At 44.6% G+C, this 57671-nt stretch carries 47 protein-coding genes, 1 tRNA gene, 1 other RNA gene and 1 pseudogene (1 of these 50 running past the window's edge); 22 read left to right on the plus strand and 28 right to left on the minus strand.

Annotated features, from left to right (window positions below):
* Positions 1-146 precede the first annotated feature (146 nt).
* From M3085_RS00005 to M3085_RS00040, 8 genes and pseudogenes are all read left to right on the plus strand, one after another.
* Positions 147-1235 carry an acyltransferase gene (locus M3085_RS00005; RefSeq protein WP_178257090.1) on the plus strand — a complete coding sequence of 363 codons (1089 nt, stop codon included), beginning with the start codon at positions 147-149 and terminating at the stop codon, positions 1233-1235.
* A 196-nt stretch (positions 1236-1431) separates the two neighbouring features.
* Positions 1432-1764, plus strand: coding sequence for a helix-turn-helix domain-containing protein (locus tag M3085_RS00010; RefSeq protein ID WP_191710540.1), 333 nt, complete (start codon positions 1432-1434; stop codon positions 1762-1764).
* 406 nt (positions 1765-2170) lie between these two features.
* Positions 2171-3985 (plus strand): hypothetical protein, encoded by a 1815-nt coding sequence (locus M3085_RS00015; RefSeq protein ID WP_249051992.1) that lies wholly within the window; start codon positions 2171-2173, stop codon positions 3983-3985.
* A gap of 164 nt (positions 3986-4149) precedes the next feature.
* Positions 4150-4524, plus strand: a complete 375-nt coding sequence (locus M3085_RS00020) for a DUF3244 domain-containing protein (protein WP_249051993.1) — start codon at positions 4150-4152, stop codon at positions 4522-4524.
* A gap of 48 nt (positions 4525-4572) precedes the next feature.
* The gene (locus M3085_RS00025; protein ID WP_249051994.1) at positions 4573-5847 is read left to right on the plus strand and encodes a hypothetical protein; all 1275 of its coding nucleotides are present in this window, start codon (positions 4573-4575) and stop codon (positions 5845-5847) included.
* Positions 5848-5857: 10 nt separating this feature from the next.
* Complete coding sequence (locus M3085_RS00030; protein WP_249051995.1) at positions 5858-7546, plus strand: MAC/perforin domain-containing protein; 1689 nt, start codon at positions 5858-5860, stop codon at positions 7544-7546.
* Positions 7547-7564: 18 nt separating this feature from the next.
* Complete coding sequence (locus tag M3085_RS00035) at positions 7565-7984, plus strand: hypothetical protein (protein ID WP_249051996.1); 420 nt, start codon at positions 7565-7567, stop codon at positions 7982-7984.
* Positions 7985-8066: 82 nt separating this feature from the next.
* Positions 8067-8841: pseudogene (locus tag M3085_RS00040) on the plus strand (class I SAM-dependent methyltransferase).
* Positions 8842-8915: 74 nt separating this feature from the next.
* Here M3085_RS00040 and M3085_RS00045 read toward each other — a convergent pair.
* Positions 8916-9917, minus strand: a complete 1002-nt coding sequence (locus M3085_RS00045) for a malate dehydrogenase (RefSeq protein ID WP_204499555.1) — start codon at positions 9915-9917, stop codon at positions 8916-8918.
* A gap of 309 nt (positions 9918-10226) precedes the next feature.
* On the opposite strand from M3085_RS00045, the gene M3085_RS00050 reads away from it, so the two are divergent.
* The 5 genes from M3085_RS00050 (at position 10227) to ssrA (ending at position 17108) form a co-directional block, all read left to right on the plus strand.
* Complete coding sequence (locus tag M3085_RS00050; protein WP_178255508.1) at positions 10227-11672, plus strand: CCA tRNA nucleotidyltransferase; 1446 nt, start codon at positions 10227-10229, stop codon at positions 11670-11672.
* Between the two features lie 313 nt (positions 11673-11985).
* Positions 11986-14373, plus strand: a complete 2388-nt coding sequence (locus tag M3085_RS00055) for an anaerobic ribonucleoside triphosphate reductase (RefSeq protein ID WP_249051997.1) — start codon at positions 11986-11988, stop codon at positions 14371-14373.
* Between the two features lie 17 nt (positions 14374-14390).
* Positions 14391-14900: an anaerobic ribonucleoside-triphosphate reductase activating protein gene (nrdG, locus tag M3085_RS00060; protein ID WP_249051998.1), complete on the plus strand. Its 510-nt coding sequence runs from the start codon at positions 14391-14393 to the stop codon at positions 14898-14900.
* Between the two features lie 762 nt (positions 14901-15662).
* Positions 15663-16634, plus strand: a complete 972-nt coding sequence (locus M3085_RS00065; RefSeq protein ID WP_178255511.1) for a type I phosphomannose isomerase catalytic subunit — start codon at positions 15663-15665, stop codon at positions 16632-16634.
* A gap of 77 nt (positions 16635-16711) precedes the next feature.
* Positions 16712-17108, plus strand: a transfer-messenger RNA (tmRNA) gene (gene ssrA, locus M3085_RS00070).
* Between the two features lie 64 nt (positions 17109-17172).
* On the opposite strand, the gene M3085_RS00075 is transcribed toward ssrA, so the two are convergent.
* The 16 genes from M3085_RS00075 to M3085_RS00150 all read right to left on the minus strand — a co-directional run bounded on the left by M3085_RS00075 (position 17173) and on the right by M3085_RS00150 (position 36099).
* Positions 17173-18396 carry a 3-deoxy-D-manno-octulosonic acid transferase gene (locus M3085_RS00075; RefSeq protein ID WP_249051999.1) on the minus strand — a complete coding sequence of 408 codons (1224 nt, stop codon included), beginning with the start codon at positions 18394-18396 and terminating at the stop codon, positions 17173-17175.
* A gap of 18 nt (positions 18397-18414) precedes the next feature.
* Complete coding sequence (gltX, locus tag M3085_RS00080; protein ID WP_249052000.1) at positions 18415-19932, minus strand: glutamate--tRNA ligase; 1518 nt, start codon at positions 19930-19932, stop codon at positions 18415-18417.
* A gap of 462 nt (positions 19933-20394) precedes the next feature.
* Positions 20395-21816, minus strand: a complete 1422-nt coding sequence (locus M3085_RS00085; protein ID WP_178255514.1) for an NADH-quinone oxidoreductase subunit N — start codon at positions 21814-21816, stop codon at positions 20395-20397.
* A 14-nt stretch (positions 21817-21830) separates the two neighbouring features.
* Positions 21831-23312: a NuoM family protein gene (locus M3085_RS00090; protein WP_178255515.1), complete on the minus strand. Its 1482-nt coding sequence runs from the start codon at positions 23310-23312 to the stop codon at positions 21831-21833.
* Between the two features lie 4 nt (positions 23313-23316).
* Complete coding sequence (nuoL, locus tag M3085_RS00095; protein WP_191710551.1) at positions 23317-25206, minus strand: NADH-quinone oxidoreductase subunit L; 1890 nt, start codon at positions 25204-25206, stop codon at positions 23317-23319.
* 19 nt (positions 25207-25225) lie between these two features.
* Positions 25226-25537 carry an NADH-quinone oxidoreductase subunit NuoK gene (gene nuoK, locus M3085_RS00100; RefSeq protein ID WP_178255517.1) on the minus strand — a complete coding sequence of 104 codons (312 nt, stop codon included), beginning with the start codon at positions 25535-25537 and terminating at the stop codon, positions 25226-25228.
* A gap of 10 nt (positions 25538-25547) precedes the next feature.
* Positions 25548-26069, minus strand: a complete 522-nt coding sequence (locus tag M3085_RS00105) for an NADH-quinone oxidoreductase subunit J (protein ID WP_178255518.1) — start codon at positions 26067-26069, stop codon at positions 25548-25550.
* A gap of 8 nt (positions 26070-26077) precedes the next feature.
* Positions 26078-26530: a NuoI/complex I 23 kDa subunit family protein gene (locus tag M3085_RS00110; RefSeq protein WP_178255519.1), complete on the minus strand. Its 453-nt coding sequence runs from the start codon at positions 26528-26530 to the stop codon at positions 26078-26080.
* A 61-nt stretch (positions 26531-26591) separates the two neighbouring features.
* Complete coding sequence (gene nuoH, locus M3085_RS00115) at positions 26592-27692, minus strand: NADH-quinone oxidoreductase subunit NuoH (RefSeq protein WP_178255520.1); 1101 nt, start codon at positions 27690-27692, stop codon at positions 26592-26594.
* A gap of 35 nt (positions 27693-27727) precedes the next feature.
* On the minus strand, positions 27728-29347 hold the full coding sequence (locus tag M3085_RS00120) for an NADH-quinone oxidoreductase subunit C (RefSeq protein ID WP_225230981.1): 1620 nt from the start codon (positions 29345-29347) through the stop codon (positions 27728-27730).
* Positions 29344-29967, minus strand: coding sequence for an NADH-quinone oxidoreductase subunit B (locus M3085_RS00125; RefSeq protein ID WP_204499571.1), 624 nt, complete (start codon positions 29965-29967; stop codon positions 29344-29346). Before M3085_RS00125 ends, M3085_RS00120 begins: the two co-directional genes overlap by 4 nt.
* Positions 29958-30308 carry an NADH-quinone oxidoreductase subunit A gene (locus tag M3085_RS00130; RefSeq protein WP_178255522.1) on the minus strand — a complete coding sequence of 117 codons (351 nt, stop codon included), beginning with the start codon at positions 30306-30308 and terminating at the stop codon, positions 29958-29960. Before M3085_RS00130 ends, M3085_RS00125 begins: the two co-directional genes overlap by 10 nt.
* A 729-nt stretch (positions 30309-31037) precedes the next feature.
* The gene (locus M3085_RS00135; RefSeq protein ID WP_249052001.1) at positions 31038-31958 is read right to left on the minus strand and encodes a DMT family transporter; all 921 of its coding nucleotides are present in this window, start codon (positions 31956-31958) and stop codon (positions 31038-31040) included.
* Positions 31955-33328, minus strand: a complete 1374-nt coding sequence (locus M3085_RS00140; protein ID WP_249052002.1) for an aminopeptidase P family protein — start codon at positions 33326-33328, stop codon at positions 31955-31957. The genes M3085_RS00135 and M3085_RS00140 overlap by 4 nt, the downstream gene beginning before the upstream one ends.
* A 42-nt stretch (positions 33329-33370) precedes the next feature.
* Positions 33371-34726, minus strand: a complete 1356-nt coding sequence (locus tag M3085_RS00145; protein WP_249052003.1) for a DUF6055 domain-containing protein — start codon at positions 34724-34726, stop codon at positions 33371-33373.
* 194 nt (positions 34727-34920) lie between these two features.
* Positions 34921-36099, minus strand: a complete 1179-nt coding sequence (locus M3085_RS00150; RefSeq protein ID WP_204499578.1) for a phosphoribosylaminoimidazolecarboxamide formyltransferase — start codon at positions 36097-36099, stop codon at positions 34921-34923.
* Between the two features lie 103 nt (positions 36100-36202).
* Here M3085_RS00150 and M3085_RS00155 point away from each other — a divergent pair, with 103 nt between their 5' ends.
* Both M3085_RS00155 and lgt read left to right on the plus strand, forming a co-directional pair.
* Positions 36203-36757: a beta-class carbonic anhydrase gene (locus tag M3085_RS00155; RefSeq protein ID WP_191710556.1), complete on the plus strand. Its 555-nt coding sequence runs from the start codon at positions 36203-36205 to the stop codon at positions 36755-36757.
* Between the two features lie 16 nt (positions 36758-36773).
* On the plus strand, positions 36774-37601 hold the full coding sequence (gene lgt, locus M3085_RS00160; protein WP_178255528.1) for a prolipoprotein diacylglyceryl transferase: 828 nt from the start codon (positions 36774-36776) through the stop codon (positions 37599-37601).
* A gap of 173 nt (positions 37602-37774) precedes the next feature.
* Here lgt and M3085_RS00165 read toward each other — a convergent pair whose 3' ends face one another.
* Positions 37775-38359 carry a superoxide dismutase gene (locus tag M3085_RS00165; protein WP_249052004.1) on the minus strand — a complete coding sequence of 195 codons (585 nt, stop codon included), beginning with the start codon at positions 38357-38359 and terminating at the stop codon, positions 37775-37777.
* Positions 38360-38604: 245 nt separating this feature from the next.
* On the opposite strand from M3085_RS00165, the gene glmS reads away from it, so the two are divergent.
* On the plus strand, positions 38605-40449 hold the full coding sequence (gene glmS, locus M3085_RS00170; RefSeq protein ID WP_249052005.1) for a glutamine--fructose-6-phosphate transaminase (isomerizing): 1845 nt from the start codon (positions 38605-38607) through the stop codon (positions 40447-40449).
* A 120-nt stretch (positions 40450-40569) separates the two neighbouring features.
* Positions 40570-41409: a hypothetical protein gene (locus tag M3085_RS00175; protein ID WP_178255531.1), complete on the plus strand. Its 840-nt coding sequence runs from the start codon at positions 40570-40572 to the stop codon at positions 41407-41409.
* A gap of 297 nt (positions 41410-41706) precedes the next feature.
* On the opposite strand, the gene M3085_RS00180 is transcribed toward M3085_RS00175, so the two are convergent.
* The 5 genes from M3085_RS00180 to proB form a co-directional block, all read right to left on the minus strand.
* Positions 41707-43368 carry an AMP-binding protein gene (locus M3085_RS00180; RefSeq protein ID WP_249052006.1) on the minus strand — a complete coding sequence of 554 codons (1662 nt, stop codon included), beginning with the start codon at positions 43366-43368 and terminating at the stop codon, positions 41707-41709.
* 19 nt (positions 43369-43387) lie between these two features.
* Positions 43388-43945, minus strand: coding sequence for a helix-turn-helix domain-containing protein (locus tag M3085_RS00185; RefSeq protein WP_178255533.1), 558 nt, complete (start codon positions 43943-43945; stop codon positions 43388-43390).
* A 174-nt stretch (positions 43946-44119) separates the two neighbouring features.
* Positions 44120-45379: a PepSY-like domain-containing protein gene (locus M3085_RS00190; protein WP_249052007.1), complete on the minus strand. Its 1260-nt coding sequence runs from the start codon at positions 45377-45379 to the stop codon at positions 44120-44122.
* 257 nt (positions 45380-45636) lie between these two features.
* Positions 45637-46470 carry a BF3164 family lipoprotein gene (locus M3085_RS00195; RefSeq protein WP_317239262.1) on the minus strand — a complete coding sequence of 278 codons (834 nt, stop codon included), beginning with the start codon at positions 46468-46470 and terminating at the stop codon, positions 45637-45639.
* Between the two features lie 416 nt (positions 46471-46886).
* A complete protein-coding gene (gene proB / locus M3085_RS00200; protein ID WP_191710561.1) occupies positions 46887-47969 on the minus strand; it encodes a glutamate 5-kinase in 1083 nt (360 codons plus the stop codon).
* 291 nt (positions 47970-48260) lie between these two features.
* Here proB and M3085_RS00205 point away from each other — a divergent pair, with 291 nt between their 5' ends.
* The 3 genes from M3085_RS00205 to rpsT all read left to right on the plus strand — a co-directional run bounded on the left by M3085_RS00205 (position 48261) and on the right by rpsT (position 49575).
* Positions 48261-49043 (plus strand): Cof-type HAD-IIB family hydrolase, encoded by a 783-nt coding sequence (locus tag M3085_RS00205; RefSeq protein WP_249052009.1) that lies wholly within the window; start codon positions 48261-48263, stop codon positions 49041-49043.
* A gap of 163 nt (positions 49044-49206) precedes the next feature.
* Positions 49207-49278 (plus strand) — tRNA-Glu (locus tag M3085_RS00210).
* A gap of 42 nt (positions 49279-49320) precedes the next feature.
* A complete protein-coding gene (gene rpsT, locus M3085_RS00215) occupies positions 49321-49575 on the plus strand; it encodes a 30S ribosomal protein S20 (protein WP_178256762.1) in 255 nt (84 codons plus the stop codon).
* A gap of 88 nt (positions 49576-49663) precedes the next feature.
* On the opposite strand, the gene folE is transcribed toward rpsT, so the two are convergent.
* The 5 genes from folE to M3085_RS00240 all read right to left on the minus strand — a co-directional run bounded on the left by folE (position 49664) and on the right by M3085_RS00240 (position 53472).
* Complete coding sequence (folE, locus tag M3085_RS00220) at positions 49664-50242, minus strand: GTP cyclohydrolase I FolE (RefSeq protein WP_410553936.1); 579 nt, start codon at positions 50240-50242, stop codon at positions 49664-49666.
* Positions 50243-50265: 23 nt separating this feature from the next.
* Positions 50266-50724 carry an SPOR domain-containing protein gene (locus tag M3085_RS00225; protein ID WP_178256763.1) on the minus strand — a complete coding sequence of 153 codons (459 nt, stop codon included), beginning with the start codon at positions 50722-50724 and terminating at the stop codon, positions 50266-50268.
* 118 nt (positions 50725-50842) lie between these two features.
* Positions 50843-51598: a triose-phosphate isomerase gene (tpiA, locus tag M3085_RS00230; RefSeq protein ID WP_178256760.1), complete on the minus strand. Its 756-nt coding sequence runs from the start codon at positions 51596-51598 to the stop codon at positions 50843-50845.
* Between the two features lie 34 nt (positions 51599-51632).
* Entirely contained in the window at positions 51633-52940 is a 1308-nt protein-coding gene (locus M3085_RS00235; RefSeq protein WP_191710562.1) for a BT_3928 family protein, read from the minus strand.
* On the minus strand, positions 52930-53472 hold the full coding sequence (locus M3085_RS00240) for a DUF1599 domain-containing protein (RefSeq protein ID WP_178256758.1): 543 nt from the start codon (positions 53470-53472) through the stop codon (positions 52930-52932). Before M3085_RS00240 ends, M3085_RS00235 begins: the two co-directional genes overlap by 11 nt.
* Positions 53473-53822: 350 nt before the next feature.
* On the opposite strand from M3085_RS00240, the gene M3085_RS00245 reads away from it, so the two are divergent.
* Both M3085_RS00245 and M3085_RS00250 read left to right on the plus strand, forming a co-directional pair.
* Entirely contained in the window at positions 53823-55739 is a 1917-nt protein-coding gene (locus M3085_RS00245; protein WP_249052010.1) for a family 43 glycosylhydrolase, read from the plus strand.
* A gap of 21 nt (positions 55740-55760) precedes the next feature.
* Positions 55761-57671, plus strand: the 5' portion of a protein-coding gene (locus M3085_RS00250) for an alpha-L-arabinofuranosidase C-terminal domain-containing protein (protein ID WP_249052011.1). The gene runs 579 nt beyond the window's last position; the window shows 1911 of its 2490 coding nt (coding positions 1-1911); its start codon is at positions 55761-55763; its stop codon lies off the right edge, out of view.

The raw sequence follows: 57671 nt of genomic DNA on the forward strand, positions 1-57671 counted from the left end.
GAGTTTCTGCAAAAAGTTTTTCTTGACTTGATGTATGCGTCCTGAGTGTGCAGGGCGGATGTTTTCGGGCGTATGCGATACGCCCCTACATCGGTAAACGGATATTCATCAAACAACATTTTATAACCGAAAAGCAGAAAAGAAGAATGAAGCGTATTGTTTTCTTAGATTACTTGCGAGTGTTTGCTTGTTTCCTTGTAATGGTAGTTCATGCCAGTGAGAATTTTTACGGAGCCGCCGGCTCGACGGATATGGCGGGGCCTCAGTCTTATCTTGCCAACGAAGCCGACCGCCTGTGGGTTTCTGTTTACGACGGACTGTCGCGCATGTCTGTGCCGCTGTTCATCATCGTTTCCGCCTATCTGCTTGTGCCGATGAAAGAAGATGTTACCCCGTGGCAGTATTACCGCCGGCGTTTTAAGCGCATCCTGCCGCCTTTTATCGTGTTTATGATACTGTACAGTACGCTGCCTTTGCTGTGGGGGCAGATAAGTGCGGAAACCTCTGCCAGAGATTTGTCGCGTATTCTGCTGAACTTCCCCACACTTGCCGGACACCTGTGGTTCATGTATCCCCTTATCAGCATTTACCTGTTTACGCCGGTCATCTCGCCGTGGCTGCGTAAGGCTACGCCGAAAGAAGAACTGTTCTTTATCGCGCTGTTTGCCCTGTCTACCTGTATGCCTTACCTCCACCGCTGGTTTGGGGAACTGTGGGGAGAATGTTTCTGGAACGAATACCATGCGCTGTGGTATTTCTCAGGTTATTTGGGCTACGTGGTGCTGGCGCATTACATACGGGTACACCTGAAGTGGGACCGCTCTAAACGCTTGGCGGTAGGAACGGCGCTTACCGTTGTGGGAGCGTTGTGGACCATCGGCTCGTTCTACGTGCAAGCCGTGCCCGGTGTCGTACATTCTACGCCGGTTATCGAGATAGGCTGGGCGATGTGTACCATCAACTGCGTGATTGTAACCGCCGGAACCTTCCTGCTGTTTACGTGCATCCGCTCAGAGGAAGCTCCCAAAATGGTTACGGAAATGTCGAAGCTGAGTTACGGTGTGTACCTGATGCACATCTTCTGGTTAGGGCTGTGGGTAACCGTGTTTAAGGTCGATTTGGCTCTGCCCACCGTAAGCGCGATACCGTGTATAGCGTTTGCCACGTTCGTATCTTGTTTCATTACTGCCAAAATCATTTCGTACGTACCGGGTAGTAAGTGGATTATCGGGTAACAAATCAGAATTGCCGCCAAAAGTTTGCTTGTAAGGAAACAAAGCGGTAACTTTGTACTCGCAATCAAGGAGCGATGGAAAAATACATAAAGTTGATAATGAGCGATGAGGCTAAGGCTTTTAAAACGCCTAAAAAAGAGATAGAAAGGGCAGAGGCGATAAGAAAGGAATATTTCAATAATAAAAACTGAAGGTTATGGCAAAGATGACATTTACTCCTGCCGATGATTGGGTAGATGAGGTTTGGGGGAAAGTAGGTACTCCTGAAAGGGATGAAATGGAAGCCCGGATAAAAGAGGAAGCTCAGGCTTATTATATTGGAAAGGCTATCAAAGACGAACGGCTTAAGCAGCACCTTACCCAAGAAGAGTTAGGAGCTAAGATCGGTGTGAAAAAATCTCAGATTTCCAAACTTGAAAGTGGTAAATGTGTTATTACCCTCCCCACCATGAGCAAGGTTTTCAAGGCTCTGGGATTCGGTTCTGCTTCTCTTGATTTGGGCGTTGGCGGTAAAGTGGCTTTGTGGTAAAAGGGCTTTGAATTTTCAAAAAGGGGCTGTCTCAAAGACAGCCTCTTTTTTGTCTTCCGAAAAATTGTTTAACTTCGCGTTTAGAGCCTGTTTGAGCATTGGTCCGGCTCCGTTTCGGGGCATGAAAACGCTTCCCATAGCGTTGGTCTGTTCTACCCATAGAACCGGATAACTTATCCGCATGGGTTAGGCAACGCTTCCCATAGCGTTTTTTGAAGGAAAATGGAGGTCGGTTTCGCCCCTGCCAAGCCGGAAAATCGGAACAGCTCTGAAACCACAAGGTGATGTCCGCATCCCGCCAAATGGCTTGTAGGGGCGTATCGCATACGCCCGAATCCATCCGCGTTTACATGGGCAGGTGGCGGATATCCATAACCAAAATATGAACAAGACAAAGTAGGAAGCCATGAAACGATTGATATGGGGGATTATTAGCGTGCTGGTATGCTCTTGGGCAGGTTGCGGCACGAAGCAAGAGGGCGAAGTGACCTTGCGGGAACTGACGCGGGCAGAAAATGTGATGTTCGATTATCCGGACAGCGCGTTACACATCCTGCAAGCCATGCCTGTACCCGCAGGCGAGGAGCAACATGCCCTTTGGTGCCTGCTCACCACGCAGGCTGCCTACAAGCAGTTCCTCCCCATCCCTTCCGACTCGCTTATTCGTATCGCCTACGATTATTACCGGAATACGGACGATGCACGCCGCAAGGCGATGGCGGCACTTTATATGGGCGGGGTGAATTATGATTTGGGGCGTGCCGAGAAAGCGATACGTTACTATGCGGAAGCCGATAAATACGCCGCATTGACAGATGATTATACGCTTCGGTATCTGATTATGTCATCGCTCAATAATGTTTATTTGTATCGTGATTTGGCGGACTATGCGCTGGAAAGCGGCAGGAAGGCTTATGAATATTCTCGTAAATCTCCTTATAGGCGGTATGAAGTCGATGCTTTAATGAGTTTGGGAAGAAGTTATTGTGTAAAAAATAGTTTAGATACGGCTATTGTTTATTATCGTGAAGCGATGAAGGTGGCATTAGTTTCAGATTCTGCAAATGTGAAAACCATTAATAGGGAATTAGCCGATATTTATATTAATAGAGGTGATTATCGGCAAGCCTTATCTTTGCTCCAAAATATTATTACCAAAGATAAAAGCCCTCAGTTTTTCTATTGTTTGGGAGAAACCTATTTGAATCTTGCGGAATACGATTCCGCTCATTATTACCTGACGCAAGCCTTACATGGGGCTAATCTATATACCCGTACCGCCACGTATGAATGTTTGTTCCGTTTGAGCCATCAGCCGGCATACCGGAAATACATGGGCGCTTATGGCGACTCGCTGTTTGTTTATCAAGATTCTGTGCTTGAGTTGGATAAAGGCAAAGAGATTATTGCCTATAAAGAGAAATACAAGCATCAGAAGTTGGTTAATGAAAACCAGCGGTTGGAATTGGAAAAGGCAAAAGTCGTTTATTGGTTGATGCTGTTTGTTATCCTTGTCCTGTTTTTAGTGGCTTTGTTTATTTATATTCATTTGCGCCGCCAAAAGGCTTTGCGCCGGAAAGAAGAAGAACTGAATAAGCTGGTTCTGTCGCTCCATGAAAACGAAGCCTTGATTAAGCGCAATACCAATTACATTGCTGCGTTAGAGGCCGAAATCGCTCAAAGCAGCGATACGGCGGAACAGTTGGAAGAGCAACAGAAATTGGTATCTACCCTTCAGGATGAAAACCGCCGGTTGCAGACGGAAAACGGTAAACTGAAAAACCGGATAGAGCATCAGGACGTATCGTCGTACGACTCTACGGAGATAAAGCGGATTACGGAGGAACTTTATGCGGTGAAACAGCAAAAAGAACATCTGTCCGCTTGGCTTGTGGAGGAACATCCCTATTTGTCTGCTTTACACAGCCGCCCCGTTTACTTGAAAGATGAAGATTTGAAGCAACTCCGGCAGCTTACCGATGTGATTTATGCCGAGTTTTGCCGGCGGCTGCACACGGATGTACCGGCATTGAGCGACAATGAAATCACGCTTTGCTGCCTGATAAAACTGCGTTTCACGGTTTCAGAAATAGCAGTCTTATTAGGTATATCCGCATCGTCTGTCTCTACGGGAAAGTTCCGTATCAAAAACAAAATCTATACGACATTGGGTATTCCTCCAAAGAAGATGAGCCTTGATTTATGGATTTGGGGGTATTGAAAGATGATGTATAGATTGCTTTAAATAACTGTTTGTGTAACTCGTTTGTTATTAGTTTGTTATCTTATTTCTGTCTATTCCATTTGTCTATATGAAGTCTATATGAGTTTCTTGTAATTTTAGGGTTTCGTACTTAATTTTGTTTCAATCAAAACCAAATTGTTATGAGACCAAAGTTAAGTATTTTATTCTTTTTCATTTTTCTTTTCAGCATGGAGAGTGTGACAGGGAAAATGGGAGCTTCTTGTGTAACTTGGAGAGGGAGTTGGGATCCTGCAAGCCGTAGTTTAAATGATATTCCTATAAGCGGTCAAGTAGCGGATAATCTTTTAATTTTATCCAATGACTGTCCGGATAGGGATATCATTATCACTTTTATGGATACTTCGGGAACGGTTGTATTCGAGAAGTATGTCCCTCAGTCCCAATCAGCCTGTGTAATGCTTCCCTTAGAGGAATTGCCCGATGGCAATATCTATATGATAGTAGTGACCAGTTCGAATCCTTCGGATAAGATTTATGCGACTTTTGAGAAATGATAGAAATAAAAGATTTGTAGACTATTATTTAATTTAAAGTTTAATATTATGAATAATTATTTGAAAAATAGTTTAGTACTATTAGGTTTTGCAAGTTTTATTGTTTCATGTGAACAAGAATTAGATTTTCTTTCGGATGAATCTAATTTAGATGATCAGATCGCTTCACGAACGATTGTTCAATCAGACTCTGTAGTTTTGTTTAGAAATAATGATTTATTTCCGGAAAAGAATAAACGTACTAATTTATATGCTGCTTATGATGAATATTATTCATCCAATATGTATGCTATTAGGGAGTTGAATTTTGCTTTAAAAGTTCGTGGTGGTGTACCTAGTACAGCTCCTTATCTTTATGAAACAGGTGTAGGAAAAGAATTAATTCTGAATAAAAATAAGTCTTTCTTTTATATGAAGATATTACCTTCGGTTACAGGCATCCCATATTTACTTTATTCAAAAAGATATAATAAGCCCTTAGTTTGTGCTCATTATACGAGTAATCCAAATAATAATTTGGTTTTTGTATGGAACACAGATGATATTTCTTCGGGAAGTTGGGATTTAATACCAGCTAGTACACAGGGATATTTTGCTATAGAAAATCAAACATATTATGGGATGACGAATCCCGATGATCCGTGGAGCCTTTTTAATTATGTAATTGAAGCTAAGGATGATGGGACAGTTGGATATGCTCAATATACAAAGAAGCCAGAGCAAGAATTTTTGATAGAATTATCTGATGCTTTCACAATAAAAAAAATAACATTTGATGAAGAATCTGCTATTGTTACAGAAACTACTCCTGTCGAAGCAAAAGGTTCGGCTCAAAGTTCTAATGTGCTTGGTCCTAATAAAATAACTATTTATCCATCTGCGACTGTATATGATACTTCATCTTATCGGGAAAATGGTGCTTTGAAAATTTCTAACTATGCAAATGGTGATTATAGATTTCTTCGCCCAGCAGTTTTGTCAGGTGAGTTTATTTCTCCGGATAATTTTAGTGTAGGTGAGGATATAGATTCTACATTGTTTATGCCGGGTGCTGTTTATTCACCTTCAGTGACACGAATAGAGAGAAAGGTAGTGAGACCTGTTCCTATAACCGTCAATGAACCTAGTTTAGTGCGAGTTACTTCATATTATAAGACATATAATGTTACTGCTAATTATACTGTTTTATTAACTTTAAAAAAAGAAAACGAAAGTACGGAAAGAGAAGTTAGGTTGAAAGGAACTTGGAACGGTGTATATCATACTAATCTTTTGGCAAAAGATAATGTGATCGAAATAAAACCATTAGAATTAAAAAAATAATTATTAAACTATGAAAACTCAGATAGTTGTCTTTTTATCATTTGCTTTTTTTTGTTTTTCTTGTACCGATAATTTGGATTTACAAAATTTACCAACTGATATACAGGTTACTGGGATATCGAAAAATGAGGTGATCTTGCAAGAACGTAATCCGAAACTTCCTATTCCTCAAGCAAAAAAAATATCTTTTGACAATGCATTGTCAAGAAATGTTAATGATATTGCTATTTCTGATAATTATTTAGGATATGGTTATAAATTAACAAATGGTAATTATATTCCTAGTGATTTTGATAACTTTACTTATTCAATTTTAGATATTGATGCTATAAAAGAATATGATGCTTCTTATGTTGATGCAAAATATCCTAATTGGAATGATCAATCATCTTATGCCTATTATGATTTCAATGAATATGTTCATCTTTCATCTATAAGTAAAACAGTTAAATCTGGCTTTTCTTTGAATTTAGGTTTCTTTTCTATAGGAAAGAAAAAAACAACAACGGAGACATTTAGAACATTTATGGATGAAGAAAAAGAGCAAACCTTTGGAGAAATGAATATATTATTTGCGCATGGTAAATTTATGTTATTAAGTTCTGATGCTGCTTCAAAGGTCTATGCTCGACAATTTCTGCGAAGATCGTTTGTTAATAGCTTGTATTCTTCTACCATATCTTCTATTCTTAAAGCGTATGGTGATTTTGTTGTTGTTGGATATTATACTGGAGGAAGAGCTTTTGCTCAATTTATGGGAAATTCCTCTGCTTCACAGAATGTAGAAGAGACAACAAAATCTTTAGAAAACGGAATTAAAGCCTCTTTTGTATATAAAGAAGATTCAATTTCTGGATCTGGATATTTTAGTTTTAATGGAAAGGATGGTACTTTTGATTCAACATATTATACAAAATCGGATATTTTTGTCCAAATCAAAACATTTGGAGGAATTCAAGATGGTTCAGGTATAATTAATAGTACGTCGGTTTTGAAAGATATTAATATTGATTTACAGCCATGGAGAAAATCTCTTAGTGATTCAAAAAATCATACAGTGATTGATTTGACAGAAGAAGGTTTATTTCCAATGTCAGATTTTGTTTTAGAAAAGAATTTTAAGAACCGTTTTGATGATACTTCGAAAGGAATACTTCTCCCTGTAACACAGTTCTATGAACCTAAGATTGTTATACAAAGGGTGGTTTCAAGAAGGACTTCTACTGGTGAAAAATTATATGATATAGCACCTGTTTTAGTAACAAGGCAAGGAGATTTAATAGTTTTAAGTAATGGAGAAGCAAATAGCTTATCGGATGAAGAGTTAAGAGCTAATAATAATGAAAATGTTTTTGTTGAAAAGGCTGAATTAATAAAGCATGAACTTTCGGCTAATTTTAGTTCAGATATAGAAATAGGTTATGATACAAAAAACTCTATAGATCCTCTCTTGAGGAATCCCCTATGTCTTGTCCTTTCACATTTTGATTATAATGGATTTTATAAGTATTACAATGCGAAAACAAATATGGAGTATTTATATAATCCTACATCTAAAATTTGTTTTTCTTTCTTTGCAGATGAAGGCGATGAAAGTATTTTAGATGTATATGGTCTTTATACTTGGGGAAGTGAACTTGTAGAGAAAAATATATCTATAGCAACCTTAGCTAATTTATATACTATAATTGGTTTGTAATAATTGAAACAGTATATTATGTATAAACAGAAAACACGCTTTTATTCGGTATTACTACTTATTCTTTGTAACATTATTCTTATAAGTTGTAGTAATGATGATGAGTTACAAACAGATAGTTTGACTCCGCAAGACTTGTATCAAACATCTTGGAAAGGAAGAGGACATTGTGATGCTTGGGCATTTCCTGATATGGCTGTCGGTATGCAATTTATTAGTACGGAGAAAGGTAAAGTTATTTGGGAAAATTATAATCCGATAGATGTTACTTATACGATAGAAGGGAAATATATTACCTTCAATAGCACTGCGCAATATTTGGCAGGCTCTCCGTGGCTGATTAAAAGTTATACCAAAAACCATATAACGCTTATACAGAATGAAGCAAGTCCGGATAAAGAAAAAATAGCGGTGATAGAACTTGACAAGATTGAGTAAAATGATGGATAAGATTAAGCCAATGTAAATGAAAACTGTGTATCTATGACCTATAAAATAGATTCAGGAAAAAAGTTATAGTATGCAACAAAGGCATTTAGACAGGTACGCCTATTTTAATGACCTTGCCGCGACTTCCCGCGATTTCTACATCGGTTATCTCGGGAAGTTTATCCGTTTATATCCGGGAATGAAGGTCTTGGAATTAGGCTGTGGAGAAGGAGGAAACTTGCTTCCGTTTGCTGAGGCGGGATGCGAAGTAACCGGCATTGATATTGTGAAAACCAGAATAGAGCAGGCGGTGGAGTTTTTTGCACGGAAGAAAGCAAAAGGGACTTTTATCTGTTCGGACATTGCTGATGTTTCAGAAGACATTGGAAAGTTCGAACTAGTTGTAATACATGATGTTATAGAACATATTCCGGGGGGGACTCGCCGTTATAACTAAAGCCAAAAGTCTGTTGAAAGACGGCGGCATTATCTTTTGGGGCTTTCCTGCTTGGCAAATGCCCTTCGGCGGACATCAGCAAATCTGCCGGAACCGTATCCTTTCGCATCTGCCCTATATTCACTTACTGCCCGCGCCGCTATATAAACTGTTGTTAAGGATGGGGAAAGAAGACGACTCTTGTGTACGTGAACTGTTAAGCATAAAGTCTTGCGGTGTTTCCATCGAACAGTTTGAGCGGATGATGAGGCAGACAGGCAGTGAAGTTATCTACAAGATTTATTGGTTCATCAACCCGCATTATAAGCGGAAATTTGGGTTCACCCCTAAGAAACTATACGGTTGGGTAGGGAAGCTAAAGTATCTGCGGAACTATTTCTGTACTTCTTGCTTTTATTTGAGTCGTTGAAACTATTTCGTAACAAATAAAAAAGAGGGAACCGCATGATTCCCTCTTTTTCTGTTTCTTATGGCTTATGCTTATTATTTAATGTTCGGGTTCAAAGCATTCCATTCTGATACCGGAGGAAGAACGCCCATAGCGATAACTTCGTCACGCAATTCGCAGAGGTGAGCGTAGCTCTTATCCAAAGCAGCTTGTTCTTCCGGAGTTCCGTTCAATTCTGCGCAGTGGCAACCATCGGCAGTGATTGAAGTTTCCCATGCCATCATGATGTGGTCGTACTTGTCGTTTGATACGTAAGTACCTGCCGGCCAACGGAAAGCCTTGCCGCCCATAGCAGCACCAATCATTTCGATTGATACGTAAGCCGGGCTTTGGAATGAAGAACGTCCGCGCAATGCGATGATGTTTGCACCGCCTTTAGTTACTTTCTGTTGGATTTCTGCCCATTGTTCTTTAGTCAAAGCGTCAGTACCGATGATGTCGGTCAACGGTTTGCCGTTTACTTTAGCCGTAGAAGCGAATACTGCCATCTGTTCGCCGTGGCCACCGTAAGTACGGCAGTTTTCAACAGCGTCCATAGAAACACCGAAATGTTTAGCCAATTCGCTGCGCAGACGAGTAGAGTCAAGAGCAGCCAAAGTAGTAACCTGACCCGGTTTCAAACCAGAGTACAGCAAAGTAATCAAACCGGTAATATCAGCCGGGTTGAAGATAACCACGATGTGTTTTACATCCGGGCAGTACTGTTTAACGTTCTTACCGAATTCTTCAGCGATGGCAGCGTTACCTTTCAGCAAGTCTTCACGAGTCATACCTGCTTTACGGGCAGCACCTCCTGAGTTTACGATATATTTAGCACCTGTCAGCGCTTCTTTGATATCTGAAGTGAAAGTTACGTTAACGCCTTCGAAACCGCAGTGGTATAATTCTTCAGCTACGCCTTCCAAACCCGGAGCATACGGGTCATACAAACAGATGTTCGGAGTCAAACCCATCATAATGGCTGTTTGAGCCATGTTAGAACCGATCATGCCGGCAGCACCAACAATGGTAAGCTTTTCATTTGTTACAAATTCCATAATTCTTATTATTTAAGTTTGTTATAATATGTGATTTCTCTTTCACGGCTACAAAGATAAAAGTTTCTGGGATAAAAATGAATTTTTGCCTTGCCAAAAATAAATTCGAACGGGTGGCTTTCACGTTAATTACGGAAAAATTTCACTATTTTTAATCGGTACCTTCCCCGATTTGCAAACAGCAGGTTGCATTTTGTGTGTTTAAGAGGCGGTGATTCGAAGTGGCGGAGGCTTTTTGGATGCTTTGCTTTTCCACCCGCCCGTTTTTTTGTAATTTTGTCGCCTCATATAATAAAGTTGAATATATACATGGAATTAAAGGAACACTTCAGCAGCAAGATATTCAGTTTAATCTCTCAGACGGCAGACGAACTCGGATTGGAATGTTACGCCGTAGGCGGATACGTTCGTGATATATTTCTGAATCGTCCTTCGAAAGACATTGATATCGTTGTTGTGGGGAGCGGAATCGAAATAGCGGAGGCATTCGGCAAAAAGTTAGGTAAAGGTGCGCGGGTGTCGGTTTTTAAAAATTTTGGAACGGCTCAGGTTAAGTATCATGATACGGAGGTGGAGTTCGTGGGAGCGCGCAGGGAATCGTACAGTCACGACAGCCGGAAGCCGGTGGTGGAAGACGGTACTTTGGAGGATGACCAGAACCGGCGAGACTTTACGGTAAACGCCATGGCGGTGTGTCTGAACAGTGCGCGCTTCGGAGAGCTGGTAGACCCGTTTGGCGGACTGGAGGACTTGAAAGAACGCACGTTGCGCACGCCGCTCGACCCCGATATAACCTTTAGCGACGACCCGCTGCGTATGATGCGTTGCGTACGTTTCTCGGCGCAGCTTAACTTTTACATCGACGATGAAACCTTTGCCGCGCTGGAGCGTAACCGCGAGCGCATTAAAATTATCTCGCGTGAACGTATTGCCGATGAGTTGAACAAGATTCTTTTGTCTCGTACGCCCTCAAAAGGCTTTGTGGAACTCGACCGCTGTGGATTGCTGGAATTGATATTCCCCGAACTGGTGGCGCTGCAAGGTGTGGAAGTGCGTAACGGACGCGGGCATAAGGACAATTTCTATCACACGCTGGAGGTAGTAGATAATATCTCGAAAGTAACCGATAATCTTTGGTTGCGCTGGGCGGCATTGCTTCACGATATCGGAAAGCCACGCACCAAACGCTGGGAGCAACGCGCCGGGTGGACGTTCCATAACCATAACTTCGTGGGCGAAAAGATGATTCCCGACCTGTTTCGCCGCATGAAGCTGCCGATGAATGAAAAGATGAAATACGTACAGAAGTTGGTAGGGCTTCACATGCGTCCCATTGTGATAGCAGACGATGTAGTAACCGATTCGGCGGTGCGCCGTTTGCTTTTTGAAGCCGGCGATGACATCGACGACCTCATGACCCTGTGTGAAGCAGACATTACTTCGAAGAACGAAACCCGCAAACAGCGTTTTTTGGATAACTTCCGTCTCGTACGTCAGAAACTGAAAGACTTGGAGGAAAAAGACCGTATCCGGAATTTCCAGCCGCCCGTAGACGGAGGAGAAATCATGCACGTATTTCAGCTTCAGCCTTGTCGGGAAATCGGAAAACTGAAAAGCAGTATTAAGGATGCAATTCTGGACGGGGTAATCCCTAACGAACACGATGCCGCTTTTGCCTATATGCTTGAGCAGGCTCGCGGTATGGGGTTGCAACCCGTGAATCTGCCCGAAAATTTCAGTAGTGGACAAGGATGAGTGTTGATGCCCGGCCATGTATGGTGAAAATAGTTTGGGATAATTAGGCTCGGATTTGTTATATAAAACTTTTCTGTTTTTGCAAGATTAAAATGTAATATAAATAACAAGTTGTCCGTTTATCGCTCTCAACGTACTTTAAAAGGTGTTTTTGTTATTCCGAGTTGTCTAATTTAGATAATCCGATAAAAACCCTGTTTTATTTTCCGGAAAACTTGATTTATCTTTGTCTTGCCTTCCAGACGATGAATGTCCGTCATTAGGCAGGCAGAGATAAACCAATGTTTTACCCTTTCAGAGTAAGAAACGGATTATGAACCTATCAGAGATTTGCATCATCAAGCGCGACGGAAAACAGGAACGTTTTTCGGCAAGTAAAATAACAGGAGCCATCGGTAAAGCGTTCGAAGCGACCGGGTTGGACAAACAGGATGAGTCCATCGAAGAAATCACCCGCCGGGTTATTGCTCACTTTACGGGAAATACCGTAGGAGTGGAGGAGATACAAGACCTTGTGGAAACCGAACTGATGAAGGTACAGCCCGAAGTGGCGAAGAAGTACATCATCTATCGCCAATGGCGAAATACCGAGCGCGAACGCAAAACTCACATCAAGCATGTGATGGATGGCATCGTGGCGATTGACCGTAACGACATCAACCTGAGCAATGCCAACATGTCGAGCCATACGCCTGCCGGACAGATGATGACCTTTGCATCGGAAATAACCAAAGATTATACGTATAAATACCTTCTGCCCAAACCCTATGCCGAAGCACATCAGTTGGGCGACATTCATATCCACGATTTGGATTATTACCCTACGAAAACCACTACTTGCATTCAATATGACTTGGACGATCTGTTCGAGCGCGGGTTTCATACCAAGAACGGAAGCATCCGTACCCCGCAGTCCATCCAAAGCTATGCTACGCTGGCTACCATTATTTTTCAGACCAATCAGAATGAGCAACACGGCGGGCAGGCAATCCCTGCTTTCGACTTCTTCATGGCGAAAGGTGTGCTGAAGAGTTTCCAAAAAATCGTTGCCTCCATGCTTTCGTTCTGCATTGAGATGAAAGGGCAGGCGGTAGACGAACGCACGTTGCTTGAGATGGTAAGGCTTCACGTTGCTACCATCCTGCTTGGCGACTCGGAAAAGTCGGCGTTAGTCTCCGTTCTGAACGGGCAGGGTTTCGACGTAACCACCGGCGAACTGACACATATATTATATAAGGCGTATGCCCAAACGCGCAAAGATACTCATCAGGCAATGGAAGGGTTTATCCATAACCTGAATACGATGCACTCGCGCGGTGGCAATCAGGTGGTGTTCAGCTCCATCAATTACGGTACGGATACTTCGGCGGAGGGACGCATGGTTATCCAAGAATTGCTGCGTGCCACGGTAGAAGGACTTGGCACGCGCGGCGAAGTTCCCGTGTTCCCCATCCAGATATTCAAGGTAAAAGACGGCGTATCGTATTCGGATGCCGATTATGAACGTGCGATGAAAGACTTCGATGCGGCACTCGCAGGAGAAATGACGTTCGAAGCCCCGAACTTCGACCTTTTCTTGCAAGCCTGCCAAACAACGGCTAAAGCTCTTTTCCCGAACTTCATGTTTCTCGACACTCCCTTTAACCGACATGAGAAATGGCGTGCCGACGACCCGAAACGTTACCGCTACGAGTTGGCTACGATGGGATGCCGTACGCGCGTATTCGAGAACCTGAACGGCGAGAAAACCTCTTTAGGCCGGGGAAATCTCTCGTTTACCACCATGAATCTGCCGCGCCTTGCCATCGAAGCACGTATCAAGGCAGAAAGTATGGCAGACAACCATACCCCCGACGCCGTGGAGCGTGAGGCGAAAGCAATCTTCCTTGACGCAGTGCGAGAAATGTCGGGCTTCATTGCCGAACAACTCTATACCCGCTACCGGTATCAGCGCACGGCGTTGGCACGACAGTTTCCGTTCATGATGGGTAACAACGTATGGAAAGGCGGCGGACAGCTCAACCCGAACGATGAAGTGGGCGACGTGTTGGATCAAGGTACGCTGGGCATCGGCTTTATAGGCGGGCATAACGCAATGGTGGCACTTTACGGGAAAGGACACGGACACAGCCGCAAGGCGTGGAATACGTTATACGAAGCCGTAGAGGTGATGAACGAAGTGGCGGATGCCTATAAGCAGAAGTACCGTTTGAACTATTCGGTTCTTGCTACGCCGGCAGAAGGACTGTCGGGACGCTTTACGCGGATGGACAAACGGAAGTATGGTATCATCGAAGGTGTGAACGACCGCGATTATTATGTCAACTCCTTCCACGTAGATGTGAAAGAGCCTATCAGTATTATCGAAAAGATAAAAAGCGAGGCGCCGTTTCATGCTTTGACGCGCGGCGGACATATCACCTATGTTGAACTGGATGGCGAAGCGCAGAAAAATGTGCGTTCCATCGCTAAAATCGTGAAAGTGATGCACGACGAAAACATCGGCTACGGCTCGATTAACCATCCGGTGGATACTTGTCATCATTGTGGCTATAAGGGTGTTATCTACGATAAGTGCCCGATTTGCCGTAGTGAAAACATCCTTCGTATGCGCCGCATCACCGGTTATCTGACGGGCGACCTGAATAGCTGGAACTCGGCGAAGCGTGCCGAAGAGCATGACCGCGTAAAACATGCCTGACTTTGTAGATAGCCGTTATGCTTCATTATTTATATACCTATCCTGAAACCATTGTCGACGGCGACGGCATCCGTTATTCCATTTATCTTGCCGGATGCAGTCACCGTTGCAGGGGATGCCACAATCCGGAATCGTGGAATCCGCAGGCAGGAAAACCGTTGACCACCGAAGTGTTAGATGGAATGATAGCTGAAATCAAGGCTAATCCGCTGCTCGACGGCGTAACTTTTTCGGGCGGAGACCCTTTCTTTAATCCCGAAGAATTTCTCGTTGTGCTGCGCCGGGTGAAAGAACATACGGGGATGAACATCTGGTGTTATACGGGCTACGTGTACGAAGACCTGCTGGCAGACGCCTCGCGGCGTCCGCTGTTGGATTATATCGACGTGTTGGTAGACGGGAAATTCATCTCCGAGCTGTATTCTCCTTATTTGGAATTCCGGGGAAGCAGTAATCAGCGCATTTTGAAACTTGCCGGTTTGCTCCGGAAAAACGCTACCGTTAGCGTTACTCATCCCATGCGGTAGCGTTGCCCGGTTCTTCCCATAGCGTCAGACTGTTCTATGGGTAGCGTTTTTAGAGCCATCCCAAGAGCTTGTTCAAGCCTTCTTAAAATTAGGATAATTAACATTACCGCCCGATTGCGGCAAACGAGGTTGTTTTTTCGTTAACTTCGTTTGCCGCATTTTTATGTTGTAGCGCATCTTTTTTGTTTTTGCCCCTTCAGCAGGCAGATAGAAGGCATAGATAGGCGTCTCTTCTTGATATAAATCATGAAAACGCTATATTATCTAAAAAACAAGTACCTGCTTATTGCTATATACAAATAAATCCCTACCTTTGTATCGTGGTTGTGAAACCAGAAGATATAAAAGACACAAAAAGGTATTAGACTTTGATATTAAGGTAAATTAAGGTATTAGGTTTAAGGTAAAAAAGAAGATTTGTTTAGTATTAGCTTAAGGTTAGTAAAAGGTATTAGTTAAAAGAAAAAGGTAAAAGTTTTCAGGTATTAAGTTGAAAATAGGTTTTTAAGATTGTTTTTTAAGGTAGAAAAGAAAAGGATAACAAAACCTTTAATGATCAAATCTAAGATGAAAAAAAGAACCCATTAATGGGGGTTCTTTTAAGAAGTCGGCGGGTCTCGATACGGTAGACACGTCTTTTTATTTTCCCTTATTTCCAAGAAGATGCTGTGCCGGTCGCTAAAAATTGTGACTGAAAACATCCGTTTTTACGGCGAAATGCTTACTTTTGTAACAGTTCTAACCCTAAAAACTATAAATAGTATGTATCCATTAAAATTTAATCCGATTTTAAAATCTACCATTTGGGGCGGAGATAAGATTATTCCTTTCAAACACCTTGATTGCCAGCAGGCACAAGTGGGAGAAAGCTGGGAAATATCGGATGTTCCGGGCGACGAATCAGTAGTAGCCAATGGAGCAGATGCCGGTAAAAACCTCACTCAGATGGTCGATGAATATAAGGGAGCATTGGTAGGAGAAGCAAATTACAAACGTTTCAACGGAAAATTCCCCTTGTTGATTAAGTTTATTGATGCGCAAGACGATCTTTCTATTCAGGTTCATCCTAATGATGAATTGGCTATGAAACGCCATAACTCAATGGGTAAAACCGAAATGTGGTACGTTATCGACAATGCCAACGGCAAGGCTCACTTGCGTTCGGGACTGAGCAAGCAAATCACGCCCGACGAATATGCAGCCATGATTGCCGACAATACCATCTGCGACGCATTGGCAGATTATGCTGTGAAGCCGGGTGATGTGTTCTTCCTTCCCGCCGGACGTATTCATAGCATCGGTGCCGGATGTTTCATTGCTGAAATCCAGCAAACCTCAAACATCACTTACCGTATCTACGACTTTAACCGTAAGGATAAAAACGGCAACACCCGCGAACTGCATACGGAACTGTCGAAAGATGCTATTGATTACAGCGTGGAAGCCGATTACCGTACACACTACGAGCCGAAGCAGAACGAGCCGGTAGAATTGGTAACCTGTCCGTATTTCACTACATCGGTATACGACCTGAGCGAAAACATGACGATGGATTACAGCGAGTTAGATTCGTTTGTTATCTATATCTGCATGGAAGGAGCTTGTTCGATAACCGATAACGAAGGCAATACGGTAGAGCTGCAGGCAGGAGAATCAGTACTTTTCCCGGCAACAACGAAGACACTCGAAGTCGTTCCGCAAGGAAAAGTAAAATTCTTGGAAACTTACGTATAAATGAATAATTCAGGCGCAAATTTTGGAGAATCGGAATAAAACTCTTAGCTTTGCGCCTGATATATACAAAAACATCCGGGGTTGTTTGGTTTTGACAGCGAGAGATGTGGTATGTAAGCATGCAGTGCGTCGGTGATTTGCACTATAATCTCAGTTACTCAACAATTATCTGGCAACGAAAATTACGCTCTCGCTGCTTAATCGAAGTACAGTAGATTAGCTTTATTTCCGTCACAGTGATGGAAACGAGACATCGCTCAAAAGCTCTTGTTCCGAAGCGTTTGATCCAGCGGTGCAGCAAATTCGGGAATAGTTCCGGCATAGTCCCGCAGTCGGAATGAAGTTTTAGGGACTAAGGTACAGGTTGGTGGCTCTGGTCTTGCCTGTACACGAAAACCGAAGGCAGAGATAAGCATGTAGAAAGCATATGGCTTCCTTGTTTGGACGAGGGTTCGACTCCCTCCAGCTCCACGGAAAATAAAATCCGCTTCATTCTATCAAGATGGAGCGGATTTTATTGTATAATTAACTTGTCTCATTAAAACCTCAACCGATTCATGATTCTTGTTAAAGCGCCGGCATTATCTCTTACATAATTACCGGCTCGTTTTCCGGATTTGTCGAGAAAACTGTAATTGGAAAGTAGCTTATCCATCAGTTCGTTGAAGTCTTTTTTTCCATGTATTTCAAGTCCTCCGCCGCAGGATTTTAATCCTTGAGCCTCGCTGAACTTCTGATTGTTCGGTCCGAAAATAACGGGAATGCCATAAACGGCAGCTTCGAGCGTGTTATGGATGCCTACGCCGAATCCTCCTCCGATGTAAGCTATTTCTCCGTAGCGGTAGATGGAAGACAGTAACCCGAAACAGTCGATGATGAGGCAGTCTGCCTGACGGATGTTTTCTGCCGTGGCGTGTGTGTAGCGTACGGCAGGGCGGTGCAGTTTGCTCATTATTTCTTTCAGATGACTTTCATCGATTACGTGCGGAGCGATGATAAGTTTCATTTCGGGGTGGGCATTGAAGTAGGGGATGAAAATATCCTCGTCCGGAGCCCACGAACTGCCGGCAACGAATGTTTTTTCGTTCGTTCCTTTAAATGCTTCTACCAAAGGAAGTTCTTTGGCTTGCCGACAGATGTCTATCACGCGGTCGAAGCGAGTATCGCCGGAGATGGTTACGTCGGTCACTCCGATGCTTTTCAGCAGGCGTACCGATTCTTCATTCTGAACGAACAGGTGGGTGAATGTTTTAAGCACTTTGCGATACCCCGTTCCGTACCAACGGAAAAAGATTTGTCCGGGACGGAATATGGATGATACGCTATATGTGGGGATATTTCGCTGGTGCAGTTCATTCAGGTAGTTCTGCCAAAATTCATATTTGATGAAGAACGCCATGCAGGGCTGTGCAAGCTCGATAAAGCGTTTGGCGTTATGGGGCGTATCGAGCGGCAGGTAGCACACCACATCGGCACCTTTATAATCTTTACGTACTTCGTAGCCGGAAGGCGAGAAGAATGTTTGCAGGATGCGGTATTGCGGATATTGTTTGCGGATGGCTTCGATAAGCGGACGTCCTTGTTCAAACTCTCCGAGCGAGGCAGCATGAAACCAGATGTATTTTTCTCCCGTCTTGATTTGGCTTTTCAGGATAGAGAACGTTTCTTTTTCTCCTTTCACCATCCGGGATACTTTTTTATTGAAAAGTGCTGCCACGCGGACAGCACTTATATATAAGGTAATGATGAGATTATAAATCATAGTAGTTTCCGCTGAAGTTTATTTAAGCACTTCTATCGCACGGCGCATACGTCTTACGGTTTCTTCTTTGCCCAATACGGCAGAGATGTCGAACATGTGCGGCCCTTTTCCTTCGCCTACCAACGTCAGACGGAAAGCGTTCATGATATTTCCCAAATGATAGCCTTTGTCTTCAATCCATTTCATAACCACTTCTTCTTGGTGTGCCAGTGAGAAGTCGTCAAGCGATTCCAGTAAGTCGGCAAGTTCGGTCATACGTTCTGCCGAATCCTCTTTCCAGCGTTTTTTTACTGTTTTCTCGTCGTATTCGGTTGGAGCCACGAAGAAGAATTTGCAGGTATCCCACAGCTCTTTGATGAAACTTACACGGCCTTTCATCAGTCCTACCACCGTTACCACGGTTTCCATCGGAGCTTCGATGCCGTGTTCGCGCAAAATCGGCATAAAGAGTGTAGCGATTTCTTCATCGCTCTTCATCAGAATGTATTCGTGGTTGAACCATTTCCCTTTTTCGTAGTCGAACTTAGCTCCCGCCTTGCTGCAACGATGCAGGTCGAACAGCTTGATTAGTTCGTCCATCGACATGATTTCTTGGTCGTTTCCCGGATTCCAACCCAACAGCGCGAGGAAGTTAATCACTGCTTCGGGCAAGTAGCCGGATTCGCGGTATCCTGAAGACACTTCACCTGTTTTGGGGTCGTGCCATTCCAGCGGGAATACGGGGAATCCCAGACGGTCTCCGTCGCGTTTGCTCAATTTCCCGTTTCCGTCGGGCTTCAGCAACAAAGGCAAGTGGGCAAATTGCGGCATTGTGTCTTCCCAGCCGAATGCACGGTATAACAATACGTGCAGCGGGGCAGACGGCAACCATTCTTCGCCACGGATTACGTGAGATACTTCCATCAAATGGTCGTCTACGATGTTTGCCAAGTGGTAAGTAGGCAGTTCGTCTGCCGATTTATATAATACCTTATCGTCGAGGATGGAAGAGTTTATAACCACTTCGCCGCGAATTAAGTCGTGTACGTGTACGTCTTCGTTCGACTCTATCTTGAACCGCACTACGTATTGTTTGCCTTCGGCTATCAGTTGGTCGACTTCTTCTTTGCTCATCGTCAGTGAGTTGCGCATCGAAGTACGTGTCGAAGCATCGTATTGGAAGTTAGGGATTTCCTTGCGTTTTGCGTCCAGTTCTTCGGGCGTGTCGAAAGCGATGTAGGCTTTGCCGTTATCCAGTAATACCTGTACATATTTCTTATAGATGTCCCGGCGTTCCGATTGGCGGTACGGACCGTAATTACCTCCGAAACTTACCCCTTCATCGAACTTGATACCCAGCCATTTGAACGATTCGATGATATACTCTTCTGCTCCCGGTACGAAGCGGTTTGAGTCGGTATCCTCGATGCGGAATATCAGGTCGCCTCCATGTTGGCGTGCAAACAGGTAATTATACAGGGCAGTGCGTACACCGCCGATATGCAATGCTCCGGTCGGGCTCGGAGCAAAACGAACTCTAACTTTTCTTTCAGACATAGTGGAGATTTTATCTAATTTCTTAAAATTCAAAATTGGTTGTTCCTTTAATTGCCACAAAGATAGATATTTCTTTTTTAATTCTTTACATATTTTAGGACAGGCTTTGTTTTCGGGTAGCAATTTGTCGGAATTTAAGATTTTATAGGCTGATTCGATGACTTTCCCGGATACATTTCAGTGAGCTTGTTTAGGCTTTTATCCGGTTTTGTCAAGACCTGAAAACGCTTCCCATAGTGTAAGGTCGTTCTATGGGAAGAACAGGCAAACTCTACCGCATGGGATGAGTAACGCTAACGGTAGCGTTTTCGGAGGTGTTTCCGGGGAATTTTTTTGTGCTTTCTTTGGAGGGAGACGGGACGGTTTGAATGACTTCACTGCGCAAAAAAATACCCGCACCTTATCGGGGTGATAAAGTGCGGGTATTTTTTAGTGTACCCAAACTAAACAACGGGCAGCTGCTTAGAATGTAGCCACGTCGCTAAGCAACTGGTAAATGCTGCTGAACAAACCTAACACGATGATACCTGCCACGCACAGCAAGAGGCTGGTGCGCATCAGGGCAGAACTGCGGAAAGTGGGTACCGGATTGTCGTTCGGCGTGATATACATTGCTTTTACTATCAGCAGGTAGTAGAACAATGAGATGATGGTGTTAATCAACGCCAAGAACACAACTAACCAGTGACCGTCGTGGAAAGCGGCAGCAAACACGAAGAATTTAGAGAAGAATCCGGCAAACGGCGGGATACCTCCCAAAGAGAACAGTGCAAGTGTCATTACCAGCGTCAGGTGTGGATTCGTGCGATACAAACCTGCGTATGCCGAACGTTCTACACATCCGTTGGTACGCTGCTCTACGGCACTGATAACACCGAAGATGGCGAGGTTTGCCACAATGTAAACCACGATGTAATATACCAGTGAAGACATTCCCTGACCGTCTCCTGCCAGTGCGGCAAGCATGATGTAACCTGCCTGCGAGATACTACTGTACGCCATGAAGCGCTTCAGGTCGGTTTGCAGGATGGCAAAGATGTTTGCTATGGTAATAGTCACTACGATAACGATGCTGAGCAGCAGGCTCCACTGTTCGCACATTCCGCCGAATACTTTAACCAAGATGCTCATCAGCGCAAAAGCGGCTGCACCTTTCGAGATAACCGACAGATAACCGGTAACGGCAGTCGGCGCACCTTGATAAACGTCGGGCGTCCACATGTGGAACGGAACGAGGCTGAGCTTGAATCCCAGTCCGGAGAAGAAGAATACCATCGCCAAGATTTGGAGCGGTGTACCTGTCAGAGCCGAAGTAAGGTCGGCGAAATATACCGTTCCGCATGTTCCGTAAACCATTGAGATACCATAAAGCATCAGGGCAGACGAGAACATGGCGTTCAAGATGAACTTGGCTCCGGCTTCGGCGCTGTGGTGACGGTATTTGTCGAGTGCAACAAGACATGCCATCGGGATACTTGCCAATTCCAGACCTATGTAGAAAAGGATAAAGCTTCCAGAGCTTACCATGAAGTACATACCTAAAAGCGTGCTCAGTGTGAGCAGGTAAAATTCGCCCGATTTGCGGCGTGAGTCTTCACGTTCCAGCCATTCGCCTGACTGCAGGAAAACGAGCAACGTTCCGGCCGTCAGGATTGTTTTAACTACAGATGCCATTTCAGTGCTGTGATACATGCCTCCGAAAGCTTCTCCGGCGGTGGGCACGATATTCAACGCCAACTGTACTACCAGCAGGATGCAAGACACGGACTGCATCATCCGCGGATTCGATTCTTTCAGAAACAAATCCGTGAGAAGTACGATTATCAATATTGCCACGAGGCTGACTTCAGCCTGCATGGAAAGTAATGCTGTTGTTATATCCATAAGTTATGCTTTATCTAAAAACTTAATTGCGAAATAATCGGTTCTACGCTGCTGCTGATAACATTGCTTACCCAGTACGGCGCAAGTCCTAATCCGGCTACGGCTACGATTAAGCAGATAACGGCGAAACGTTCGTCCCACGTAGCGTCGGTCAGCTTCAAGTGTTCCGGATTCTTGCAAGTTCCGTAAAGAATCTTGCCCACAACACGAAGAATATAAACGGCTGTAATCACAATACTTGTAGTAGCGATGATGGTACAGATGCGGTGGAACGAATCTGTGTGTTGGAATGAACCTACGAATACCGTCATTTCTGCGATAAATCCGCTCAAGCCCGGAAGTCCGAGGTTGGCAAGACCGGCAATCACGTAACCTACTGCCAAGAAAGGCATAATCTTCATCAAACCGGAAAGTTGGCGGATGTCACGTGTATGTGTACGTCCGTAAATCATACCGATTAAAGCAAAGAAGAGGGCTGTCATCAATCCGTGGCTCAGCATCTGGAGGATAGCTCCGGTTGCGCTCACACGGGTCATCATCAATAAAGCAAACAATACAAGTCCGCAGTGGCTAACAGAAGAGTATGCGTTGATGTACTTCAAGTCGGTTTGTACAACGGCGCTGAAAGCTCCGTAAACTACCGAAATCGTAGTCAGAATCAGGAAGAGGTCTCCCCAAATTGCAGCTCCGGTAGGCATCAGATACATCGCTACGCGGAAACATCCGTAACCTCCCAGCTTCATCAATACGCCGGCGTGGAGCATACTTACCGCCGTGGGGGCAGAAGCGTGACCGTCGGGGCTCCATGTATGGAATGGGAACAAAGCTCCCAGTACGCCGAATCCGAGGAATACAGCCGGGAAGAAAATACGTTGGATTTCTGTCGGGATGTATTTGTTTGCTATTTCGAGAACGTTCATCGTTTCAGCTCCGGCTCCGTAATAGATACCCAAGATACCAATAAGCAAGAAAGCCGAACCACCCATCAACATCAGTGTAAGTTTCATTGCGGCATATTCCTTGCGTCCGCTACCCCAAACGCCGATAAGCAGATACATCGGGATAAGGGCAACCTCGTAGAACATGAACATGGTGAACAGGTCGGTCGAAATAAAGAAACCGAACACACCGGTACTCAATAATGTAAACCACAAGAAGTATTCTTTAGTAAGCGGCTGGAGCTTCCAAGATGCAAATGTTCCGGTAAATACGATAATGGCACTCAACAGAAGCATTACAACTGAAATACCGTCGACGCCGACCGAATAGCAGATATGGAGCGGAGCATACCACGAGATGCTGTCGGTGAAAAGCATTTCGTCGGTAGCGCCCGCGTTACGCAGACCAATATATGATACCGTGAGGTAGGCAGAAAGAATCAAAAGCAAGGTTGAGCCTGCCACCATCACTCCCCGTACCTGATTCAGGTTCCGGGCAATCCACAGCCCGAGGAGCATCAGCAACGGGATTAATACGAAAAGACTCAGTATATTCATTTTTTTAGAAAATTAATAAGATAATAGTGAGTACGACGATTCCTCCTAAGAACCATTGTGTATAACTCTGAATGCGGCCGTTCTGGATGGGCTGTGCACTTTCGCCTGCCGCATTTGTACTCCATGCCATGAAGTTCATGAACTGGTCTACCACGTGGCGGTCGAACCATGCCAGCGGTGTAGAGATGCAGCGGAAGATGATTCTCTTTGTTACGAACATCCAGATTTCATCCATATAGAAGCGGCGGTATGCGGCACGATGCAGGGTGCTGAAACGTTTTGCAAGCATTTCGGCAACAGGCTGCTTTTCGCGGGCGTACATCCATGTTGCAAGTGCAATGGCGATTACGGCAACCACGATGCTTGTACCCGCTACGCTCCAGTCGAGGTGAATGTCGTAAGCATGACCGTTAGAAGAAACGTAATGTCCGAACGGAATAAATCCGGCAACAAGCGTAATCAGAGCCAAGAACATCAGCGGGAAAGTCATAGACAGCGGACTTTCGTGCGGGGTATGATGTTCGTGCAATTCTTTGTTTTCTTTTCCCCAGAATATACCGTAGTACAAACGGAACATATAGAAAGCCGTCATTCCGGCAATGATGGTCATCACCCATCCGATAACCGGGCTGAACTGGAAACATGCAGTCAGAATTTCGTCTTTAGAGAAGAAACCTGAGAACGGAGGAATACCTGCGATAGCCAAACATGCGATAAGGAAAGTAATATGAGTAATAGGCATGTATTTCCGAAGTCCGCCCATTGTTTCCATCTCGTTGCTGTGGACTGCGTGGATAATACAACCGGCTCCCAAGAACAAGAGGGCTTTGAACATGGCGTGAGTAAAGAGGTGGAACATACCTGCCATATATCCCAAACCGCCTTCATGCGGGTCGGCAGCAGTACAAACGCCTAAGGCTACCATCATGAAACCTATCTGAGAGATGGTAGAGAATGCCAACACACGTTTGATATCGCTTTGCGCACATGCAACGGCTGCGGCGTAGAATGCTGTGAAAGCTCCCACGTATGCAACCATGTGTAAAGCGTTCGGAGCAAATCCGATGAACAGCGGGAACATGCGCGCTACCAAGTATACACCGGCAACCACCATCGTGGCAGCATGAATCAATGCAGAAACCGGTGTAGGGCCTTCCATTGCATCCGGTAACCAGATGTGTAACGGGAACATGGCACTTTTACCTGCTCCACCTACGAACATCAATCCCAATGCCCACGGCAGAACCATGCCGGCGTGCATTAATTGTTCTTCGGTAGGAGTGAATGTAAACGTGTTCATGTAGTATCCGTAGATTAATATACCGATCAAGAAGCCCAAATCGGCAAAGCGGGTAACGATAAATGCTTTCTTGCTGGCTGCAATCGCTTCGGGTTTGGTATAGTAGAAGCCGATAAGCAGGTAAGAAGAAACACCCACCAATTCCCAGAATACATACATTTGGAAAATGTTCGTAGCTACAACAAGTCCCAACATTGAGAATGTAAAAAGAGAAAGGAAAGCATAGTAACGTTGGAAACCTACTTCTCCCTTCATGTAGCCGAATGAATAAATGTGTACCATCAAGCTGACGGTAGATATTACCACTAACATCATAACCGAAATCGGGTCAAGCAAAATGCCCATGTCGATATGAAGTGATGAAGTGAACGGAAGCCATTCAAAGTTCCACGGTTCAAGCGTGGGGTAGACGCCTTCGGATGTGCGCTCAGCAGTAAAGTAGCTGAAAGCCGTCATATAACTTAGTACAGCCACGATACCCAATGATAGCGTACCGAGCATACCAGCTACGCGGTGCGACATCTTCATGCCGGCCAAAGCCAGTACTAAGAAACTTAGTGCGGGCAATGCTAGTATCAGAATTGTATAGTCCATAATTTTTTCACTTTAATAGTTATCCTTTCAGATCAGTTATATCGTCAGTAAGCACTTGCTTAACGTTACGATATACGTTAATAATAATGGCGATGGCAACGGCTGTTTCGGCAGCGGCGATAGCGATACCGAACAGGCTGAAGAAATGTCCTTCTAATTGGTCAGGGAAAAGATAACGGTTGAAAACGGCAAAGTTTATGTTTGTCGCGTTCAGCATCAGTTCCACCGAAATCAGAAGGGCGAGTAAGTTTCTGCGTGTGAAGAATCCGTAGATTCCGCAGAACATCATCACCGTACTGATAATCAGGTAGTGTATTACATGTATTTCCATAATTCTCTTTTTAATTGTTTTTTTCTTTTCGGGCTATAAGAAGAGCACCTACCATACATGCCAGCAACAATACACTGACTACCTCGAAAGGCAGGATGAACTCATATTTATCTGTACCGATTAGCGCATGGCCGACTGTTTCCATCGGAAGTTCTACACCTTGCGGAATTGTATTTAAAACAAATCCGTTTGATAGAGTCAAGAATAAAACCAAAACAGCACCCACAATTACGGTTGCTAAGACACTAATCAGTTTAGCACGGTTTTGTCGATATTTCATATCCTTATCAGAACGTGTTAAAAGGATAGAGAACACGTACAGAACTACGATACCTCCGGCATAAACCATCAACTGGACTGCACCGAGGAAAGTATAGCCTAAAATTCCGTAGATGGCTCCTGTTCCGAACAACACGAACAACAGGTAAGTTGCTGCACGCAGTATTCGTCCCGTAGTTACCGCAAGTATCGAACACAAGGCGATACATGCACCTACGACATAGAATGCGATTTCTTGAAGTGATATACTCATAATCTTACTTATTTTATTTTATTCAATGTCAGTACGAGCTTTTCTTTCTGGAACACGGCATTTTCGAAGTCATTCGTGAAACGGATGGCGTCATGCGGACACGCGTTCACACACAGTTGGCAGAACATACATGAACCCAAGTTATATTCATATTTCACAAGGAATTTCTTTTTCTTTCCTTCTTCCGTTTCGCGCATTTCGGTTGTCAGGCGGATGGTTCCGTTCGGACAAGCCATTTGACACAATCCGCAGGCGATGCAACGGTTGTTTCCTTCTTCGTCATGAGGCATGACGAGCATGGCGCGATGGCGTTCCGGGATATGGAGGGTAGTGTGGCGGTTTTCCGGATACTGTTCCGTCACTTTCTTCTGGCAGAAAACCTTCATAGAAGTACGCATACCCACCAAAAGCGTCTTCGTACCCCAGAAGTATCCTTTTATATATTCGCTAAATTTACTCATCTTTTTTATTTTTTAGGCCACCGAGATGGTTATGTTTACCAATCGGTTTCCTGTCAACTGATTAAAACGTTAACCCTGCTACCTTGCATACAGTCATCAGTATCAATACTACTAAAGATGTAGGCATGAGGTATTTCCATTCGAATGTTAATACTTGATCGATACGCAGACGGGGGAATGTCCAGCGAATCCACATCAGCAGGAATACCACGAAGAATGTTTTTCCTAAGAACCATACGATTCCCGGAATGTAATCCATGACGGCGTTAAATCCGTCCAGACCTGATATATGGAATGGCATCCATCCTCCGAGGAACAGTGTAGTGGCGATACCGGCTACGATGAACAAGTTCAGATATTCTGCCAGATAGAAGAAGCCGAAATGGATACCCGAATACTCGGTATGATAACCGGCTGTCAACTCTTGTTCTGCTTCTGCAAGGTCGAACGGACCGCGGTTGGCTTCAGCATTACCTGCAATCAAATAGATGATAAAGCATAAAATGGCAGGGATATGTCCTTTGAATATATACCAACCGTTTGCTTGGTTTTCAACGATTGCCTGAATATCGGTGGTTCCGCTTAACACAACCATAGTCAGCACAGATATACCCACTGAGAGTTCGTAGCTGATAATCATGGCTCCGCTTCGTACCGCACCGATGAGCGTATACTTGCTGTTACTACTCCATCCGGCGAGCAGGATACCTAAAATACCGATGCTCGAAGCGGCAATAACGAAGAAGATACCGATATTCATGTGAAGGATTTCTCCGCCTTTGTGCCACGGTAAGCAAGAGAAAGTCAGGATAGAAGCTAAAATCACCAAGAAAGGAGCCAAATTATAAAGGAAACGGTCGGCATCTTTCAGTTTGATGACCTCTTTTATCAGAATCTTGATTACGTCGGCAGGTACTTGGAGTAAACCTCCTTTTCCTCCTACACGATTCGGACCGAGACGGCATTGGAAAGCTGCGCAGACCTTACGTTCCATGTAGATAAGGATGATGGCAAGCACGGCATACAATACCAAAATAATGACACCTACAACAACGCACTCAAGGAAAATGGCAAGGCCTTCGGGCATGATGCCGCACAACCACGAGTGGATGGCTGTCAAGAGCGGTTGTAGGTTATAATAATCTAAAAATGCTTGGTTCATATTTGTAATAATTGGTTTTGAACGTTGTGTTTATCTTATCGGTCGATGTCTGGAATCACAAAGTCTGCCGAAGCACCGATGGCAATCAGGTCGGCAAATTTCCATCCGCGACACAGGGTGTCCATTGCTTGTACCAATGGCAGACCGGTAGACCGGAAGTGCATACGGTACGGCGTTTTGTCTCCGTGACTTTCTATCATCACGCCGAATTCTCCACGGCTTGATTCTACTGCCGATGTCCAGATACCTTCGGGTAACTTGATGATGGGTTTAGTCTTCACGCGGAATTCACCTTCCGGAATGTTATCAATCAATTGTTCGATGATGCGGCATGATTCCATGATTTCGTTCATACGAACCATGTAGCGTGCGAATGTGTCACATTCAGTCAGGGTGATTTCCTTGAAGTCCACTTTATCATACAGTCCGTACGGATGACGTTTACGTACGTCGTTAGCCCAGCCTGTGGCACGTCCTGTACCTCCGGTACATCCTAACGAGATGGCTTCTTCTTTCGTCAGTATGCCCACGCCTTTCATACGGGTGTCGGCGATGACATTGTCTGTGAAAATAGCATGGTAATCTTTGATGACACTACGCAAGTGTTTGATGAATTCTTTCACTTTCTGGCAGAAAGTGGGGTGAATGTCATCCTGTACGCCACCTATCACGTTATAATGCTGGATGAGTCGTCCGCCGGTGGTTTCTTCGAAGATGTCAAGTATCATCTCTCTTTCACGGAATCCGTAGAAGAACGGTGTCATGGCACCCATATCCAATACCAAACAAGAATAGAAAAGCAAGTGCGAATCGATTCGTTGCAATTCGTCCATGATGGTACGGATATATTTGGCACGTTCGGAGATTTCGATACCGGCAGCTTGTTCGATACACATACACAGGGCATGACGGCTTTGGTGTGCGCTCAGGTAATCCAAACGGTCGGTCATACCGAGAGTCTGCGGATAAGTCAGGCTTTCGTTCATTTTTTCGATACCGCGGTGGATGTATCCCAATATCGGATCTACTTTTTTCACAATTTCTCCGTTCAGGGCGATACGCATACGCAATGCACCGTGGGTAGACGGGTGTTGAGGACCCATGCTCACTACAAAGTCATTCTCGCCGAATACTCTGTGGTCAATGCCTTTTAATGTCCCGTCGGGCAGCAGGCGGTATTCTTTTGTAATATCGCTGTTGTATTCATTGTCCAAACGCAGCGGGTTCGAATTCATGTCGTAATCCTTACGCAGCGGCCATCCTATCCAGTCTTCGCGCAAGAAGATGCGGCGCATGTCGGGATGTCCTTCGAACAGGATTCCGAAGAAATCGTATGCTTCACGTTCTTTGATGATAGCAGTTTTCCACAGGTCGCTCACCGTGGGCAGTACGGGTTGTTCGCGGTCGGTCGTTGCAGTACGGATGGCAACGGTGTCGCCCGTCACAGTCGATTCCATGAAATAAACAGCTCCCAAACCTTCTTCTCCCCAGTCCATACCTACTACGTCGCGCAGGAAATCCATAGGGCTTTGTGGGTCATTTCTCAGTCCTTCGGCAACCTTGCGGAAAGCGCTCAAAGGTACTTTGATTACTCCGGCGTTTCCCGGGCAAACTTCAGCTCCTTGTATGTTTTTTATTATATCGTCACGTTTCATTGGTTACCTCCTTTCGCCTTTTCGGTATCGTTGCCTTCTTCGTCGTGTGCATGGCTGCGGTTCAAGCCTCCCAAGTAGTGTTCTACCTTCATCTTGCGTTGTAACTGCATCAGTCCGTAATAGAATGCTTCAGGACGCGGCGGACAACCGGGGATAAAAACATCGACCGGAATTACCTTGTCGATACCGTTTACTACGTTGTAAGACTTGATGAACGGACCGCCCGAAATGGTACATCCTCCTACGGCTACCACATATTTCGGTTCTGCCATCTGGTCGTACAAACGTTTCATTACGGGAGCTGTACGATAGTTGATGGTTCCCATAACCACCAGAACGTCTGACTGGCGAGGAGAGTTACGTGTTACTTCGAAACCGAAGCGTGCCATGTCATAACGTGCAGCACCCAGCGCCATAAATTCGATGGCACAGCAACTGGTTCCCAACAACAAACTCCATACCGAGTTGCTTCGTCCCCAGTTAATCAGTTCGTCGAAAGTAGTCAGAATAACGCCTGCTCCGTCTTGGTTCACCTGTTCTACGAGTTGTTCCAAGTAGTCGTTGTTCTTAAATTCGTCGTATTTCATCGAACGAATCTTCGTACCTTTTTCTACTTCCATTCCAATGCTCCTTTCCGCCAAGCATAAGCAAGGCCTAAAATTAATACTACAAGGAAGAAACTGACGCTGACAAGTGCGTAAGTTCCAATCTGACTTGCCACTACTGCCCACGGAAACAAGAATACTGTTTCGATGTCGAACATCAGGAACAGAATGGCGAACAAGTAATATCCCACCTTAAACTGAACCCAAGAGTTACCGCGGGTAGGGATACCACATTCATACGGCTCGCCTTTTTGCGGGTTAGACGAACGCGGAGATATAAGCTCTGCAATCGCCAACGCTGCAACCACAAGGGTTATTGCCGTCAGAATTACTACTATGATAAATGTGAAAAACATATATAGAAAGATTTATAATAATGACATTTTCGGGTGTGTCTGATGCGGGTCTCATCGCTTTGTCCGGACGGCTAAATCTGAATTTTCTGAAGCCGGTAAAGATAATTGACCGAACTGTGGGTATGGTGAGACTGAATAAGACGTATCGCTGTTCTTATTTGTCTGAATAGAAAACGGTATATTCGGAAAACGCTGTTTTCTATTCGCTTTTGGCTGGTAAACTGTTGTGATTCAGCTGCTGATGGCGAAGTGTAAAGGAATGAAACAAGGGCATAGATGAACCTGACTCTTATTGAAACGACAAGAGCTACCCTAAACGTTAAAAGTTGTTTTATCCCTTTTACCATCCTCGAAATATTAAAAAGCGTGGCAAATTTAGGCATTTATTTTTATTCTTTACCATAAAATTAGTTCAAAAAATAAGCAATCATGTAGATTTTAAAGCAGACGGCAAAAGCTATAAAAACGGGCAGGGCGATACATTAATAATAAAGAGAAAGAGCAGACGGGAGTGTAAGTTTTTATGAATATCGAAGTAGAAGATTCCGGTTTTTGTAAGAGCTTGAAAATGTGTGTGTAACGACTTTCGGCGGATGCTGCCGGAATTTATCCGCATGTGTTGCTGAAAATTAGCCGTAGTGTTGGTTAACGCTACCCATAGCATACCGCTGTGCTATGGGTAGCGTTTTTTATGTATGTTTATATTGAAAAAACGGCGGTAATATTGTTTTATTTTTGAGAGGTGGAATTACTCGTCGTCTGAGCGTTTCCTTTTACGAAATATTGGTTGAATATGATGCCGACCACAATCAGTATCAAACCGATATAGGTAGTGAATACGATTTTTTCGCCCAATACCACTGCGATGAAAAACAGCGACATGAACGGCGAGAGGTAACACAGTTGGTTCACCAAAGCTGGGTTGCTGGTTTTCCGCATTGCCAGCCCGAAGAAAATAAACGGAATACCCATTTCGAACCCTCCCACGTAGATTCCTGAAAGGATGCCCGGAAGTGTGTTTAGGTCAACCCCGACAAAAGCGGCTCCTATTACCAAGTAGACCGACCCGAACAGGAATGTCATAAATAAAACCACGCTGCTGTCTGTCTCATTTTTTTGCTTGTTGTTAATCAGCCAGTAACTTGCCCATAACACGGCACTGAGTGCGGCAAGCAGCAATCCGACGGGGGCTATATTCATTCCGCTTGCATTGCCTGTTCCGAGTGAAATCAGAACAACACCTGCCAAAGAAACAAACATGCCGATGTATTTCTTTTTCGGAATGGGTTGTCCGTCGAATAGAGCCAGCAAGATGAGCAGTACGATGGGCCATGCGTAGTTGATGGGCTGGGCCACCTGTGCCGGTAGGAAGGAATACGCGCTGAACAGCGTAAGGTAATAGGCCACCGGGTTAAGCAGTCCCATTCCCGCAAAATATCCCCATTGTTTGCGGGTGAGCCGGGAAACGAGCCGCCATTTCCGCTGAACGGTGAGCAAAATGGTAAATATGACGAGCGAGGTAAGGCTTGCCACCAACAGTAATTCAAAGTAAGTAAGATTCTTTAAAGCTATCTTAAAGGCGGTAGCTACGGTCGACCAGCTCAATACGGCGAGACAGGCGTATACAATCGCTTTGTTGTCGTTTTTCATCGCAGTGCCTCCACTTCTTCGGTTGTCAACGGAATCTTCTTACCCAAGCGGCGTGCTCCGGTTTCGGTTATCAGATAATCTTCCTCGTTACGCAGTCCGGTAAAATCGCGGTAACTTTCCAGCTTATCGTAGTTAATGAAATCGGTGAAGCGTTTCTCTGCTTTCCAGTAATCTATCAGTTCAGGGATAAAATAAATACCCGGTTCGATGGTCAGAACGAATCCCGGTTCGAGCGGGCGTGCCAAACGCAGTGATTTGCGTCCGAACTGTGTGCTTTTAGGTTCTCCGTTGTAGCCTACCCATACTTCGCCGAGGTTTTCCATGTCGTGAACATCAAGCCCCATCATGTGTCCCAGTCCGCAAGGGAAGAACATGGCGTGCGCTCCGGCAGCCACCGCTTCGGCAGGGTCTCCCTTCATCAGTCCTAACGCCTTCAGTCCCTCGCAGATTACGCGGCATGACAATTCGTAAACCTCTTTAAACGGTACGCCCGGCTTTAACGCATCGATGGCAGCCCGGTGAGACGCTACCTGTATATCGTAAATTTCTTTTTGTCGCGATGTAAATTTCTTACCCGCGCAAATCGTAGACGACATGTCGCCGGCGTAACCCATAGCGGTTTCTGCTCCCGCATCTACCAATAACATATCGCCCTCTTTCACGGTATGTCCGTGATAATGGTTGTGTAAAGTCTGTCCGCATACCGTTGCAATCGTGGGGAAAGACAAAGAGCAACCGTGTGCCTGAGCCACTGCTTCGAGGGCGGCAGACACTTCGCATTCTTTCATCCCGACGCGCAGCGTACGCATGGCGGCAAGGTGCATTTCGGCGGTAACGTCGCAAGCCCGCTCGATTTCAACGATTTCTTCGGCTGTTTTATAGTTTCGTAAGTTTACGATTGCTTTGATGAACGTAACCGAAGGCTGTTCGGTGCCCGGTTTGATACCCAACAGGTCGAGTAGCTTCAAGCGATGTTCGGCGCGATAAACGGGCAGGTAATGAATCGCCTGTCCCTTTTTCCGTGCTTTTTCAAGATACGCTTTCAGGTCGGCAGAGGGGCGTGTCTCGCCGATGCCCACCCGTTGCGCCTTTTCGTGCAAAGTAGGTTGCGTTCCCATCCACACGATGTGGTCGATGGTCAACTCGTCACCGAATATAATTTCACGGTCTTCATCAATGTCAATGATGGCATTTAATCCGGCATACGGAAGTCCGAAAAAGTATAAAAAAGAAGAATCTTGACGATACGGATAGGTGTTGTCTTCATAATTCATTCCGCTTTCATCGTTTCCTAAAAACAGTAAAAGTCCGGAGCCGACACTCTTTTTGAGCGTATTTCGGCGGTTCATATAAGTTTCTTTTGCAAACATGGTTATAATAATAAAAAGTGATGCGACAAAAATAGTGAAAAATCAATTCTTGGGCGTGGTGCCTTTCAGTTTTATACGATAAGGCCATTGGGCATCTTTCTCGTTGCTCTCAGGAGACGGGTTCATCCAATGTTCGGTAGGCGCGCCCATAACCACCAGCCAGAGGTAAGACAGTTGGGCGTTATCGGGTGTTTGGAAACTTAGTTTCCCGCTTGGAGCTGACTCCATGTCTCCGTAAATGCTTTTCCCCTCGGCAGTCACTGCTACGAATCCGTATCTCCATCCTGCTTTGTCAGAATTGACGGCGGTGTACCCCTCAATGGATTGGCTTATTCCTTCGAAAGTGACTTCCACTTTTTTACCGCTTTCGGGCACAACAAGCGGGATGGCATTGAAACCATAATTCTCCGGACAATTTTCAGCGGCTACCTGATACCATCCTTCAGGTTGCGCTATCAGCCGGCAAGTATACTGATTCGCATACGGCCGGCTGTTTTTCCATACCCGGTCGAAGTCCCAGTTGATGAAATGCCGGCAAGCATCAAATATCTCATCACAGAAGTCGCCTTGTGAGAGTTTAGTCATGCGCTTGTAAGTAATCACGGGGTCTTCTCCACGTTTTCCCTGACGAAACATTTCAGCTATAAACGGCTTGCCGTGTTTGGTACTCCAGTATTCAAGTACGTAAGGAGAGTGGTAAATATTCTCCAAATGCAAGAAAGCCTTGTGGGATAGTTTGGTGAATGCTTCCCAGTGGTAACGCTCATCGGTCTGCCAGTCGGGGTTTACTTGCCAAAGCATCCATTGCGATGCCATTTCAAAAAATCCGCATCCTCCCCATGCTTCTCCCGCACCGTCGCAGGTAATTTGCGACTGGAAACTATGCCCCAACTCATGTGCCACGCAGTTCAGCTTTTCATCCTGAATGCGGTTCGGTGCTACCCATAAGCCCCCGATAACCCCGTCATAGTCTCCGCCGTACGCTGTTCCTTCGAGCGAATAATTCAGCATCACCATCATCCGGTACCGGTCGCTGTTTGAACCGGGCTTGGTAAATTGAAGGGTATCTCGGAAGAACGTGTAGAAATGCTCCAACTTCTCGGTAAGGTTTTTCATGTCTACTTTCATTTCCTTACCTTCTAAGCGGGGAGGGTTGGATAAATCATTGCCGAAGCCTTTTTGCCAGAATATAGCCAGATTATCTGTACAGCACAAGCGGTGGTAACTCCATACCGAAGCCGTGTCTGTTAAATCCATTCCCTGCAAGTCTTTTGGAATGTATATTTCTTTGCCTTTGAAGTTTGCACACGCTTCTTTCGGGCAAACATGCTGCGCTGCTGCCGGCAAGGTGAGCGCCGCGCATAAGAATGACGATAATAATAGTGAGGGTGTTTTCATAGAACCTATGCTTTTTTAAGGCAAAAGTAGGCGAAATGAAACGGAAGGAATGAAAGAAAAGTCTAAAAAGATGACACTATGGTATATTTTAGGCAAGCAGATATGCCGGGGAGGGTTTGGGGGGATAAAAAAGACACGGAACCAACAACGTGTCTGAGCTATGGTTATCTGTTGGTTCCGTGTCCGGATTACTATTAATGATGGAACAAGCGGATTCCTGTAAATGCCATCGCAATTCCGTACTTGTCACAGGTTTCGATAACATTGTCATCGCGTACCGAACCTCCGGCTTGCGCTATATATTCTACACCGCTTTTGTGTGCACGTTCGATGTTGTCGCCAAATGGGAAAAATGCATCCGACCCCAGCGATACACCCTTCAGTGTGTCCAGCCATGCTCTTTTTTCTTCGCGAGTTAAAACTTCGGGTTTCTCGGTGAAGAATTGCTGCCAAACGCCGTCAGCCAATACGTCGTCGTGATCATCGCTGATGTAAACATCAATAGTGTTGTCGCGGTCGGCACGGCGGATTTTCTCTACCCACGGCAGGTTTAATACCTTCGGATGCTGGCGTAAATACCAGATATCGGCTTTGTTTCCGGCGAGGCGCGTACAGTGGATGCGGCTTTGCTGACCTGCACCGATACCGATAGCCTGTCCGTCTTTAACGTAGCAAACCGAGTTCGATTGTGTATATTTCAGCGTGATGAGAGCAATCATCAAGTCGCGCTTGGCTGCATCGGTAAAATTCTTGTTTTGTGTAGGGATGTTTGCAAACAATTCCGGCGTATTCAGCTTGATTTCGTTTCTTCCCTGCTCGAAGGTTACACCGAATACGTCTTTGTGTTCGATGGGAGCCGGTTTATATTCCGGATCTATCTTGATAACGTTATAAGTCCCTTTACGTTTGTTTTTCAAGATAGCCAGTGCTTCGTCGGTATATCCCGGAGCGATAACTCCGTCAGACACTTCGCGGTTGATAAAGCGGGCGGTTGCTTCGTCGCATACATCGCTAAGTGCTATAAAGTCGCCATAAGAAGACATACGATCCGCTCCGCGGGCACGTACGTATGCGTTGGCAAGCGGGGAAAGCGGCAGACCGTCGACGAAATAAATCTGTTTCATCGTATCATCCAGTTCAAGACCGATAGCAGCTCCCGCCGGACTAACATGTTTAAAAGAAGTAGCAGCAGGCATTCCCGTAGCTTCTTTCAGTTCTTTCACTAACTGCCATCCGTTTAAAGCATCCAGAAAATTAATATACCCCGGACGTCCGTTTAATACTTCAATAGGCAGTTCGCCTTCTTGCATAAAAATGCGTGCCGGCTTTTGGTTAGGATTACAGCCGTACTTAAGTTCTAATTCTTTTGACATAATTCGCTTGTTTGGTTTGAATTTTCTACAAAAATACAGATTATTTGTTTTTTGTCAAATAAAGTATGTACTTTTGCCAAAAACAGGAAAGAAAGGAGCAATTATGATAGACGATTTGTTGGAATACAATAACGCATTTGTCTCTCAAAAAGGATATGAAAAGTATATCACCAATAAATATCCGGATAAGAAAATAGCTATCGTAACGTGTATGGATACACGCCTTACGGAATTGCTTCCGGCTTCGTTAGGGATAAAAAACGGCGATGTGAAGATGATAAAGAATGCCGGTGGGACGATAACTCACCCTTTTGGCAGTGCAATGCGGAGTCTGTTGGTTGCCATTTATGAACTGGGGGTGAAAGAGGTGATGATTATCGGGCATTCCGACTGCGGAGCACAACACATGGACAGCGAAACCATGCTGAACCACATGCGCGAGAGAGGTGTTTCGCAAGATCATATTGACATGATGGAATATTGTGGGGTGGATTTGCGGGCATGGCTGAGCGGTTTTGACGATGGCTGCGAGGCTGTTCGCCGCAGTATGCACATTGTTGAACATCATCCGCTTATCCCGAATGATATTGTGGTGCGTGGTTTTATTATTAATTCTACCACCGGAAAATTGACAGAAGTAGAACATTCAGACAAGTAATTTATAGAATAAAGTTATGACATTGGCAAGCATTGTATGGGATGTAGACCCTGTATTGGTTCATTTAGGCTCTTTGGAAATCCGCTGGTATGGACTGATGTGGGGATTGGGATTTATCTTTGCGTACGAAATGGTATCGCGCCTGTTTAAAAAGGAAGGTTATCCCGATAATTGGGCAGACAAACTTTTTATTTATTGTATTGTGAGCAGTGTGATTGGTGCCCGATTAGGACACTGCCTGTTTTACGAATGGGATTACTATGGCGCACATCCCGCCGAGATCTTCAAAATATGGAAAGGTGGACTTGCCAGTCATGGCGGAGTATTTGCATTGATTCTGGCACTTGTCTGGTATTCGAAGAAAGTCACGCGGAAAAGCGTGTGGTGGCTGTTCGACCGCATGATACCTGCCGTAGCTGTGGTATGTATGTGTATTCGGTTTGGTAATCTGATGAACTCTGAAATATTCGGTTATCCTACTTCATTGCCGTGGGGATTTGAGTTTGTCCGTTCGCGTGAGTGGCAGGAGCTATATAACCAGAACGGAGCATCGTTACCCTGCCATCCTACTCAAATTTACGAAATGCTTTATTGTTTCGTTGCCCTGATTGTTTCGTGGGTGATGTATCATAAATACAGTTTACAGCGGCACGTGGGATTGATAACGGGCGTTTCGTTATTGATTTTCTTCGGTGCACGTTTCGGATTGGAATTCATGAAAAATCCGCAAGTGGCAGAAGAAGTAGGCATGACCTTGAATATTGGTCAGTGGTTGAGCGTGCCACTTATTGTTTTAGGTCTTTATCTGATACTGACAAGCAAAAAGCGCAAAGAGGCTTTCTGAGAAGATAATCATCTGTTTTTCTGAAAAAAATAACGCAGGGGCTTTCCTAAACTGATGTTAGGATAAGTTCCTGCGTATTCACTTTCTCATTTATTACCCAATAGAATAAAATTTTTAGCCGACAAGCTATTCGTTGCTATGAGTAGAGTTGACCTGTTTGTCGGGTAGAATTTTTATAGTACCGCTTGTAATTTTGCGGCGATATATTCCCAGTTAACCAGTTCCCAGAATGTTTTAACAAAATCGGCGCGTCGGTTGCGATAATCAATGTAGTAAGCATGTTCCCAAACGTCGATAGTCATTATAGGAGTCAAGCCGCGTTTCAATGGATTACCGGCATTGGATTCGCTGATAATTGATAAATGTCCGTCTTTATCTGCCACCAGCCATGTCCAGCCCGAGCCGAACAGTCCGATTGCAGCTTTTGTAAATTCTTCTTTAAAAGCATCTACCGAACCGAAATCGCGTGTAAGCGCATCTTTTAGTGCAGCAGGCATTTGAGGCTGATGAGGCGTCAGGCTTAAGAAGAAAAATGTATGATTCCACGTTTGAGCCGCATTGTTGAAAATGCCTCCATCGGCTTGCCGGATGATATCTTCCAGTGTTGAATTTTCAAAAGAAGTACCTGCGATAAGTTTGTTCAGGTTGTCTACGTAAGTCTGTAAATGTTTTCCGTAATGGAAATCAAAAGTTTCTTTGCTCATTTTCGGAGCAAGTTCTTCCGTCTTATACGGAAGTTCCGGCATTTTATGTAACATAATTGTATGGTTTTAAGTGATTATTACTAAAAATAAAACACGCTATGCTATCGGAAAGTTTTCCTTGTCTGCCTACATTTTCCTAAAGTTATAAAAAATAGTTCAGATAGCCTCTTATATTGGGAAATAAATTAATTTTGCAGCAGGATGGTTTGTTTCTTTTTGATACAAAATAAACAGATAACCAGAATATATGATGCTATTATGTAATTATTTATAATATTTGGTTAAATAAACAGCGTATTATGTGTGGAATTGTAGGTTATATAGGAAGGCGGAAGGCTTATCCGGTATTGATTGACGGATTACGCCGGTTGGAGTACAGAGGTTATGACAGTGCAGGCGTGGCATTGATAAATGAGAAAGGCGAGTTGAATGTTTATAAATCGGTAGGAAAAGTAGCCGATTTGGAACGGGAGACAGAAGGTAAAGACGTGTCAGGGCATGTGGGAATCGCACATACGAGATGGGCTACCCACGGTGAACCGAGTACAGCGAATGCGCATCCACATTGTTCTTGTCATGGTAATCTGGCTTTGGTGCATAATGGGATTATAGAAAATTATGCTACGCTAAAAGAGAAACTCTGCGCAAAAGGTTATGTGTTTAAGAGTAACACCGACACAGAGGTGTTGGTACAGCTTATTGATTACATTCAAACCCACGGCGCACCCGATTTGTTGACCGCAGTACAGTTGGCTTTGCGTGAAGTCGTAGGGGCATACGCCATTGCGGTTATCGACCGTAACCGCCCCGACGAGATAGTTGCCGCACGCAAAAGCAGTCCTTTGGTAGTAGGCATAGGCGAGGGGGAATACTTTTTGGCATCCGATGCCACTCCGATGGTGTCTTATATTAATAAGGTGGTTTATCTGGAAGATGGCGAGATAGCTGTGCTTCGGGCAGGCGAAATTTTGAAGATTGTCGATTTAAATAATGTTGAGTGTGCTCACGAAGCACAAACCGTAGCCATGAATTTAGGGCAGTTGGAAAAAGGAGGATATGCTCATTTCATGCTGAAGGAAATCTTCGACCAGCCTGATTGCATCAGCGATTGTATGCGCGGAAGGATTAACCCGAATACGTGCGAAGTTCTATTGTCGGCGGTAGATACGCACAAAGAAAAACTGGCTGAAGCCAAGCGTTTTGTGATAGTGGGCTGCGGAACTTCATGGCACGCCGGACTGATAGGAAAGCAGTTGATTGAAGCATTCTGCCGTGTCCCGGTAGAGGTAGAATATGCTTCAGAGTTCCGTTATTGCAATCCGGTTATCTCGTCGGATGATGTGGTGATAGCCATTTCGCAGAGTGGGGAAACAGCCGACACGCTTGCTGCCATCGAACTTGCCAAACAGCGTGGGGCTTTTATATATGGCATCTGCAACGTAGTGGGTTCTTCTATCGCACGTGCCACTGATACAGGCTCTTATATTCACGTAGGTCCGGAAATCGGGGTGGCTTCTACAAAAGCCTTCACAGGTCAGGTGGTGGTACTGGCTTTGCTGGCACTCGCTCTCGGTAAAGTAAAAGGTACGCTTCCTGAAAAAGAATACCACGATACGGTTGCTGCCCTGATGGAAATCCCCGGTAAAATGAAACAGGTGTTATCGGAAAATGCTTTCATTGCCGACTTGTCTAAAATGTTTACTTATGCGCGTAATTTTATTTACTTGGGACGTGGTTATGCTTATCCGGTGGCATTGGAAGGAGCCTTGAAACTGAAAGAAATATCTTATATTCATGCCGAAGGATATCCTGCCGCCGAAATGAAACACGGCCCGATTGCGCTGATAGATGCGGAAATGCCGGTGGTGGTAATCGCTACTCAATCGGCACTTTATGAAAAAATAGTCAGCAATATTCAAGAAATCAAGGCACGTAAGGGGAGGGTAGTGGCCATTGTTACGCAGGGCGATACCGTGATTCGCAGCCTTGCCGATTACAGTATCGAACTTCCGCCGACGCTGGAGTGTTTGAATCCGCTGATAGCCGCTATTCCGTTACAGTTGTTGGCATATCATATTGCAGTTTGTAGGGGCATGAATGTTGACCAGCCTCGTAATTTGGCAAAATCCGTGACCGTAGAATAAAAAGTGTCTGGTGTTTGCGTTTTTTTATAACTTAAAACCTGATTACGTATGAAGTTCTGCGTGAATCTTATTACCTTTGTCCGGTACTCATTTATATAATGTATTCTATTTTATTCCGTTATGAGAAAAAATATCTTGTTTGGAGTCTTGGCATTAACTGCGGTGCTGACGGGTTGTAACAGCGATGAGCAGAAAGCGGGACAGTTATTTCAACGTGCCGAAATAGCTTATGCTACCGGAGATTATAATTTGGTAAAACTTCAGATAGACAGCATTCGTACGCTCTATCCGAAAGCATTTGAAGTTCGTAAGGCAGGAATTGCATTGATGCAGCGTGCCGAACTGGAAGAACAAAAGAAAACATTGGCGTATTTAGACAGCATGATGGCAGTCAAGCAGGCATCGCTCGACTCGATTAAAGGAAATTTTGTTTTGGAAAAAGATACGGCTTATCAGGAAACGGGTAATTATTTTTATCCTACTCAGGTCGTTGAACGGAATATCGGGCGTTCGTTCTTGCGCGGACAAGTAAGCGAAGCGGGTGAAATGTCTGTTACTTCTATATATTGCGCTGGAGGAAGTATCCATCATACGGCGGTGAAAGTCAGTGTTGGCGACATGTTTGCCCAGACTCCTGATTCGCCGGACAGCTATGAAACTACCGATTTGGGGCGGAATATCGAAAAGGCTGACTATAAATTGGGTAATGACGGTGGCGTAATTGCCTTTATAACAGCAAACCGTGATAAGAAGAATATACGTTTGGAGTTTATTGGCGACCGTAACTATACCACTTATATGCAGCCGAATGATGTGAAAGCAATAGCTGAATTAAGTAATCTCGCACGTATTTTGTCGGGTATTGAAGAAATAAAGAAAGAACAGAAAGAAGCCAATCTGAAAATTCAGTTTGTAACCCGTAAAATGGAAGAGCAAGAAAAAAATGAGGCAAACGAGTAACCGAAAATGGATAAGCGGAGAGTGAACCTGCTTAAATGTTCTTGTCTTGCACGGTCACAGGAAGAAATACTTGGTCTGTATATCCCCCTAAAAAACGCAACCGTTAGTTTGGCATATCTCATGCGGATGCGTTAACCATTTCTATTCGGAGAGTTACTGGGTTTTACCGTTAGTGTTTTTCAATGTTCCTGACTAAACCGGAAAGCGCTGAAAACAAGTCTGTTAAAAGTTGGAGTCACTTCAATAAAAAAAACGGGATGTAGAACAAACGCTGCATCCCGTTTTTTATGTATCAAGTTATTCGCTTCTCTCGTCTTTTTGGCGAATTTCTACGCGGCGGATTTTTCCGCTGATGGTTTTCGGAAGTTCGTCGACAAACTCAATCACCCTCGGATATTTGTAAGGAGCCGTTACGCGCTTAACGTGGTCTTGAAGCTCTTTTATCAGTTCGGGGCTTGCCTTGTCTTTATAATCCTTAGCCAAAACGATGGTTGCTTTAACCACCTGACCGCGTATTTCGTCGGGCACTCCCGTGATGGCACATTCAACAACTGCCGGATGAGTCATCAGTGCGCTCTCTACTTCAAACGGTCCAATCCGGTAGCCTGAACTTTTAATCACATCATCCGCACGTCCCACAAACCAATAATAACCGTCTTCATCGCGCCAAGCCACGTCGCCCGTATAATAAACATTATCGTGCCAAGCCTCGTGAGTAAGTTCAGGGTCGCGATAGTATTCTTTAAACAAGCCTAACGGTTTTCCTTTATCGGTGCGAATCACAATCTGTCCCTGCTCGCCGTCTTCTGCCGGACGTCCGTCGGGTTTCAGCAAATCAATGTCGTATTGCGGATTAGGTACGCCCATGCTTCCCGGTTTCGGTTCCATCCACGGGAAAGTAGCCAGTGTCAGTGTCGTTTCTGTCTGTCCGAAGCCTTCCATCAGGCGTATGCCCGTTATCTTTTTAAAAGTCTCGTAAACCGAATAGTTCAATGCCTCTCCTGCCGTAGTACAATACTCTAATGATGATAAATCATACTTCGATAAGTCTTCACGTATCAGGAAGCGATAGATGGTTGGAGGCGCACAAAGCGATGTAATACGATAATCATGTATTTTTTTCAGAATATCTGCCGGGGTAAACTTCTCATGGTCGTACACGAAGATGTTGGCTCCGGCTATCATCTGACCGTAAAGTTTTCCCCATACAGCCTTGCCCCATCCCGTGTCGGCAATGGTGAAATGCAGGCTGTCTTCATGCAGGTTATGCCAGAAGCATCCCGTAGAAATATGTCCTAACGGGTAAGTAAAGTCATGAGCCACCATTTTAGGCTCACCCGTAGTGCCGGACGTGAAATACATCAGTGAGATGTCATCGTTTGTGTTTACTTGAGCCGGACGTACGAAAGGAGCAGCATGTTCGATGCCCGTGTGGAAATTCTCGAATCCTTCCGGATATTCCGGCCCTACGCTTACCAGTTTCTCTACCGAAGGAGAGTCCGCCATTGCGTCTGAGATATGTCCCGTGATGACCGGTTCTCCGGCTGCGACGATTACTTTTATATCGGCAGCATTACAGCGGTATACGATGTCTTTCTTTGTAAGCAAGTGAGTGGCAGGTATTGTTACCGCCCCCAGTTTATGTAAGGCAATGATGGAAAACCAGAACTCATAGCGACGCTTCAAGATAAGCATTACCTTGTCACCGCGTCCGATGCCGAGGCTTTGAAAGTAAGAAGCCGTCATGTCACTATACTTCTTCAAGTCGGCAAAAGTGAATTGGATATGTTCTCCTTTATCGTTTGTCCAAAGCAATGCTTTCTTATCCGGACATTCTGCTGCCCATGCGTCTACTACATCGTATCCGAAATTGAAGTTTTCGGGTACTTTTATTTTAAAGTTCTTTATGAAATCCTCTTGTGAGGTGAAATGGGTCTGTTCTAAGAATCTTTCTAACATGGATGTATCAAGTTGTTTGTTATTGCATAACGATAGCTAAAAATTTAACCGTTTTCCCGTCTAATGCTTTCATGCCGTGGGGAAGGGAAGAGTTGAAGTAAAGGCTGTCGCCGGGATTTAAGACCAATTCTTTTCCGTTGATGCTGAGTAACAGCCGTCCTTCTATAACTAAGTTAAATTCCTGTCCGCTATGCGTATTGTAATACATTGGTGTATCATCGGGTTTAGGCTCTACTGTAACGATAAACGGGTCGGCTTTCCGGTTGCGGAATCCCGAAGCCAGCGACTCGTATTTGTAGGCTTTGGTGCGTTCTACAGAGATGCCTGTTCCTTTGCGTGTGAGGAAATACGAACTCATTTTCGGTTCTTCACCGAACATCAGTACATCAAGGGGAATGTCAAACCGGTGAGCTATGCGCTGCAAGGTGCTTACCGAGATGTCACTTTCGCCCGACTCGATTTGCTGATATTGTTTCAAATCAAGCTGACAATCTGCTGCCATTTCTTCGATGCTCAAGTCTAAAGCGTCACGCAATCCGCGTACTCGTTCGCCTATTTGTTTTATTTGTTCGTCCATGGTGTGATTTAGTTTGTTTCGTCAAAAATACGAAAGATTTCGATAAATACCACAAAACAGGCACGGATTTCACTCTAAATACATTCGCTTTTGTAAAAAAACGTGTATCTCAGTAATCCGTGCCTGAATGATTTGAGGTATCAACCTCGTATGTCAGTAATGACTTTTCAATCGTTAATCGTCAATGCGAAGGATTTCGCCGGTTTCATCGAGAAGGACATCCATCTCATCCCATACTTCTACTTCATAGTAAGTTCCTTTGGGTGTTTCGTAACATTCGGCATCTTCGTCAAGGTAAGAATGTGTGCCGTACTTGTTGTTCAACGTTGACTTAACTGCTTCCGGAAGCTGGCTTGAACGAATGTCGTAGTTGGTATATACCCAAGTTTCATCGCTGTGGGTAAAGTATACATCTTTTTCTTTACCGTCATGGCGGATTTCTATTTCAATCAGTCCGTCGTCGAAATCTCTGTCTGTGATGCGGTAGCCCGGATACTTTTCATTCAGTACATTCTTAATACCTTTGAGTGTGCCTTGTGAGTCTCCGCCATCGGTGGGGATGTCGCTTACCGGACGTTGGATTTCATTGCCGGCTGCATCCATATAAACCTTATGTTCGCGGTCGCCTTGCTCTAATTCGATACAGTAATATCCTTCCGTGTTGTCTGGTGTGAAGTATTGGTCCACATCATCGATTCGGTAGTTCGGATAATTAGTATTGACAAACGTCGTTACTACATCGGGGATATTCCGCTTTCCGTATTCTCTCTTAGTCCGTTGCCATGTTTCCGACTTGTCGAACCAGATTTCATACTTTGAGTTGTCATAGATGATTTCCACTTCCGTTCCGTTATCTTCCTTGTCAATATCCACGATTCTCGCTCCCGGATAGTTTTGTTCTATCCAGCTGTTGATACCGGTTGTCGGAGCTTGAGGCAGGTAACCTGTGTAGTCGTTCGGCTTGCCGTCCGAGTCCACCTCTTCGCTTATCATAATGCCATCTTCTGTGTAGCAGATATCGAATTCCAATCCGGCGTTATTCACTTCAATCACGTAGAGAGTGGGAACGCCGTTTCTTTCCAATACATCCACGGTGTCGTCGTGCGTCCACGATGCGTAAGTACTGCTGCTGAACGCCGTGTTTACAGCCTCAGGCAGCGAAGCAAACGGGATTTCAGTTTTCGTCATTCCCCAGCTTGCGCTGTTCAGTTCATACCATGCCGTAGCTTCTCCTCCGTCATCCGTGAAGTTGGCAACGGCATATCCGTCTTGTATCGACCAGCTTGCACGTGTATCTCCAAATCGGGTTTGGAAATCGTCTAATACAGCTTGTGGCACGTTACCATCGTTGTTTGTAGGCTCATTGTCATTGCTACATGCAGCCAATGTGAGCATTCCACTGATTAACAGTGTCCAAAAAGATACTTTTTTCATAACCCAATCCTTTTTATGTTTCTGCGGCAAACTTATCATGCAATTCTGAAAAGAAACTGAAAACTATCCATCAATTTATTTTTTTGAGTCTATCCGTAAGTTTTTTACCATTTGCGGAAATAAGTAATAGAACGGTCTGTTGAGGTGTGAAGTTGGCTGGAAGTACGTACACTGACGATTATTCTTATATGAGGTTCTGTTTGTCTAATAAATTTGATATAAGGAATAAAAATATATTTTTTCATAGCAAATTCTGTTCAATCATTGTAATTGAAAACTAATATGGCATCCTCGTGTGAATCAGGGTTAATTCCATAAATTAATTTGCGATTTTCATCTACTACAAAATCTGATAAGGGCTCTTCTAAAATAAATTGTTTAATAGGTTTTCCCTCCCAATTATAAAATTCTATTATAGAAGAATGTTTCTTTTCTAAATCGCCCCAAGGGACTCCCGAATATAAAGCATATACCCCTTCTGGAGTTGAAGCTAAGGCCTCATAATAAACCACGTTATTATCTACATTGTATTTATATTTTCCTCCGGGCTTTGCTTCTTCAAATAAATAGAAATCGGGAGCATCGGTAACTCCGACAAAACCGTTTAATTTTAATTTACCATTTTTTATTTTACCAAATTCTAATCGATTAATAAAGAAGTATGCTACAGCAAAAGAAGTTTGTGAGACAGAAAGCCAGTAGTCATCAAACTCTGTATAATAAGCATCACCTAGTTCTTTTTCCAAAGTGAACGTATTAGGCAATTTATCCAATGAATAATAATCGTCCAAATTCCATAATTCACGTGTTGATAATCTACTATTACTTCTTTTTAAGAAATATTGTTGATTAGCTACATAGTTGATTTCCCAAAAAAAACGTCCGTCTGAAACTGGATGTTTGGTCTCATTTAACAATATGGCTGTGGAGTCTGTCAGAAGAAAAGTTGCATAGTTGTCTGTGGCATGATCTCTGAACGCGAATTGATTGGATGGCATATTTTTAATGACAGTTGGCATCAAATATTCATTTCGACCGTTTCCTCTATGTCCAAAAGAATAGAGTTTATACAGAATAAAGAACAGAGGTATTGGTTATCAGTGACCTAATACCTTATTCGATATAATGTCTAATAAAGAAATTTCAAATTGGGACGAGAATATACATAAAAGAAATCGGTAGCATTTGAATGGGCATCACGCAATACTAGATAATCTGTCGTTGTATATATGTTACCAAACTTGATGATTTCTTGGAGAGTCTTTAAGGATGGTTGAAGTTTCTGGGAAACTGCGAAGTTTTTCTCTATTGTTTTTTCTTGTTTACAAGAACACACACATAAGCATAAAAGGAGTGATAATACTATATATCCTTTATTTATGTATATTGATAACATTTTGAGTAAGAAATTTAGATGTAATTTTATAATGCGAATTAGGAAGCCAACTTCTGATTCGCATTATAAATTATTGAGTAAAATCAAAACTGTTTCTTAATGCAAGCTCAGTTAATCCAAATACAGATAATCGTAATGCACCAATGGACGCTGACCGTGTTTACCCAACTGTTTGCGGGCTTCTGCCGAGTCGGTAGCAATGCGTCCTACACCGATAGGCTGCCCTTCGGCATCCATTATTTTTACGATGTCATCCTTCTCAAAGTCGCCCACGATGCGTTCTACCCCGATGGGCAATATACTCACCGCCTTGTCGCCCCGGATAACCTCTGTGGCATGTTGGTTCAAGTGCAGTTCGCCTTTGGCGAATCCTTCGCTGTGGGCTATCCACTTCTTAACGCTCGAAACCTCTTCCGATGCGGGAATGAACCGTGTGTGTACCGTTTCATCGGGACGCAACAACAAGTCGGGCAGTATGTTGTCCCGCTTTCCGTTGGCTATAATTACCGTGATACCCTCGTCGGCAACCTTGCGGGCAATGGTGGTTTTGGTCAGCATACCGCCCCGCCCGAAACCCGACTTCTCTGTGCGGATGTAGTCCGACAAATCCTTGCCCTGTTCCACCTCCCGGATGACCGACGTACCCGGTTCGGAAGGAGAACCGTTATAAATGCCGTCGATGTTACTCAGAATGATTAACGCCTGCATATCCATCATCGAAGCAATCATGCCCGACAGCTCGTCGTTATCGGTAAACATCAGTTCGGTGACGGAGATGGTATCGTTTTCGTTGACGATGGGGATAACCCCGTTTTCCAACATCACCCGCATACAGTTACGCTGGTTCAGGTAATGTCGGCGCGTGCCGAAACTCTCTTTCGTGGTAAGCACCTGCCCCACGGTGATGCCATGCTCGCGGAAGAGTTCGTAATAACGGTTAATCAGTTTTGCCTGACCTACGGCGGAGAAAAGCTGACGCTGTTCCACGCTGTCTAACCGGCGTTGAGGCTTCACCTCGCTGCGTCCCGAAGCAACCGCTCCCGATGAAACCAACACCACTTCGACGCCCCCCTTATGAAGCTCTGCCACTTGGTCGACCAGTGCCGACATCCGCGTAACGTCCAGCGTCCCGTCGCGGCGTGTTAATACATTGCTGCCTATTTTTACGGCAATTTTATGAAACTGATAGTCCATCGTTTTTCCTGTTTTTTTGATGTGTATGCAAAGATACAATTTATTGTAAAACAAGTACCTGAACCTCCCGTAAAAAACTACCGCATGTGTTTACCTGCGCATCCCATAGCGTTGGCCGGTTCATGCGGTAGTTTTTTACGGTTCTACCCCATGCGTTTTTTGAGCATGTTGTTACCGCCCGTAACGTGTAGTGGAGCGGCAAAATGCTTTGGCATTTTATTCCCATCGCCCACATTGCGGATAACGGATTTTGTGGTAAATTTGCAGCGGAATCTAAAGCTGTTTTTTCTTATGGTAAAAGCAATTTTCTTTGATGTGGACGGGACACTGGTTTCGTTTAAAACCCATAAAGTACCTGCGTCTACGCGCGAAGCGTTGAGGCTGTTGCGCGCAAAAGGCGTTAAAGTGTTTATCGCTACGGGGCGTCCGAAGATGCTGATGATGGAGGCTGTGGGCGACCTTGAGTTCGACGGTTATGTTACCCTGAACGGTTCGCACTGTTTCACTGCCGACCATCAAGACATTTATAAGAACTGTATTCCCAAAGACGATATCGAACGCCTCACATCCTATTGCCGCCGCTATCCGGAAATCCCGTTCGTTTTTGTAGACGAAAGCGGATGGTATATTACACATATTAATGACGATGTGGAAAACGTGTCCCGTCTGCTCGAAGTATCAGTTCCCCCGCTTATGTCCGCCGAAGCGATGCGTAATAAAGACGTGTTGCAGATAATGGGCTATTTTGGCGAAAGCGAAGAACCGAAATTTTTCTCAGAAGTGCTGACACACTGTGTACCCATGCGCTGGCATCCTCTCTTTGCCGATATAATCGTGCGGGGGAATAGCAAGAGCGAAGGCATCGACCGCGTGTTGGCTTATTACGGCATTGACCTGAGCGAAACAATGGCATTCGGCGATGGGGGCAACGATATTCCGATGCTGCGCCATGTGGCGTTGGGCGTGGCAATGGGAAACGCGGCAGAACCGGTTCGCAGCGCGGCAAATTATGTGACGACCTCGGTAGACGATGACGGCATACAGAACGCACTGAAACACTTCAATGTATTGTAATCCCGCCCGCTCAAACATGTTCTTCTGAGCCTTGACATACAGAAAGTATAAAAAAAACCTTTAATATTTTGGCGGAATAAAAAAACTTACTACCTTTGCATCCGCAAACGAGAGATGTGTGTCCTCGTTTCAAAAAGAGGGATTTCCTCTGGGCTTAAGGCTTGGCCCGTTCGTCTATCGGTTAGGACGCAAGATTTTCATTCTTGAAAGGGGGGTTCGATTCCCCCACGGGCTACAAAATAAACAAAATCAAGAACAATATTAAAGATTAGTCGAGATGGCAAATCACAAATCATCTATTAAGAGAATTAGACAAGACGAAAAGAGAAGACTTCACAATAGATATTATGCAAAAACCATGCGTAATGCAGTGAAGAAACTTCGTGCTACAACTGACAAGGCAGAAGCTATTGCCATGTATCCGAAAGTGCAGAAAATTTTGGATAAGTTAGCTAAGCGTAACATTATTCACAAGAATAAAGCTGCTAACTTGAAGTCAAAATTGGCTGTGCATATCACAAAATTGGCTTAATAACTGCTTTATTTGCAAAAGATAATAAGGTCGGATTTAAAATCCGGCCTTTTGTCGTTTAAGGGTTTTGGTTTATCTGATGCCCGGATCAGAGATGACGGGCACGAATCAGATTCATGAATTCTTCGCGGGTTTTGGCTTGGTTGAAAGCACCGGTGAAGTCAGAAGTTGTGGTTACAGAGTTTTGTTTTTCTACTCCTCTCATCTGCATACACATGTGTTTGGCTTCTATCACCACCATTACACCTAATGGATTCAACGTTTCCTGAATACATTCTTTGATTTGTAACGTCATGCGTTCCTGCACTTGCAGGCGGTGTGAGAAGATGTCTACCACACGGGCTATTTTGCTCAGTCCTGTAATGTATCCGTTAGGGATGTATGCCACGTGTGCTTTGCCGTAAAAAGGCAGTATATGATGCTCGCACATGGAAAAGAAGTCTATATCTTTAACGATGACCATTTGGCTGTATGGCTCCTTGAATTTGGCTGCATTCAACACTTCTTTGGGGTCCATTTCATAGCCTCTCGTTAGTGTCAGCATGGCTTTGGCTACCCGTTCAGGAGTTTTTATTAATCCTTCTCTCTCAGGGTCTTCACCCAGCAGGGACAATATTTCTTTGTAATGCCCCATCAGTTTGCTTATTTTCTCTTCATTCCACTCCATTGGATTTTGGTTCATCGTAATCATTAGTCTAAAGGAATATTAATTTGTTCGCGTACGATGGATACTTCTTTAAAGTTTCCCGTACCTTTCAGTTTCCGCATGGCTACATGTGCTTCTTCCATGCTTTTAAAGTCTCCCACCCGGCATAGCCAGCGAGGTGGTTGGAAATAGGTATATACCGGCATGTCAGGAAATTCTTCTTTTACTTTTTGGGCTACTCTGTTCGCCTCGTTACGTGCCTGACGGGAGTTGTTCCCGGCATAAACTTGTACACGGAACCCGCGTGCTTTTAACGTGCGTTGCGGTTCTGCCGTACTGGTAGGTATATAGCGTTTTCCTATCAGATTGGTAATCTGTTTGTCTTGATGGATGGTTACGACACCTTCTCCGGGCTGGCGGATTTGTAAACTTTCCACGATGCTTTGCTGGGCGTTTGCCATGCCTGCCGTAAGCAAGAACGCAAGAATCAGAAGATTTTTCATCATGACCGGAACGATTAATATGATGTGGTTATTGATAATAGTTACCGCTCAGGTAAAGAATCCGACAAATGTAAACATTCATCGGACTCTTCTTTCCTATGCGGGATGGTTAGAATTATTATTTAAAAGCGTCGATAATGCCTTTGAAGTCTGCTGCTTTCAAAGCTGCGCCACCAATCAGACCGCCATCAACGTCCGGATTAGCGAACAATTCTTTTGCATTTGAAGGTTTGCAGCTTCCGCCGTACAAGATAGAAGTATTGTCTGCTACTTCCTGACCATATTTAGCAGCAACCAACGAACGGATGTGAGCGTGGATTTCCTGAGCTTGTTCGGGAGTTGCGGTTTTGCCTGTACCAATAGCCCATACCGGTTCGTAAGCCAAGATTACTTTGCTGAAATCTTCGGCAGACAAAGAGAATACAGAAGCCAACTGAGCTTCTACTACTTCGTTCTGTTTGTTAGCTTCGCGTTCTTCCAATACTTCGCCGATGCAGAAAATCGGTTTCAGGTTATTAGCCAGAGCCAGTTTTACTTTTTCTTCAAGGATTTCTACTGTTTCGTGATAATAAGCACGACGTTCAGAGTGACCCAAGATAACATATTGTGCGCCCGTAGAAGCTACCATTTCAGCTGAAACTTCTCCTGTATATGCGCCAGAAGCCTTGTCTGCACAGTTTTCTGCACCTACGCCGATGATGTTTTTGTCAACAATCGGAGTTACAGAAGCCAAGTGGATAAACGGAGTACAGATAATAACGTCGCAGTTCGGTTTGTCGGCGGTTAAAACTTCGTTTAATTCTTTTGCCAAAGCGATACCTTCTTGCAGGTTCTTGTTCATTTTCCAGTTACCTGCTACAATGTTCTTTCTCATTTTATTTAATTTTTAAAGGGTTAATATATAAATTTTAGTTGCTTGCTTCTTGTTCTTTCTTTTGCCGTCGGTTGCGTATCTTTAGCCATATCAAATCGCCCACAGTAAGTACGAGCAACGGAGCAATAAACCAGATAAACACTTCCAGCAGTTTATGTATCGTGGTTTTTTTGTTCAAGTGTCCGAAAGGAAGTTCGTCAAGCGGAGCTTTCAGTTGATATTCGTCCGGAAGGTTAGATACGCTCCATTTTTGCAGTACCGTTCCTTTTTTCAGCAATACCAATCCCGGATTGGAACGCACGATGGTTTTCAGTGTAATTTCATCCATGAGTGCAAAGGGATATTCGGCTCCGGTATTTTCTTGCCACGCGGCAATGTCTTCCTCGGTCGATGCAGTGAGGCAGAGGAAACGATATCCGTGTTCAATGCTGTAATCATATATTTCATTGATTAAGTCCATGCCGCTGTCGTCTGCTATATGAAGCCACGGGGCAATGAGCAGGAATGTATAACTGCTGTCATTCAATATTTCTTCGGTAAGATCGGTTCCGTCTTCCATCGAAGTTATGGCAAAGTCGTGAATAGGAGGTTCGTATCCCTTTTCTTTTACAACCGTTTGAGAGCTGACAAATGTCCACGTCGTATCGCTCGGAAAGTTTTCGATGGTAAAATCTTTCTTTTCCCCGTTTTTTTCGTACGTAAATATGGTTTCATACGTGGTAGGTTTTTCCCCTTCAGGGATTTCCATGCTTTGAGGAATGTTTGCACCGATGTGGTAGGGGCGAAAATCGAATATGGGTAAATATTGGAGGCAGAACAGCGAGAAGAAAATGATAAATACGGCACTATATAGCGATATGAGCCAATCGACTTTCCGTGTTACGAGCTTGAACAGACAGTCGTTATGCTTGAAAACCACGATGGCGGCGGCAAGCAGAACGATGTTTTTAAAAAAGGTTTCCCAGTTGGTAAGCACAACGGCATCGCCGAAACACCCGCAGTCTGAAATCGGGTTGTCGATAGCCAGCCAGAGCGTAAGCGGAGTCATGAACGACATGAACAGCAGCGTGAGTAAAGGCGCTACCCTCCGGCGGATTCCGAAAAACAAATAAATGCCGATAAGAAACTCAAGCACTCCCATGGCTAAAGCAAAAAGATAGGGGACAACACCGGTACTCAGGCTGAACAATCCCCACGCTTCCAGATAGTCTTGTACTTTATATACAGTACCTAAAGGGTCATTTGCCTTGACAAAACCAGAAAACAGAAACGTTCCTGCCAGTAAGAATCGGCAGACGTTTGTTCCTATAACCATTGCTTTATGTAAATGTTTACTCTCCAAATTCCAATTTGATTAGTCCGAATACGGCATAGTTAATCATATCCATGTAGTTGGCATCAATACCTTCGGATACCAGCGTTTCGCCACTCAGCGATTCAATCTGCTTCGTGCGGTATATTTTCATCAGAATCAAGTCTGTATACGAGGTGGTACGCATACTGCGCCATGCTTCGTCATAATCATGATTCTTTCGTAACATCAGTTCAAGCGTTTGCTTGGCATATTTATCATAAAGCTCCAATGCACGTTTCTCATCCATATCGTCGGTTTCGGCATATCCCAGCTCCAATTGGATAAGCCCGATGATTCCGTAATTCACAATACCTATAAGCTCCGGACGTATTCCTTCGTCTACTAAAGTTACACCTTTTACTTCGATGCTTCGTATTCGGTTTGCTTTGATAAACAGTTGGTCGGTAACCGAAGACGGGCGCATGATGCGCCATGCAGCGCCATAGTCGTGCAGCTTTTTTGCAAACAAGTCGCGGCAAACCGTCATGACATGTTCAAACTGTTGCTTGGTATCTTTCATGTGTTATACTTTATATATAATATATGGTTGGGCAAAGTTACTTATTTTTCGGGGAGCACGCAATAAAAGAATAGCTAAATTACGCACATTCGTTTTACCCTGTTTGAAGGGGGGCAAAACGCTATGGGATGTTTTCCCTGTTTCATCCGCTAGTTTGCTGTAACGCATCCGCATGTTTTGGGCAATACATGCGGATGCGTTTCAGGCGGTTTTTGCCTGTTTGGGAAGGTTTGTTTCATTCAACCCCGTTTGTGCTGAATTTTTGATGCTTTTTGCATGATTTACCATTGTGATTCTTCTGTCGAAGGCTTATCTTTGCAACTGTATATAACGTTAACACATAATAATATATGAAGAACAAATTTGCATTTTTGCTCCTTTTGTTTTCTTTCCTTTCGTGGGGGACTTCTGTCCGTGCGGCAGAAGAAAAAGACTACGTGGCTTATCTTTTTACGTATTTTACGGGAAATCATATCAGTGAAGAAGCTGTCTGTTATGCGGTGAGCATGGATGGATACGCTTATTGGGCGCTGAACGATAACAAACCGGTACTCGATTCGAAAATAATCAGTTCGACGGGAGGCGTGCGAGACCCTCACATCTTGCGTTGTGAAGATGGAAAGACCTTTTATATGGTGGTAACCGACATGGTAAGTGGGAACGGATGGGACTCTAACCGTGCTATGGTGATGTTGAAATCTACCGACTTGGTTAACTGGACGCATTCAATCATCAACATGCAGAAACGGTATCCGGGGCAGGAAAAGCTGAAACGTGTATGGGCGCCTCAAACTGTTTTCGACCACGAGGCCGGAAAATACATGGTGTATTGGTCGATGCTTTACGAAGGTGGGGCAGATGTCATTTATTATGCCTATGCTAACGATGATTTTACCGACCTCGTAGGCGAGCCGAAACCGCTGTTTATCCCTGAAAACAAATTGTCGTGCATCGACGGGGATATTGTGTACAAAGACGGAGTTTACCATCTGTTTTATAAAACGGAAGGTCACGGAAACGGCATCAAAGTGGCAACAACCCGTTCGCTTACGTCCGGACAGTGGACCGAGGAGCCTGATTACAAACAGCAAACCAAAGAAGCTGTGGAAGGTGCAGGCACGTTTAAATTGATAGGGCAGGATAAATATATACTGATGTATGATGTATATATGAAAGGCAAATACCAGTTTACCGAAACTACCGACCTGAAACATTTTAAGGTAATAGATAGCGAAGTAAAGATGAATTTTCATCCGCGCCACGGAACAATTATTCCGATTACACGTGCGGAGTTGAAGCGCATCACCGATAAATGGGGCAAACCTGCCGAGTTAGGCGAACTTCCCAATAATCCTGTGCTTCCCGGTTTTCATGCCGATCCGGAGGTGCTTTACTCTCATCAGACAAACAAGTATTACATTTATTCTACTACCGACGGTCAGCCGGGATGGGGAGGCTGGTACTTTACCGCATTTTCTTCGCCCGACTTGAAAGAATGGAGATACGAAGGAGTTATGCTCGACCTTCGTTCGCCACAGGTAGCGTGGGCAAACGGGAATGCTTGGGCGCCTGCCATCGAGGAAAAACAAATAGACGGCAAGTATAAATATTTCTTTTATTATAGCGGAAACCCCAAAACCGGGGGAGGCAAACAGATAGGCGTAGCGATAGCCGATTCGCCCACAGGCCCGTTTGTCGACTTGGGCTATCCTATCGTAACCGAATCGCCGGCTGGAGGAGGTCAGCAAATAGACGTAGATGTGTTTACCGACCCTGTTTCCGGAAAGTCATACCTTTATTGGGGAAACGGATATATGGCAGGTGCTGAACTGAATGCCGACATGGTTTCAATAAAAAAAGAGACTCTGAAGGTGATGACACCCAAAGGCGGAACGCTGAAAGATTACAATTACCGTGAAGCTCCGTACGTGTTCTACCGCAATGGACTGTATTACTTCTTATGGTCGGTAGACGATACGGGTTCGCCCAACTACCATGTGGCATACGGAACATCAGACTCTCCGCTCGGTAAAATAAAGGTAGCCAAAGACCCGATTGTGTTAATCCAATCTCCCGAACAGGAGATTTATGGGCCGGCTCACAACGCTGTGGTATGTAAACCGGGTACAGACGAATGGTATATCGTATATCACCGCATCAATAAGAACTATCTGAAAAACGAGCCGGGTATCCATCGCGAAGTATGTATCGACCGTATGGAGTTTAATCCCGACGGCACCATCAAGCGTGTGAAACCTACCTTATAATCTTATTAAAATACGAATGGTATGAACGGATTAAAACTTTGGGCAGCTTTAGGCTTTTGCCTTTGTGCTTCATCGGCAGCGGCACATGTAGAAGATGTGATGAACGAGCCGGATTCAGTTTATTTGTTTTCGTATGCCACGGTATCCGACGACGGACGCAGCGGACTTAAATTTGCATGGAGTCCTGACGGAAACAAGTGGTTCGGCATCGGTAACGGTTACGGTTATGTAAAGTGCGATTACGGAGCATGGGGCGCGGAAAAACGTATGTTGAAGCCCGAACTCCGCCGCGATGAAAACGGGGTGTGGCATTGCATCTGGCAGTTGAACGGAAACGGGAAAGAGTTTGCTCATGCTGCTTCTGAAGATTTGATGAAGTGGAAACGCCAGTCGTATTTTACGGATAAGCAGTTTGCAACATACGTTCCGGAAGAATGGAAACAATACCCTGCACAAAGTGTCCTGATAGACGGAGCGCAGGAACACGGAACGGTTCAGAAAATAGCATGGGACGAAGTCAACCGGTTGATTCAGTTTGCCGACTACCGTGCGTACAAGGCTCAGTTGCATGACGAACGTACGGAGCAAGATGCGCAACGGTTTGCCGGACTCAACACTGTAAATATGACACTGACCGCCTGCCCTGATTCGGCGAAAAGTATAAGCGACAAGCTGATAGGTATTTTCTTTGAAGATATTAATTATGGAGCAGACGGAGGTTTATATGCAGAACTGATTCAAAACCGCGATTTCGAATACAGTCTGAACGATCGCCAAGAGTGGAACTCCACCTACGCATGGACGTTGAAAGGCGAAGGCACGAGGATGGCTGTTGAAACCGCTGAGCCGCTTCATGCCAATAATCCGCATTATGTAGTGTTAGATACGAAAACTCCCGGAGCCTCGTTGATTAATTCCGGCTTCGATGGTATTGTGGTGCGTAAAGGTGAGAAGTATGATTTCTCTGTCTTTGCGCGTACGCCGGGTAAAAGCGGAAAAATAAGAGTTAGCCTGCAAGATGGTAAAGGTAATGAACTTGCCTCGGAAGTCGTAACGGTTGCTTCTCGAAATTGGAAGAAACAAACAGCCGTGTTGATACCCCAAGCCGATGCCGATGATGCCGTATTGGTACTGTCTCCCCAGAAACAGGGGAAATATGTATTGGATATGATTTCGCTCTTCCCACAGCATACGTTTAAAGGGCGTAAGAATGGTTTGCGTGCTGATTTGGCTCAGACGCTTGCCGATTTGCATCCGCGCTTCGTGCGTTTTCCGGGAGGTTGCGTGGCTCATGGTAACGGAATCGACAACATCTACCGCTGGAAGAACTCGATAGGTCCGTTAGAAACTCGTAAGCCCATGAGGAATCTGTGGGGATATCACCAGACAATGGGATTAGGATATTATGAATATTTTCAGTTCTGTGAAGATATTGGCGCAGAACCTCTGCCGGTGCTGGCTGCCGGAGTACCCTGCCAAAACTCAGCTTGCATTCCGGGAAAACTCTTGAGCGGAGGGCAGCAGGGAGGAATCCCAATGGAAGAAATGGATGAATATGTGCAAGATATTCTGGATCTGATAGCCTATGCCAACGGTGATCCGAAGCAAAACAAATGGGCAAAAATGCGTGCCGAAGCCGGACATCCCAAACCTTTTAATCTGAAATACATAGGCATTGGCAATGAAGACTTGATTACAGATGTGTTTGAAGAGCGTTTTACCATGATTTATGAGGCGATAAAAGCGCAGCATCCGGAGATAACCGTAATCGGAACAGTGGGACCATTTTATGAAGGAACCGACTATGAAGAAGGATGGGAATTGGCTACACGTTTAAATGTACCGATGGTAGACGAACATTATTATAATACGCCGGGATGGTTTATCAATAACCAAGATTATTATGACCGTTACGACCGTTCCAAATCGAAA

Origin of the sequence: Bacteroides caecicola, assembly GCF_023337095.1 — a bacterium.
In the GTDB taxonomy this organism is placed as follows: Bacteria; Bacteroidota; Bacteroidia; order Bacteroidales; family Bacteroidaceae; genus Phocaeicola; species Phocaeicola gallinarum.

Excerpts from the sequence above, each read along its gene's own strand:
- M3085_RS00005 (WP_178257090.1), top strand. The coding sequence starts at position 147 with ATGAAGCGTATTGTTTTCTTAGATTACTTGCGAGTGTTTGCTTGTTTC.
- M3085_RS00010 (WP_191710540.1), top strand. The coding sequence starts at position 1,432 with ATGGCAAAGATGACATTTACTCCTGCCGATGATTGGGTAGATGAGGTT.
- M3085_RS00015 (WP_249051992.1), top strand. The coding sequence starts at position 2,171 with ATGAAACGATTGATATGGGGGATTATTAGCGTGCTGGTATGCTCTTGG.
- M3085_RS00020 (WP_249051993.1), top strand. The coding sequence starts at position 4,150 with ATGAGACCAAAGTTAAGTATTTTATTCTTTTTCATTTTTCTTTTCAGC.
- M3085_RS00025 (WP_249051994.1), top strand. The coding sequence starts at position 4,573 with ATGAATAATTATTTGAAAAATAGTTTAGTACTATTAGGTTTTGCAAGT.
- M3085_RS00030 (WP_249051995.1), top strand. The coding sequence starts at position 5,858 with ATGAAAACTCAGATAGTTGTCTTTTTATCATTTGCTTTTTTTTGTTTT.
- M3085_RS00035 (WP_249051996.1), top strand. The coding sequence starts at position 7,565 with ATGTATAAACAGAAAACACGCTTTTATTCGGTATTACTACTTATTCTT.
- M3085_RS00045 (WP_204499555.1), bottom strand. The coding sequence starts at position 9,917 with ATGGAATTTGTAACAAATGAAAAGCTTACCATTGTTGGTGCTGCCGGC.
- M3085_RS00050 (WP_178255508.1), top strand. The coding sequence starts at position 10,227 with ATGGAATTAAAGGAACACTTCAGCAGCAAGATATTCAGTTTAATCTCT.
- M3085_RS00055 (WP_249051997.1), top strand. The coding sequence starts at position 11,986 with ATGAACCTATCAGAGATTTGCATCATCAAGCGCGACGGAAAACAGGAA.
- nrdG (WP_249051998.1), top strand. The coding sequence starts at position 14,391 with ATGCTTCATTATTTATATACCTATCCTGAAACCATTGTCGACGGCGAC.
- M3085_RS00065 (WP_178255511.1), top strand. The coding sequence starts at position 15,663 with ATGTATCCATTAAAATTTAATCCGATTTTAAAATCTACCATTTGGGGC.
- M3085_RS00075 (WP_249051999.1), bottom strand. The coding sequence starts at position 18,396 with ATGATTTATAATCTCATCATTACCTTATATATAAGTGCTGTCCGCGTG.
- gltX (WP_249052000.1), bottom strand. The coding sequence starts at position 19,932 with ATGTCTGAAAGAAAAGTTAGAGTTCGTTTTGCTCCGAGCCCGACCGGA.
- M3085_RS00085 (WP_178255514.1), bottom strand. The coding sequence starts at position 21,816 with ATGGATATAACAACAGCATTACTTTCCATGCAGGCTGAAGTCAGCCTC.
- M3085_RS00090 (WP_178255515.1), bottom strand. The coding sequence starts at position 23,312 with ATGAATATACTGAGTCTTTTCGTATTAATCCCGTTGCTGATGCTCCTC.
- nuoL (WP_191710551.1), bottom strand. The coding sequence starts at position 25,206 with ATGGACTATACAATTCTGATACTAGCATTGCCCGCACTAAGTTTCTTA.
- nuoK (WP_178255517.1), bottom strand. The coding sequence starts at position 25,537 with ATGGAAATACATGTAATACACTACCTGATTATCAGTACGGTGATGATG.
- M3085_RS00105 (WP_178255518.1), bottom strand. The coding sequence starts at position 26,069 with ATGAGTATATCACTTCAAGAAATCGCATTCTATGTCGTAGGTGCATGT.
- M3085_RS00110 (WP_178255519.1), bottom strand. The coding sequence starts at position 26,530 with ATGAGTAAATTTAGCGAATATATAAAAGGATACTTCTGGGGTACGAAG.
- nuoH (WP_178255520.1), bottom strand. The coding sequence starts at position 27,692 with ATGAACCAAGCATTTTTAGATTATTATAACCTACAACCGCTCTTGACA.
- M3085_RS00120 (WP_225230981.1), bottom strand. The coding sequence starts at position 29,347 with ATGAAACGTGACGATATAATAAAAAACATACAAGGAGCTGAAGTTTGC.
- M3085_RS00125 (WP_204499571.1), bottom strand. The coding sequence starts at position 29,967 with ATGGAAGTAGAAAAAGGTACGAAGATTCGTTCGATGAAATACGACGAA.
- M3085_RS00130 (WP_178255522.1), bottom strand. The coding sequence starts at position 30,308 with ATGTTTTTCACATTTATCATAGTAGTAATTCTGACGGCAATAACCCTT.
- M3085_RS00135 (WP_249052001.1), bottom strand. The coding sequence starts at position 31,958 with ATGAAAAACGACAACAAAGCGATTGTATACGCCTGTCTCGCCGTATTG.
- M3085_RS00140 (WP_249052002.1), bottom strand. The coding sequence starts at position 33,328 with ATGTTTGCAAAAGAAACTTATATGAACCGCCGAAATACGCTCAAAAAG.
- M3085_RS00145 (WP_249052003.1), bottom strand. The coding sequence starts at position 34,726 with ATGAAAACACCCTCACTATTATTATCGTCATTCTTATGCGCGGCGCTC.
- M3085_RS00150 (WP_204499578.1), bottom strand. The coding sequence starts at position 36,099 with ATGTCAAAAGAATTAGAACTTAAGTACGGCTGTAATCCTAACCAAAAG.
- M3085_RS00155 (WP_191710556.1), top strand. The coding sequence starts at position 36,203 with ATGATAGACGATTTGTTGGAATACAATAACGCATTTGTCTCTCAAAAA.
- lgt (WP_178255528.1), top strand. The coding sequence starts at position 36,774 with ATGACATTGGCAAGCATTGTATGGGATGTAGACCCTGTATTGGTTCAT.
- M3085_RS00165 (WP_249052004.1), bottom strand. The coding sequence starts at position 38,359 with ATGTTACATAAAATGCCGGAACTTCCGTATAAGACGGAAGAACTTGCT.
- glmS (WP_249052005.1), top strand. The coding sequence starts at position 38,605 with ATGTGTGGAATTGTAGGTTATATAGGAAGGCGGAAGGCTTATCCGGTA.
- M3085_RS00175 (WP_178255531.1), top strand. The coding sequence starts at position 40,570 with ATGAGAAAAAATATCTTGTTTGGAGTCTTGGCATTAACTGCGGTGCTG.
- M3085_RS00180 (WP_249052006.1), bottom strand. The coding sequence starts at position 43,368 with ATGTTAGAAAGATTCTTAGAACAGACCCATTTCACCTCACAAGAGGAT.
- M3085_RS00185 (WP_178255533.1), bottom strand. The coding sequence starts at position 43,945 with ATGGACGAACAAATAAAACAAATAGGCGAACGAGTACGCGGATTGCGT.
- M3085_RS00190 (WP_249052007.1), bottom strand. The coding sequence starts at position 45,379 with ATGAAAAAAGTATCTTTTTGGACACTGTTAATCAGTGGAATGCTCACA.
- proB (WP_191710561.1), bottom strand. The coding sequence starts at position 47,969 with ATGGACTATCAGTTTCATAAAATTGCCGTAAAAATAGGCAGCAATGTA.
- M3085_RS00205 (WP_249052009.1), top strand. The coding sequence starts at position 48,261 with ATGGTAAAAGCAATTTTCTTTGATGTGGACGGGACACTGGTTTCGTTT.
- rpsT (WP_178256762.1), top strand. The coding sequence starts at position 49,321 with ATGGCAAATCACAAATCATCTATTAAGAGAATTAGACAAGACGAAAAG.
- folE (WP_410553936.1), bottom strand. The coding sequence starts at position 50,242 with ATGGAGTGGAATGAAGAGAAAATAAGCAAACTGATGGGGCATTACAAA.
- M3085_RS00225 (WP_178256763.1), bottom strand. The coding sequence starts at position 50,724 with ATGAAAAATCTTCTGATTCTTGCGTTCTTGCTTACGGCAGGCATGGCA.
- tpiA (WP_178256760.1), bottom strand. The coding sequence starts at position 51,598 with ATGAGAAAGAACATTGTAGCAGGTAACTGGAAAATGAACAAGAACCTG.
- M3085_RS00240 (WP_178256758.1), bottom strand. The coding sequence starts at position 53,472 with ATGAAAGATACCAAGCAACAGTTTGAACATGTCATGACGGTTTGCCGC.
- M3085_RS00245 (WP_249052010.1), top strand. The coding sequence starts at position 53,823 with ATGAAGAACAAATTTGCATTTTTGCTCCTTTTGTTTTCTTTCCTTTCG.